Origin of the sequence: Streptomyces sp. NBC_00572, from assembly GCF_026341815.1 — a bacterium.
GTDB lineage: Bacteria > Actinomycetota > Actinomycetes > Streptomycetales > Streptomycetaceae > Streptomyces.
Genome location: NZ_JAPENX010000001.1, coordinates 6,605,303 through 6,662,973 on the forward strand (window position 1 = coordinate 6,605,303; position 57,671 = coordinate 6,662,973).

Below are 57,671 nucleotides of genomic sequence, written 5' to 3' on the forward strand. Positions count from 1 at the left end.
TGATCGCCCCGATGGTGCCGGGCGCGTAGATGAACCGGTAGGTGTAGTACGGCGTCCCCTGCGCCAGCGCCCTGGCCAGGAACGTCGCCACCGCGATGCCCGCCAGGTTGTCGTTGGCCAGGGACGGGTGGCAGACGTGACAGGAGACGATCACCTCGTCGGGGACCTGCCCGGGGACCACGTGCTCGGCGTAGGTGAGGTGCCCGTCCGCGAGCGTGGAGTCGATGCGCACCTCGTACTCGCCGTCCGGCAGCGCGTCCAAGGTCTCCTGCGCCAGACAGAACCCCCATTCCGGCGTGTAGTAACTGGTGCGGTACGGAACCCAGCTCGGGTGGTCCGGCAGGGTGTGCAGATGTTCGCGCAGTTCGGCAAGTGGCATCGTCCGCGACACCGGCACGCTGTAGCCGAGGACGTGCAGGCTGGACGCGGCGAAGTCGACCACCCGGTTGCCGGCGGTGTCGGCGACGTACGCGTCCCGGATGTTCCACTCCTGCGGGATCGTCCAGTCGAGCACCTGCGTCCCGGTCGGCACCTCGTGCACCTGCAGCGGAACGTACTCGCCGATGATCTCCAGGGTGGCGCGCACACCGTCGCCCGTGATGCTCCGGCAGAGCGGGTACAACCGCTCCACCAGCGCGTGCATCTCCTCGCCGGTCGAGGTCATCGGCGCCACCGCAGGGTGCCGTCGACGGTGCCGGCCTCGGACGCCGCGCGCAGCACGGCAAGGCGGGTGAAGCGCCGGGTGAAGTCCTCCTGGGTCAGACCGAACGTCCGGTACGCGTCGGCGAGTTCGAGCGCCCCCTGCTTCACCGTCCACTCGCAGTCGAAGCCGGGGATCGCGGCGCGGAACCGGGCGAAGTCCACCCGGTACGACCGCGGATCGGCACCGGTCTCCCCGGTGATCACCACCTTCGAGCCCGACACCGCCTCGGCGACCTGCTCGGCGATCTCGGCGACCGTGACGTTGTTGGTCTCGCTGCCGATGTTGAACGCCCGGTCGTGCACCGCTTCGCGCGGCGCGGTCAGCGCGGCCGTGAAGGCCCGTGCGATGTCGACGGCGTGCACCAGCGGGCGCCAGGGGGTGCCGTCGGACATCACAAGGACTTCGCCGGACAGGAGCGCGTGGCCCACCAGGTTGTTCAGCACGATGTCGGCGCGCAGCCGGGGCGAGAAGCCGAAGGCGGTGGCGTTGCGCATGTACACCGGGCTGAAGTCGCCGTCGGCGAGCGCGTGCAGGTCGTCCTCCACCCGCACCTTGGACTCCGCGTACGGCGTCACCGGGCGCAGCGGCGCGTCCTCGGCCACCAGGTCGTCACCGCCCGAGGCGCCGTAGACCGAGCAGGTGGACGCGTACAGGAAGCGCCGCACTCCGGCGTCGCGGGCCAGCTCGGCGAGCCGTACGGACGCGTGGTGGTTGATGTCGTAGGTGAGGTCCGGCGCCAGCGATCCCAGCGGGTCGTTGGAGAGCGCGGCCAGATGGATCACGGCGTCCACCCCGGCCAGGTGCTCGGCCGTGACGTCGCGCAGGTCCACCCGGTGCCCGGACGGGTCCGCGGGCGGCGGGCCGAGGACGCAGTCCGCGAACAGGCCCGAGTCGAGACCGACGACCTCGTGCCCGGCGGCCGCGAGGACGGGAGCCATCACGGTGCCCAGGTAGCCCTGGTGTCCGGTCAGCAGTACGCGCAAGGTTCATTCCCCCAGGTCGAGAGTGAGTTTGGTGACGGCGAACGCCTCGGCGTAGCGCGCGTGGCATTCGATTCCGCGGATTCGTGCGAGGCCGAGGAAGGCCTCCCGGTCGTACCAGGGCCGGTGGCGTTGCGAGGGGTAGTGCTCCTGCAACAGCCGCACCTTCTCTTCGGCGATCTCCGGCGACAGCGGCTGGTACGCCGAAGGACGGCCGAGATCGCCGTCCCACTTGACGATCTCGTAGCCGAGCACCAGGTGGTCGCGGAACGCGGTGGGCATCAGCCGCGCCAGGCCGCGGTGGTCCTGGTGCGCGTCATCGGTGCGGGGCGCGAGGACCAGATCCGGATCGGTCCGCCCGCGCAGCTCCTCGACCGCGGCCTTGGCCTCCTCCCAGTGGGTGGGCATCCGGCCGTCCGGCAGCTTGAGCACGGTCAGCCGCAGGTCGGCGCCCGGACAGAAGGCGGCGAGCGCGGCCCGCTCCTCCTCCTCGCGCTCGCTGCCCCCACCGGAGAGCACCAGCGCGTCGACCCGGACACCCGGCCGGGCGAGGCACAGCGTCAGCAGCGTGCCGCCGGCGCCGATGGCGATGTCGTCGCAGTGCGCCCCGACCGCGACGATCCGCTCCAGGCGCCCGGCGCCGAGCCGGATCACGCGGTCCTCACCGAGGCGCTCGCGCTCGCTCCGTCCCGCTCCCACACCGCCCACGGGCGGTCGCCCCGGGCATAGCCGGCGTCGAGCGCGGCCCGTTCCTTCACGGTGTCGGTCGGCTTCCAGAAGCCGCGGTGCTGATAGGCCACCAGCCGTCCGCGCTTGGCCAGTTGGGCACAACCGTCGGCGACCAGGTCCCCGTTCTCCGGTATGTGGTCGAAGACCTCCTGGCGGAGCACGAAGTAGCCGCCGTTCTCCCACAGCGGCATGTCGCTCACCGCGGTGATGCCCCCCACCAGGCCGTCCTCGCCCAGGTCCACGCAGTGGAACGACGACTGCGGCGGTACCACCATCATCGACGCACCGGCGTCGCGCCGGGCGAACCGGTCGATCATCTCCGGCAGCGGGGCGTCGGTGAGCACGTCGGCGTAGTTGGCGAGGAACATCTCGTCGCCGTCCAGGTGGTGCCGCACCCGGCGCAGCCGCTCCCCGATCGGCGACTCGATGCCCGTCTGCGCGAACGTGATCGTCCAGTCGGCTATGTCGGTGGAGAGCAGCTCGGTCCGCCCGCCCCGCAGCACGAAGTCGTTGGACGTCGTCTCCTCGTAGTTGAGGAAGAAGTCCTTGATGTGGTGGGCCCCGTACCCGAGGCACAGGATGAACTCCGTGTGCCCGAAGGACGCGTAGTACCGCATGACGTGCCAGATCAGCGGCCGAGGGCCGACCATCGCCATCGGCTTGGGGATGTCGTCGGAGGCTCCGCTGCGCATGCGCAGCCCGTACCCGCCGCAGAACAGTACGACCTTCATGCCTTGACCTCGACAATGCTCAGTTCCGGGATGGGAAAGACCAGCCGGCCGCCCCAGGCGTGCACGAAGGACAGCTGCTCGACCAGCTCGTCCCGCAGGTTCCACGGGAGAACGAGGACGTAGTCGGGCCTGTCGGCGGCGATCCGCTCGGGCGGCAGGATCGGGATGCGGGTGCCCGGCGTGAACCTGCCGTGCTTGTAGGGGTTGCGGTCGACCGTGTACGGGAGCAGGTCGGGCCGGATGCCGCAGTGGTTGAGCAGGGTGTTGCCCTTGCCCGGGGCGCCGTAGCCGACGACCGTCTCGCCGCGCTCGGCCGCCTCGATGAGGAACCGCAGGAGGTCCCGGCGCACCTTGGCCACCCGGGCGGAGAACTCGGTGTAACCGGACAGCTCCTGCAGCCCGGCGGCCTTCTCCCGGGCCAGCACGTCGGCCACCCTCGTGGTCGGCTCACCGGCCACCTCGGCCGGCCGGGCCCACAGCCGGATGGAGCCGCCGTGCGTGGGCAGCAACTCGACGTCCACGAGCGCGAGTCCGCCGCTCGCGAGCGCCCGGATCGCGGACGCGACCGTGTAGTACTGGAAGTGCTCGTGGTAGATCGTGTCGTACTGGTTCTCCTCGATCAGGGTCAGCAGGTGCTGCACCTCGATGGAGACCCAGCCGTCGTCGGCGACCAGGGCGCGCAGCCCCTGGGTGAACCCGACGACGTCGGGGATGTGCGCGTACACGTTGTTGGCCACGACCAGGTCCGCCGGACCGTGCTCGGCGCGGACGGCCGAACCGGTGTCCGGGGACAGGAACTCCGTCAGCGTGGGCACCCCCGCGTCGCGCGCCGCGGCGCCGACGTTCACCGACGGCTCGATGCCGAGGCAGCGGATCCCACGGTCCACCACGTGCCGCAGCAGATAGCCGTCATTGCTCGCGACCTCGACCACGAAGGCCTCGGGGCCGAGCCCCGCCCGCTGCACGGCCTCGGTGACGAACACGCGCGCGTGCTCCACCCAGGAGGTCGAGTACGAGGAGAAGTACGCGTACTGCGTGAACGTCTCCTCCGGCGTGATCAGCGGAGGTATCTGCGCGAGCCAGCAGTCGGTGCAGACCCGCAGGTGCAGCGGGTACGCCGGTTCCGGCTGGTCCAGTTGGTCCGCGGCGAGAAAGCTCTCGCACGGCGGGGTCGCCCCCAGATCGACGACGCCGGCCAGCGCCGCCGAACCGCAGAGTCGGCAACCAGTCATCTACTGCCCCCATCCCTGCTCGCGCGGGTGCCCCGCCGCGAGCCAGTGTCTTCGTTCCCTACCGGCGGCGCGCCGCGCCCGCCGCCGGACCGCCCCGCGATCGCGGTGCGGTACTCCTCCACCAGGCGCTCAAGCCCGACGGCCGGGCTGAACCCCTGCTCGTACCGGCGCCTGGCCGCCTCGCCCATCTCCCGGTTGAGACCCGGCTCGGTCGCGACCCGGCGCATCCGGGACGCGAGCGAGGCAGGGTCGCCCGGCTGGTGCAGCAGCCCGGTCACCCCTTCGTCGACGAGTTCGACGAAGGCGCCGTGGGCGGCGGCGACGGCCGGGACCCCCGCCGCCATCGCCTCCGCGACCACCAGACCGAACGTCTCCAGGGCCATCGAGGGAGCCACCACGGCGACCGACCGCGCGACGCCCTGCCGGCACTCCGCCGGGTCCCAGAGCCCGGCGTACCGCACGTCGTCCCGGCCCGCCGCCCAGGCGGTCACCTCTCGCTCCAGCGGCCCCGCGCCGGCGATCACGAGCGGCACGCCCACCCCGCCGTCCGCGGCGATCTCGTCCCACGCGGCCATGAGCAGCCGCACACCCTTGGCCTCCGCGAGCCGGCCGAGGAAGAGCAGGTGCTCGCCGACGCCGTCGCGGCGGGTGCCCGGGTCGGGCACGAAGTTGTGCTTGACCACCAGCCGCTCGGGTGGCATGCCGGACCGCACCAGGACGTCACGCTGTGCCGCCGAGATGCAGAAGAACCGCTCCACCCCGGACCACCACCGCCGCCGGTTGACCGACAGGCTGACCGCCAGCGGAACCGTCGCCAGCCGGGAGTTCCGGTAGCAGCCGTGCCGGACGGCGGGCAGCGACGCCTTCGATCCGACGCACTCGGTGCACTGCCGGCCGTCCCGGTGCAGCGTGCCGGGCGGGCAGACCTGGGTGTAGTTGTGCAGCGTCGCGACGACGGGCACGCCGGCGTCGGCGCAGGCGGCGAGGACCGCGGGGGACAGCAGCGGGAAGACGTTGTGGACGTGCACCACGTCAGGCCGGTCGGCGCGCAGCCGGGCGGCGAGCTCCGTGCGGACCCCCGGGTTCCACGGCACAAGAAGCGGCACCGCGGCCTTCCCGAGCAGGGACCGGGCGGCGATGTCGTCGCTGCGCCGCTCGAAGACGTCGACCCGGTGGCCGGCCGCGCGCAGCAGCCCCACCTCTTCGTCGACGACCCTGTTCTCCCCGCTCGGCTGCGCCGACGAGTATCGGTTGTGCACCACAAGGACATGCATGCTCAGGTCACCTCCTGGCCCATCGAGGGATACGTCGTCGGGGGATTTCGGCCGTAGGGAGCGGCGTCGCCGCGGCCGGTGCCACGAGGAGCGAGGCGGCCAGGGCCAGATGGAGCAGATACGCCGAGGCGTCGCCGAGCCCGACCTCGGTGTACGACGAGATCGCGCAGTAGCCGATCAGGAAGATCGCGCAGGCCCTCGGCAGCGACGGTGGCCGCAGCAACGCGACCCCGCCCAGCACGGCGATGACGGCCGCCACGATGGTGACGCCGATCAGACCCTGCTCGTCGTAGACGGCCAGCCAGCTGTTGTCGATCGGCAGCCCGTCGAAGGACTTGTCGCCCAGGCCGGTGCCGAACACCTTCTCCCCGGTCGACCGGGGCTCCGCGAGGAGGGCGTCCCAGACCTTGGCCCGACCGGTGAGGTTGGCGAAGTTCTGCTGGCTCTGTCCGCGCAGGAACCACGCCCGCAGCGCGGAGCTGAACACCACGGCGGCCACCGTGGCGCACAGCACCGCCCAGGCGAAGAACCGGCGGGCGGCGGCGCTGGTCAGGATGAGCGAACCGATGGCCAGGACCAACCCGATGAGCAGCCCCAGCGTGGCCGTCCGGGTATGGGTGAACGCGAGCAGGACGAGCGACGGCACGATGACCACCACCGCGCTGGTCCTGTCGGCCCGGCGCCCCAGCACGAGCAGCACGGTGAGCCCGATGGCCACCGCCGCGTACTGCCCGATCTGCGGCGGGGTGAGCGGCCACAACGCGCCGACGAGGCGCCCGCCGTAGTACTCGGGCAGGGCCGTGCCCGGTGCGACGACCAGGCCGACGGCCACCAGCACGAGCACCGCGAAGTACATCCGGATGTGGTAGCGGACGAACGTCAGGCTGCCGTCCCACCAGCGGCTGAGCAGCCACAGAGTGCCCACGAAGAGAGCCAGCCGGGCGCAGCGGAACAGTGCGCCGAAACCGACGTCCACCTGCACGCTGGCGATCACGCTCGGCACCAGCAGCAGGGTGAGCAGGAACAGGAAGGCGCTGGCCCGGATGCGCAGCCGGGGATTGAGCGCGAGCGCCAGCGCGAAAGCGGCGACCAGCGCACCCATGGTGGCCATCTGGATGAGGGAGCGGGGCAGAGCGACGACGGTCTTCGCCCCCGCGGAGCCGAGCGTGTTGAGGCCCAGCAAGGCCCAGACGATGCCGACGGCCTTCGGGGTGCCGACGGGGCGTGGCTCGGCGGCGGACGGTGTGCCCCCCGTGTCCGGTCCGCCCGGCGGCCCGCCGTGCCTCAGGTCTCCGCCCATCTCAACCACCGGCCCGTGGGACGAAGGTGCTGCCCGCGTCCTGGCGGTACGGCGTGCCCTGCCACTGCCCGGAGGAGAGGGTCCGGCTCCGGTCGCCGGCGACGAAGCTCCACGGTCCGCGGTAGACGTTGTCGTGCCAGCGGTTCTGCTGCTGATGGGTGAGGGCGTCGGCCACCCGCCTGCCCTTGTACGGCGACCAGTCCGGCGAGGTGCCGTCGTTCGCGAAGACCGCCATGCGGCCGCACTCCGCCGTGCACCCGACGACGGACGGGTCGAGGACGAAGCGGTTGCCGTGGATGTCCACCCGCTGGGTCTTCCACCGGCAGTCGGCGTAGAGCGGCGCGGTCGCGATCGCCGGTTGTGCGCAGCGGGCGGTGTCCTTCACCAGCAACGTGCAGTATCCGGTCGACGTGTTGGCCGGGCTGTTGCAGAACCGGTCGGCGTTCTCCCACAGGGTGATCCCGTTCCAGTTGTTCTCCAGCACGTTCCCGTAGATCTCGATCCGGTCCGTGCGTGCGGGGATCCGTGGCTCGCCGCCGGCCTCGGAGACGTAGACCGTCGCGTACGGGAAGTCGTCGCCGTCCTTGGCGTACGCGCGGCCCTCGACCCAGTTGTTCCGCCGGATCGTGTTGTTTCGGATGACCGCGTTGTAGCTGGTCTCGTACATGAGCGCGGCACCGTCGTTGGCCTCCAGCAGGTTGTCCTCGATGCGGAAGTCGTTGTTGTTGTTGTCGGCCCACAGCCCGGCCCCGCGGTTGTCGTGCACCCAGTTGCCGCGCACGTCGGCGCCGTCGACGGCCCAGAACTTGATGCCCCCGGTGCAGCCGCAGCCCGGCTGCCGCCGCTCCCAGTCGTCGGTGTTGTTGCCCACGATCTCGTTGCCCTCGACCACCAGGCCACGGATGGAGTCACCGGTCTTGTACGCGTTCATCCCGTACTGTCCGTTGCCGCGCAGGCAACTGGCGCGGACCTGCTGGCGAGCACCGGCCATCAGCCCGGCACCGGAGTTGTACTGGATCGTCGCGTGCTCGATCACCCACGCGTCGGCCATGTCGTGATTGACGACCCCCTCGTCGTGCGGCGCGACGAAACGCTCCACGGTCAGGTAGCGGATGGAGACGTCGCGGGCGGTCCCGCTGAACGCGTACTGGTTGACCTTCCGGCCGTCCAGCACGGCGCCCGGCGCGCCGAGGTAGCGGTTCCCCTCCTTGGCCATGACCTGGGCATAGGGGTCCGCCTCCAGCCGGTGCGTGCCCGGCCGAAGCCAGAACGTGGTGTACGGGGGGCTGCTCTCGGTCTTCGCGGCCAGGTCGCCGACCACCGCGGGGTCGACCGTCACCGCGCCCGGCGGTGCCTTAGTGGGCCCGACGGCGGGCTTGGAGCACACGCGGGCCAGGGACGTGGCGGGCGCCCCGGACGCATCGGGCGTGGCGTGCCCGTGCCCGCCGGAGGCGTGGGAGGTGGCGGGTGCCCCGGACGGCTTCTCCGGGGCATCCGGCGTGCTCGTGCAACCGGTCGCCACCAGCAGCGCGAACGCCAACGCCCACCCCCGCCCCTTGATCCCCACCCCGCCCCCTAGCCGCGGAACCCGAGCACGGTGGTGAACCCCTGCACACCGTCGGCGAAGCCCGTGCCGACCAGCGTGGTGGTGGGTTCCTTGCGCCCGAAACCGGCGGAGTACCAGCCCAGCGGCGGAGCGGTCTCGCCGCGGTGCGCCCGCCAGGACAGCTGCCCGGGCAGGTCGAGCACAGCGGAGCGCTCCTCGCCGTCCCGGGTCCAGGTGAGCACCGCCCGGTTCCCCACCAGGTCCGCGGCGATCGCCGGGCCGAGGTGGAACGCCAGGCGCACGGGCCCGCGCTCGCCGTGCACCTCGTCGACCACGCGCAGCTCCTGGCTCGCGGCGGTCAGCTCCACCCGGCGGCGGTGCACGGCACGCTGGTAACCGTCGTGCTCGGCGCACCAGCGGACGGTCCCCCCGTCGGAGGCGCCGGACGTGTCCGCGACCAGGACGCGCGTGCGGGCGTGCCGGGTCCACAGGAACGGGCCACCGGAGACGGACTGGTCACCGCCGTCCCATTGCAGGGTGTTGTGGCCGAGGGTCGACCGGAAGTACTGCCGCCACTCCGGCTGCCCGTGGTAGCAGTACGTCCCCGGGTCGGCGAGCACGTCGACACCGTCGTGCCGGACCTCCACGGACAGCGCGTCCGCGTGGGCATGCGCGGCGATGGACAGGAAGCCGTGCGGACCACCGTCGCAGCGGCACCAGATCTCTCCCGGACCGCGCAGGATCGTCATGCCCGCGTCGGCGAAATGTGCCGGCCGGCTCGCCGGGCGGGTCACGGCCGGTGCGGTCGTGATCTTCGAGTACGGCCGGATGAGCGCGGCGAGCAGCGGGGAGCGCACGTCGGTGCCGGTCACCGTCGGCCACCAGTCGAGCCGGCCGAACACGGCGTCGCCGGTGGCGAGGAGCGAGGCCCAGCGGTCGGTGCCCGTGCCGTCCACGACGAGTCCGTGCCCGTCGTCCGCGTCGCCCTGGCGCGGCGGCCGTAACCGGCTGTCCACGACGGCCGCGAGCGCGTCGGTCATCCGCAGCAGCACCAGTCGGAGCGACGCGGGGACCGGCACGGCGGCGGCATCCGCCTCGGCCACCGCGGCCAGGCCGAGTTCGAGGACGAGTCCGTGATATTCGGTGGCCAGCTCGCGGTTGAGGCCGGAGCGGAAGGTGTTGTCGCGCAGATGCCGCTCAAGGGACCGCAGCGCGCCGAATCGCCAACGCGCCGAGGAGGGGAACCAGGCGAACGCGCAGGCCGCGGCGAACTGCCCGGCGGCCTCGGCGATGATGTGGTTGTTGGCCGACGAACCCCGGCTGGGGAAGGCGGCCAGCCAGCGCTGGTGGTGCCACACCTGGTTCACCGCCACCGGGTTGTTCTCGAACAGGCCGGCCGCGCCCGGCCAGCCGTCGAGCAGCCGGCGGATCCACACCCAGGACAGCAGCCGGATGCCCAGCTCGATGCCGCTGATCCAGTGCACGCCGCGCAGCGGCGGGTTGGCCGCCCACCACGACCGCAGGTGCTCGGCCACGCGCTCGGCGTACCGCTCGTCCCCGGTGATCGCGTAGGCGGCGGCGAGCACGGTGAGGTACTGGTGCCGGGACAGCTCCCAGATCTGCTTGACGTCCCCCGCCGCGTCCTCGTTCCGGTACGGCACGTCGAAGGCGTATCCCGACGGAGCCCGGCGCCCGGTCTTCGGGTCGTACCACCAGTCCGGGTCGGCCAGGTCGTCGCGGACCACCCCGAAGTACTCGGCGTGCCCGGCCATCAGCCGGTCCGCCTCGGCGACGAGCCGTTTCGCGGCGTCCGGAGGTATCGCGGCGATCGTCCCGGCGGGCAGTGCCGCCGTGAACCGGGCGCCGGTCACCCTCGGGCAGTCCGGCGGCCCCGACCGCCACCGGCGCCTGCGCACCGTGTCGCCCACCCGGCCGCCGACCTCCCGCGGTCCCATCCGGGACAACCGCCGCAGGTACCAGCCCGCGCTCATGGTCATCGAGCCCCCGCCAGCGTCACCGGCACGCCGCCGACCAGGGAGGCCTGTACGGCGAGGGTGGCCGCCGTCGTGGCGACGAGCGACTCCAGCGGGACCGGCATCGGACCGCCGGTCCGCACGGCCTTGACGAACGCGGCCAGTTCGGCGTTCTGTCCCTTGTCGCGGGCCTGGGGCAGGCGCGAGCTGACCCAGCGCTTGCTCCCGTAGACCGAGGCGCGGACGAAGTCGTCGAGCCGCAGCACCTTGCCGTCCGCGACGAGGTCCAGCGTCTCCTTGGGGAAGCTCGACGAGCCGGTGGTGACGTAGCTGATGGTGGCGGTGGACCCGTCCGGGTAGCGCAGCACGACCTGCAGGTCGTCGTTGCCGGACGTGGCGACCGCGTACACCGACACCGGGTCGGCCCCGAGCAGCCAGCTCGCCGTGTCGATGAAGTGTCCGCCCTCGCCGGCGAACCGCGAGCCCTCGGTGCCCTGCTGGAGGTACCAGCTGCCGTGCTGCAGCCGGCCCGCGTTGACCAGATAGCGGAGGTTCGCCGGGCCGGTCCGGACGCCGAACTGCCCCCTGGCCTGCTGCAGCAGCGGCGCGAACCGGCGGTTGAAGCCGACCTGGAGCCGGTCGTTGCCGGACTCCTCCACCGCCGCGAGGACCCCGGCCAGCTCGTCCTCGGAGAGGGCGAGGGGCTTCTCCACGAACACCGTCTTGCCGGCGAGGAGCGCCTTGCGGGTCAGTTCGGCGTGCGAGCTGTGCCGGGTGACGACGAACACCGCGTCGACGGACTTGTCGCCGAGCACGGCGTCGAGATCGGTGGTCGCCTCGGCGAAGCCGAACTTCCGCTGCGCGTTGGCCGCGGACAGCGCCGTCGTGGTGACGACGGTCGACAGCTCGACGCCCTCGCGCTTGGCCAGGTGCGGCAGCAGCATCGACGTCGCGTAATTCCCCGCGCCGACGAACGCGAGACGCACCGGCGTCCTCGCCGGGCGGGCCTGGGCGGGAAGTCCGCCGCCGCGTCGCACGGCAGGCACGGCCACCGCCGGGGCCGGTGCCTCCCCCTTCTGCTCGGGGTACCGGAACAGCACGGCCACGGCCTTCAGGTCGCCGTCCTTCAGTCGCCGGTACGTGTCGACGGCGTCGTCGAAGTCGGCGACGTGGGACACCAGGGGCTCCACGTCGACGCTGCCTCGGGCCACGAGATCGAGGAAGCACGCCAGGTTGCGGCGCTCGGTCCACCGGACATAGCCGATCGGGTAGTCCCGCCCCTCCAGCTCGTACTCCGGGTCGTAGCGCCCGGGGCCGTACGAGCGGGAGAACCGGACGTCCAGCTCCTTCTCGTAGTACGCGTTCCACGGCAGGTCCAGGCGGCACTTGCCGATGTCGACGACCCGGCCGCGGTCCCGGCACAACCGGGCGGCCAGCTCGACGGGCTGGTTGCTGCCGCCGCCGGCGGCCAGGTACACCTGGTCCACGCCGTGACCTTCGGTGAGTTCCGCGACGGCGGCCTCCACGGCCGTGGACCCGGGATCGCCGCAGGCCGCGGCGCCCAGGCGCTCGGCCAGCTCGCAGCGAGCCGGGTCGGGGTCGGCCCCGACGACGCGTACTCCCGCGGCGACGAGGAGCTGCACCACCAGCTGTCCGATCAGCCCGAGACCGATGACCAGGGCCACCTCGCCGAGCTGCGGCTCGCCGCGGCGGACGCCCTGCATCGCGATCGAACCGACGGTGCCGAAGGCCGCGTACCGCGGCGCGAGACCGTCCGGGACCTTGGCGTAGAGGTTCTTCGGCACCCAGTTCAGCTCGGCGTGCAGGGCGTGCTCGTTGCCCGCGCAGGCCACGACGTCGCCGACCTTCACGTCGTCGATGCCGGGTCCGACCTGCTCGACCACCCCGCACAGCGAATAGCCCAGCGGGGTGTAGGAGTCCAGCTTGCCCATCACCTTCTGGTAGGTGGCGGGAATCCCGTTGGTGGCCACGCTCTGCATGACCTTGGCCACCTGGTCCGGCCGGGAGCGGGCCTTGCCCAGCATCGACATGCCGGCCTCGGAGACCTTCATGAGCTCGGTCCCGGTCGATATCAGAGAGTAGGAGGTGCGGACGAGCACACCGCCCGGCTTGCACCCCGGTACCGGCACGTCGAGCACCGCGAGTTCGCCGGTCTTGTAGTTCTGTACAACCTGTTTCACCGAAGTCCCCTTGTTTCTAAGCCTTCTCGTGCGTATCCCGGCCGGACCCGGAGGTCGCGCCGCGATACCAGTACTCGAGGGTCAGCACATGCCAGAGATGCTTGGAGAAGTCCCGCTGCCCCGCGGCGTCCTCGGCGACCATGCGCGCCAGCGCGTCGCGGCGCAGGAAGCCGTTCCGGACGAGCACGCCGTCGTTCACCACCTCGCGCACCAGCGGTGCCAGATCCCGGCTCATCCAGGCCCGCAGCGGGGCGCTGAACAGGCCCTTGGGCCGGTACACGATCTCCCGGGGCAGGATCGAGGTGGCCGCCTCCTTGAGGACGGCCTTGCCCTGCCGCCCCACGATCTTGCGGTCGCCGGGCACCGCGAACGCCGCCTTGACCACCTCGACGTCCACGTACGGCACCCGCACCTCGGTCGACGCGGCCATGCTCGACCGGTCCGTGTAGGCGAGGTTCAGACCCGGCAGGAACATCCGGGCGTCGCCCAGGCACATGCGGTTGACGAAGTCGTCGAGGTCGTTGTCCTGGTAGACGTCCGTGTGCTCGGTCAGTACGTCATCGACCGTCCCGGCCAGGTCCGGATCGACCAGGGCGAGCAGTTCGTCCTGGTCGTACATGGTGTAGCTGCGTCGGAAGGCGGTCTCCTCCGGCAGGTCGGCGAAGGAGAGGAACCGCTTCGCGAAGCGCACCGAACGGTACCCCCGGCGGGCCGAGGCGACCGGCAGCCGGTCCACGGCCGTGGACAGACCGCGCCGCAGGGGCCGCGGGACCCGCTGGTAGCGCAGCGCGATCAGGTTGGCCAGGTGCTTGCGGTAGCCGGCGAACAGCTCGTCGGCACCCATCCCCGAGAGCATCACCTTGACCCCGGCCTCCCGGGCGGCCGAGCAGATGAGGAACGTGTTGATCGCGGCGGGGTCGCCGATCGGCTCGTCCAGGTGGTACGTCATCTGCGGCAGCAGGTCGAGCACGTTCGGGGCGATCTCGATCTCGTGCAGGTCGACGCCGAACCGCTCGGCCACCTGCCGGGCATAGCGCAGGTCGTCCGGCATCGCCTCGAACTTGGCGTCCTCGGCGCGGAACCCGATCGTGTAGGCGGAGATCCCGGGCAGGTCGCGGGCGGCCAGCGCGGTCAGGTAGCTGGAGTCCAGACCGCCGGAGAGGAAGGTCGCCACCGGTACGTCGGAGAGCAGGTGGCGACGGGTCGACTCCTCGACGATGGCGGCCACGTCCGGCAGCTCGCCGCTCCTGGCCCGCTCCCGGCCCTCGGCGGCGACGTCCCGGAGGTTCCAGTACCGGCCGCGCTCCGTCCGGCCGTCGGGCCGGAGCCGGAGCCAGCTTCCCGGCGGCAGCTTCTCCGCCTCGCGGTACGCGCACCGCGAGTCCGGCACCCAGTAATAGAGGAGCGAGGCCACCAGTGCCGCCTGGTCCACCTCCAGCGAACCGCCGGTCGCGGCGGCGAGCGCCTTGAGCTCGGAGGCGAACACCAGGCCCGCACCGCGCCGGAGCAGGAACAGCGGCTTGATGCCGAGCTGGTCGCGGGCGAGCACCAGCTCACCGGTGCGCTCGTCGAAGATCCCGAACGCGAACATGCCGCGCAGCCGGGGCAGGCAGTCCGTGCCCCAGCGCCGCCAGGCTTCGAGCAGCACCTCGGTGTCGGAGGTACCGCGGAAGCGCACCCCGGCGGCCGTCAACTCGGCACGCAGCTCAGGGGCGTTGTACAGCTCGCCGTTGTACGTCAGGACGAGGCCGCCCGAGACCATCGGCTGGGCGCCGGTCTCGGACAGGTCGACGATGGCCAGCCGACGGTGCCCGAGGTGCACCTCGCCGTCACCGACGGGATGGCTGTACCGGCCCGCCCCGTCCGGCCCGCGGTGGGCGAGGGTGTCGGTGAGCCGGTCGGTCACGACCTTCCCGTCCGGCCATCGGTACGTGCCTGCGATGCCACACATGTCCTACCGCCCGTCCTGGTCGCTGTCCGGGACCTGTGACGCCCACATCGGCACCCGCTCCGTTCCCCGCCGTCCCGTCCCGTTCCGCCGGGCCGGCCCCTCGCTGCGGCCGCGCGGCGAGGCGGGCGCCCCGGTCCACAGCGTGCCGTCGGTCCGGTCACGCGGATCGGGGTCGATCAGCACCACACCGATCACCGCGATGCGCTGGTCCGCGAGTTGCCGCGCCACGGTGTGCAGCCACGCGGTGCTGCCGTGCCCGGCCTGTACGACGAGCACCGTCCGGGTGCCGAGGTGGTGCAGGTCGGTCCACGCCGCGCCGGGCGCCACCGAGCCGACGCCGATCCGGCGCTCCTGATACGGGACGGCCGCGGCGGCGTCTCCGCTGATCACGGTCGGATCGCCCGGCTTCGGGCGGCGGTCGGCGAGCCGCAGTCCGGGGAGACCGTCGACGATCACCACGGGCCCCTCCTCCGCCAGCGCTCCGGCGAGGTCCAGGGCGATCATGCTCGTGCTGTGCTCACTGCCCAGTTCCAGCAGCGACATCGGTTCCGCGGAGCCGCGCACGGTGCGGGCCAGGGACGAGGCGAGCCTCGCCCGTGCCGCCCGGGTCCGTCGGCGCCGCCACCACCCGCCCGTCCCGCGCGGCAGCTCGGCGATGACCGAGGCGCCGAGGTTCGCCGCGATGTCCCGGCGCAGCACCGGGCGGTCCGCCACTACCGCGCCGACCGCGGCCACCGCGAGTCCGAGGGCAAGGCCGAGGGCGATCCCGATCCCGCCGTTGATGGCCGCGGCCTTGGGCAGGGAGTGCCGCACCGTGCGCGGGGCGTCCACGATCTGGGTGCGGGCGACGAGGTGAGGCGTGCCGATGCGCGCCTCGGCGGCGCGCTGGCCGAAGTCGGATATCTGCGAGGTGAGTTCGGCGCGGCGGGCGAAGAGCGATTCCATGTTCGCCGATGCCTTCGGACCGTTCTCGGACGGCCCTTCCCCGATCGCCCTGTTGACCTCGGCGAGGTCGTCCCGCAGCCGGTCACGCTGGTCGAGCAGGGCCTTGGCCTCGGCGTCCGCCGCTTCCCGTATCCGCCTGACGTGGTCTGCGACGAACGCGTCGGCCAGCGCCTTGGCGCGGGCCACCGCCTCCGCGTCGCTGTCACCTGTCACATCGATCTGCAGCAGGTTGTTGGTCAAGCCGACACCTTCGTACTCCTTCATGAAGTCCTCCGGCTTCTCCGGGGACTTGAGGGACCGCAGGGCGCTGCCGGCGATCCGGGTGGTGTGCAGCAGCGCGGCGTCGGTGCGGATCAGCGTTCCGGGATCGTTCGGCTGGTCCTCCTGATGCGCGACCAGCACCTTGGTCACCGCGGTCGGCGGCGGGGGCAGCAGGACCGCCATCGCCGTGCCGCCGACCAGGCCGAGCACTGCCATCGCGGACCAGAGGCGGCGCCGTCTCCGTACCGCCACCACCAGCGACTGCAGGTCGAGCAGCGGAGCGGTGGCCGACGGCTCCGACGTCGTACGCGTCGTCACCCTTTACCTCCTGGCGCGTCGTCGCCCCTTGCGAGCGCCGGTGTGGTGTCGTCCGCCACGAGCGTCGGCGAAGGGTCGTCCGCCACGAGCGTCGGAGTGGTGTCGTCCGGCGTGCGGTTCGCTGTGGCGGCTTGCCGAGCATGCGCGGCCGGGCGTGTCGGACGGGCCCAGACCGTGCCGGCCAGGACGATGCCGACGACCTCGTGCCGGGCGTCGGTACACGCCTCGGCGATGCCGGCGAGCTCCCCGGCGGTCCAGCTGCCCGCGCTGAGCACGACCACGGCACCGGACTCGTCGTCGGGGTCCGGCACCATCGGCCGGGACACCGATACCTCCACCACCCGCAGCAGCGGGTGAACCCCGCTCGAAGAGTTCGGGGAAGGAGCGCTCCCGGCCTCGGTGACGAGCTGATCGGCGGCCCGGCGGGCGACCTCGTCGCCGTCCGGAACCACGACCAACAGCTCTCGGGAGGAGGGCAGTCGGTCCCGGAGTCGGGCGTACACCCGCCGGTAGCGGATCTGCCTGCTGGCCTCGTCACCGGAGCGCTGCGGGGTCGGTATGTCCCACCGGACGTCGACGCCGAGCAGCCGGCGGATCCGGGCCCGCGGGCCACGCCCCCCGGGCCGGTGCTCAGGCCGCTGCGCGGGAACGTCGACGGTGCCGAGCAGCGTGGAGCCCAGCGCCGCGGTGATCTCCGGCTCGGTGCGCAGCCGGCGGCTCACTCGCGCGGCCGCGAGATGACCGAGGACCGCGAGCAGGAAGGACAGCAGCGCTCCGGCGACGACGAGCTGCGTCCTCGTCGGCGGCGCCTCACCGGTCGGCCGGGCCGCCGGCCCCAGCACGACCATGCTCGCCCTTCCGTCGGCCGGCTCGGCCTTGTCCAGCTTGTCCACGGCCTCCTGCAGCGCGGTCCGCAGCTTCGCGAGCTCGGTGCGGGTCTGCACGCTCTCGACGCTCTTCCCCGACCCGGCCTCGTCGGCCAGCTCGGTGATGCGGCGGCTGGTCCGCTCCACCAGCTGCCGCAGCGCCTCGGGCTGCCCGGCCGCTTCGGGGTCGGTGCTGTCGCCCGAGATCTGCGCGGCGAAGGCGACGAACTCCTCGGCCACCTGGTCGGCGAGGCGCTGGGCGCGCGCCGGGGTGTCCGCCGTGCCCGAGATCTTGATGATGTTCCCGTCCGCGGCCTTGGCACTCAGCTGCTCCCGCAGCTCGTTGCCACTGACCCCGGGCCAGCCCAGAGCGGCGGCCGCGCGGTCCACCACCACCGACGTGGTCGCGATCTCCGCCTGGGTCAGCAGCTCGCGCTCCTCCCACGCCCCCGGCAGCAGTACCGACGCCGACGTCGTGTACCGCGGTGGAAGCAGCAGCGAGGTGCCGTAGCCGACGAGCGCACCCACCACCACGAGGATGACGAGAAGCCGTCGGCGCCGACGGATGATCCGCCCGATCGTGACCAGACGTATGGTGTCGTCGCTCAACGGCGCGGCCTTCTCCCTGCCCGGCCCTGGCCGGCCGACGACACGGGAGTGCGGTCACGGCAGGCGGCGGCGTAGGCGGCGAGCAGTGATTGCTGCGAGTGCCGCCAGGAGAGCTGTCCGCTGATGCGCTCCTGGCCGGTCTTGCCCATCCGGGCCCGCTCCTCCGGATCGTCGAGGAGCAGCGCGATGAGCCGGGCGAACTCGGCCTCGTCGTTGGCGGGCGCGTAGACGGCGGCTTCACCGGCGGAGACGCGCGCCTCCCGGAGGTCGAACGAGACGATCGGCCGGCCCATCACCATGTATTCCAGGACCTTGTTCATCGTCGACACGTCGTTGAGCGGATTGCGCGGGTCGGGGGAGAGGCACACGTCCGCGGTGGACAGGTAGCGCACCAGGTCCGCATCGGGAATGCGTCCGGTGAACTGCACCTGCTCCGAGAGCCCGAGCTGTCGGGACAGCTCGACCATCGCGTCGAAGGCGTCGCCGGCGCCGACGAACACCGCGTGCCAGTCGGTCCGCCCGAGCTCGTCGCGCAGCTTCGCGAGGGCCCGCAGGGCGTAGTCGACGCCGTCCTGCGGCCCCATGACACCGAGGTAGCACAGCAGATGAGGCTTGCCGCGCTTCAGCTCCGGCTCCGGCGGCACCGGGTGGAACCGCTCGATGTCGGGGGCGCTGCGCACCACGAAGACGTCCTCCGGCCGCCGCCCGCCGCGGCGCAGCGCGACGTCCCGGTAGCTCTCGTTCGTGGCGAGCACGACGTCCGCGGCCCGGTAGGTCATCCGTTCCAGCGCGCACACGGCGCGGTAGAGCAGGTCCTCGCCGCGGTCGAACCGCGAGAGGTACAGCTCGGGCACCAGGTCGTGCTGGTCGAAGACGAACCGCGCCCCGCGCCGCTTCAGCCACCGGGCCGGCAGGAACAGCAGGTCCGGCGGATTGCAGGCGTGGACCACGTCGACCGGGCCGACCTCGCGGGCCAGCCGGATCGTGTGCCACAACGCCGATCCGTACTCCCGCAGGTAGCCGGCCGGCCCTCCGGTGGCCGCGCGCAACGGGTAGCGGTGGATCCGCACCCCGTCGATCACCGCCTCCGGTTCCGTGTCCCGCTTCTCCCCCCGGGGACAGATGACGTGCACCTCCCAGCCCGCGTCGCGCAGCGTCGTGCACTCCTGCCACACCCGCCGGTCGAACGGCACCGACAGGTTCTCCACCAGGATCAGCGCGCGCCGGGCCGGCCCGTCGCCACTGGTCGCATCACCAAGCAAGGCCCACGTACCCCGGTTCGGCCCGGCGCGCGTCGGCGTCGGGAAGGTGGATGAGGTCGACGATCACCGGGCCGTCGCCATGGGGCAGCGCCGAGAGCACGGCCGGATCCCTGGTCCCGACCAGGCACACCTCGGCATGGTCGAGCACCTCCGCGACAGAGTCCGAGAGCAGCTGCGCGAGGTGCGGCAGCCGGGTCTCGATGTACTCGCGGTTCGCGCCGAGCAGCCGGGAGAGGTTCACGTTGGGGTCGTAGATCCGCAGGTCGTACCCCTTGCCGAAGAGCCTCTCCGCCAGCTCGACGAGCGGGCTCTCGCGAAGGTCGTCGGTGCCGGGCTTGAACGACAGACCGAAGAGGCCCACCCGGCGCTTGCCGGTGCGCTCGACCAGCTCCACCGCGCGCTGCAGATGATCGGAGTTGGAGGGGAGCACATGGGCGAGGATGGGCACCGAGACGTCGGCCCGCTGCGCCGCGTGGACCAGGCTGCGCAGGTCCTTGGGCAGGCAGGAGCCACCGAAGGCGAAGCCGGGCCGCAGGTAGGCGGGACTGATGTTCAGCTTGCGGTCGGCCAGGAACACGTCGATCACCTGGTGCGAGTCCACCCCGAGCGCCCGGCACACCGCGCCCAGCTCGTTCGCGAAGCCGATCTTGAGGCCGTGGAAGGCGTTGTCCGCGTACTTGATCGCCTCGGCCGTCGGGACCGGCACCCGGAACACCTCGCCGGGCAATCCGTCGTACAGCGCCGCCACCACGTCGCCGCTTGCCGGGTCGAGCTCGCCGATGACGGTCTTGGGCGGGTCGAAGAAGTCCAGCACGCTGGTGCCCTCGCGCAGGAACTCCGGGTTGACCGCGACCCCGAAGTCCACCCCGGCCGTGCCTCCGACGTACTTCTCCAGGATCGGTACCAGCAGGTTCAGGCAGGTGCCCGGGAGCATGGTGCTGCGGAACACGATGGTCTGCCGCCCGCCCCGCTCGGCCACCGCGGCACCGATCTCCTCGGTGACCCGCTCCAAGTACGTGGTGCACAGGCTGCCGTTGGGCTCCGACGGTGTGCCCACGCAGATGAGCGACACCTCGCTGTCCGTGATCGCCTCGTGGACGTCGGTGGTGGCGCGTAACGCTCCGGTCCGCACGACCTCGGCGATGAGCTCGCCGATCCGCTCCTCGACCACCGGCGCCTTGCCGTCGTTGACCAGGTCGACCTTCACCTGGTTCACGTCCACCCCGATGACCTCGTGACCGAGGCTGGCCAGGCACGCGGCCGACACGCAGCCCACGTAGCCGAGCCCGAAGACGCTGACTCTCATGACCCGTTCCTCCCCCAGGGCAGGCCCTTGTGGCCTGCCGTTCCTGAGCCGACCTGACGACGCCCCCCGCGCATCAGTAGGCCCCCTGCCCGTAGAACACCGCACGCAGCGTCTTCCAAAGGATCACCGCGTCCAGCGCGAGCGACCAGTCCTCCACGTACCGCAGGTCCAGCCGCACCGCCTCGTCCCACGGCAGGTCGCTGCGTCCGCTGATCTGCCACAGGCCGGTGAGACCGGGCTTGACGAGCAGCCGCCGTCGGATGTCCGGGCCGTACGCGGCGGACTCCTCCGGCAACGGAGGCCGCGGACCGACCAGCGACATCGAGCCGGTGAGTACGTTGAACAGCTGCGGGAGCTCGTCGAGCGAGTACCGGCGCAGCACCGCTCCGACCCGGGTCACCCGTGGATCCCGGCGGAGCTTGAACAGCAGGCCGGCGCCCTCGTTGCGGTGGGCCAGCTCGGCCCGTGCCGCGTCGGCCCCGACGACCATGGTGCGGAACTTGAGAATGGTGAACTCGCGGCCGTCCTTGCCGACCCTGCGCTGGCGGTAGACCGCCCCGCCCCGGCTGTCCACCAGCACGAGCAGCCCGACGAGGAGCATCAGCGGCGCGAGCAGCATCAACAGGACCGCCGCGCCCATCCGGTCGACGACCTCTTTGACCGCCCGGCGGCCCCCGGTGAAGGTCGGCATGCTGACCCGCAGCAGGGGGATCCCGAGCACCGCGTCGACGTGCAGTCGCGGGCCGGCCACCTCCATCAGCACGGGGGCCACGACCATCTCGGCGTCGCTGCCTTCGAGGTTCCAGGCCAGCCGCTGCAGCCGGTCCGGTGACCAGTGCGGGTCCGGTGTGACCGCGACGACACGGTAGCCGTTGTGGCGGACGTGGCCCGCGACGTCGGCCAGTCGGCCGACGACCGGCACCCCGTCCACCTGGTCGCCGTCGGGCCCGGGACTGTCCGCCGTGCACACCGCCTCCACCCGCCAGCCGAGGTGCGGGAACTTGCGGGTGCGGGTGATCAGGTCGCGCACGGTGGCCGGGCTGCCGGCGGCGAGTACCGGGCGCAGGCACCGTCCTTCCTTCCGCTGCTTGTGCAGCCAGAGGCGCAGCAGATATCGCTCGGTCATGGTGACGAGGGCGATCACCGGGATCGCGACGAAGATCCAGAGTTTGATGTTGCGCGAGGTGAGGGCGATCCCGAGGAGCGCCAGTACGACGGCTGCCGTACAGAGTGAGCGTCCGAGCCGGCGGAACTCCTCGGCGCCCTGGCCGAGTACGGCCGGAGCCCACGACCGGCTCACCGCAAGCGCTCCCAGCACCAGAAGTTCGGTGCCGAAGGCGAGAATCCTCCACTTCTCATGCCAGTTGGCCGCGTCCCGGACCCCGAAGAAGCTGCCGATGGCCGCCACGACGACGGCGGTGACCACGATGTCGCTGGTGATCACGGCCCGGCGGTACCGCTGCTCCCAGTCGATGGTGGCCCGGCTGAACGGCCCGTTCTCCAGACGCCCGCGCGTCGATGGAAACGGGCTGACTAATTCCCCCTGCTGCACGGACCCCCCCAGGGCGCCAGTGGTCTCGACGTGTTGGCTCCACACGGTTCCTCCCCCCGGGAGGCCCCCGCCCCCCGCGCTGTTCCTCCCCTCAGGGGCCCCCGCCCCTGCGTGCCGCGCTGTTCCTGTCTCCGGGAGGCACACGCCCACCCGTGCATGACTTATCGGCCGTTACAGCGCTACATGAACACCCTCACTCAGGCGACGGCGGACTCGTGAGTCCTGCCAGAGTTACGAGGTGTGCCGGAACCCGTCGGAATCTCGGGTGCTCCCCGCACCCAAGGTCCCTTGTCGGGCTCCAAGAATCGATCACCCCCACGTCTGGCGCCGGGGACGTTACTGCTGGCCGTCCACAGCACTGGATCGAAAGATCATCATTTGTCGCCTGGTGTCCGAGCTTGTGAAGCACGGTCAATCTAGAGCATCGGAGACCCTCTGAAGAGGGATGTGCACAATTTGTGCTGAACCTTTGAAGGTTGATCCACCGAAGGGTGACCGCCCGGTGGAGCCCTTACAGCGGAGACATGCGTCGTGACCTGTGGTGACGGCAGTTCGCGGGGCTGCCGGAATCGCTGACTCCGGCTCATCCCAACGCTGTTGGCCTGGCTGAGCTTGGCTTGTTCTTTAACCTGCCGGGCTGGAGCCGGTGCGTCGATTGCGGGACTTCGGCGCACGATGCGCCCATCCCCGGCTGCTCCAGGGCGTGTCCGTCACCGCGCGGGGCGGTCTCCGGAGGTTGACCGGTCGTCCCCGCGCAGTCGGTGTCCCACGGTCTCCAGGGCGTCGGCGAGCAGGGCGATCTGCTCGGGGTCGAGGGCGTCGACGAACAGCTCGCGGACGAGGGCGACGTGCCCGGGGGCGGCGTGGTGGAGGGCCTGGCGCCCCTCCTCCGTCAGTACGGCGAAAGTGCCACGGACGTCCGTGGGGCAGGTGCGGCGGCGCACCAGGCCGGCCTTCTCCAGCTGGGTGATCTGGTAGGTGAGGCCGCTCTTGGAGGTGAGCACGGCATCGGCGAGCTCCGTCATGCGCAGCTCGCCGTCGGGTGTCGCCGCCAGCCGTACGAGCACCTCGTACTGGGGGTGGGAGAGGCCCTCGTCGCTCTTGAGCTGCTGCTCGACGCGGCGCGACATCAGGCTGCTCGCCACGAGGAAGCCCTGCCAGGCGCGCATCTCGGCCTGGTTCAGCCAGCGCGGTTCGTCCATGGGGCCACTCTACCTCGGTTGTTCAAATTCGAATCACTGTGTACAGTCGGTGGCCGGTTCAAATTTGAACTACCTGTCTTTCCGTGTGGTCGTAGCGAACCGGGGCGGACCCCATGACGCACACCACCCGCCTCTCGACACGAAGGAACCACCCCGTGACTTCCCCCGCGATCGACCGCACCCCCACTGCCGCAGTGCCGTCCCCGCACGCGTACGACATCGGACTCCTGGTCCTGCGCGTGGCCCTCGGCCTCACCATGGCCGTCCACGGCAGCCAGAAGCTGTTCGGGTGGTTCGGTGGCGGCGGCGTCGAGGGCACCGCGCAGTTCTTCACCTCGGTCGGCTACCCCGCGGGGAAGGCGATGGCCGTCGTGGCCGGACTCACCGAGACCCTGGGCGGACTCGGTCTCGCCCTGGGTCTGCTCACCCCGCTGGTGGCCGCCGGCCTCGTCGGCACCCTGGTCAACGCCCTGGCGGTCAAGACGGACGCGGGCTTCTCCTTCTTCGCCCCTCAGGGAGTGGAGTACGAGCTGCTCCTGGCCGTGGCCGCCGCCGTGCTCGCCCTGACCGGGCCCGGCCGCTACGCCGTCGACCGCTTCCTGCCCGTGCTCCGCTCGCACCGCCTCGCCCACGGCGTGCTCGCCGTGGTGCTCGGGGCGGTCGTGGCCGGCGTCGTCCTGCTGGTGCGCGGCTGACGACCGCCTCCGGGTCGCCGGCGATCCGCACCGAGCCCCCGCCCCGCAGAGCAGAAAGGAACCGAGCATGCCCAACCAGCCTGTCCCTGTCATTCGTTGGTCGGCCGACGAGGGGGAGCGCACCGGCACTCCGCTGGTCGTCGCCCTGCACGGCCGGGGCGCCGACGAACGGTCCTTCACCGGCCTTGCCCCGCACCTCCCGTCCGGGACGACCGTCGCCTCCGTCAGGGCGCCCATCCCGGAGGGCGGCGGCTACGCCTGGTTCGCCAACCGCGGTATCGGACGCCCGCTGCCGGACTCCCTCGCCGAGACGTCCGACTGGCTCTTCGGCTGGCTGGACACGGTGGAGGCGCGGCACTCCTCCGTGGCCGTGTTCGGCTTCTCTGGTGGAATGGCCATGGCGGGCGGCCTCGTCCTGGCCGAACCCCGACGCTTCTCCGCCGCGGTGCTGCTGTCCGGCACCCTGCCCTGGGACGCCGGTCTGTCCGAGGAGGCCGGCCGGCTCGCCGGACTCCCGCTCTTCTGGGGGCGCGACACCGCGGACGCGGTGATCCCCGCCGATCTGGTCGCACGTACCGGTACGTGGCTGCGGGAGCGGTCCGGAGCCGAGCTGCGCGAGCGGATCTATCCGGGCATGGGGCACGGCGCCTCCGTCCAGGAGCTCCGGGACATCCACGACTTCCTGGCGGCCGTGCCCCCGCGCGCCCCGGGTGGCGCTGCCGCGTCCTGAACGGTGTCGGTCCTCAGGGGTGGGTCGCGGCGATTTAGTTCGCTCATGTGTTCGGTTATTGGTTACGCTGGACCCATGAGCGCAGCGCGACCCGCCCTGCCCGGACTCCAGGGCTCCCTCTTCGACCAGGGCGACGACATCCGGTTCGCCCCATTGGACGGCCTCAGGCGGACGGTGCTGGACGGCGGTGCCTGGGTCGACCACCTCTCCGGCTGGCTGCACGGCTCCGACGCACTGTTCGAGGAGCTGGTCGACGGGGTGCCCTGGCGGGCCGAGGAGCGGTCGATGTACGACACCGTGGTCGCCGTGCCCCGGCTCCTGGCCCACTACGGCGAGGGCGTCCCCCTCCCGCACCCCGCCCTCACCGAGGCGAGGCGGACCCTCGGCTCCCACTACCGCCCCGAACTCGGCGAACCCTTCGTCTCCGCCGGCCTCTGTCTCTACCGTGACGGCCGGGACAGCGTGGCCTGGCACGGCGACCGCACCGGCCGCTCCGCCGCCCACGACACGATGGTCGCGATCGTCTCCCTCGGCGACCCCCGCGACCTCGCCTTCCGCCCGCGCTCCGGCGGCCCCACGGCTCTGCGCCTCCCGCTCGGCCACGGCGACCTCGTGGTGATGGGTGGATCCTGCCAGCGCACCTGGGACCATGCCGTCCCCAAGACGAGCCGCGCGGTCGGGCCCCGCATCAGCGTCCAGTTCCGCCCGCGCGGAGTCCGCTGACCCTTGGCGCGTGCGTGGAGCCCGCCGAGCCCGGCTCGTGTGCGGATTCCGCTGACCCCGGCGTGTGTGCGGAGTCCGTCGAGCCCGGCGCACGGGCCGATCAGAGGCTCCCGATCGGCCCGTCCTCCTACGCGGTGGTGTCGGCCGGATTCTCGTCGGAGGCGACGATCGACACCTCCAGCTTGCGCAGCAGTCGGGCGAGCTGGCGGCGTTCGGAGGGCGAGATCCCGCCGAGCATCCGCCGCTCGTTGTCGAGGTGCTCGGCGAACACCACGTCCACCGTCGCGAGGCCCTTGTCGGTGAGGCGGGAGTAGACGACCCGGCGGTCGTCGTCGTCCCGTTCCCGGACGATGAGGCCGTCCTTCTCCAGGCGGTCGATCCGCAGCGTCACCCCCGCCGACGACACCAGGCCCGAGTCGGCGAGCTGCCCGGCGGTGAGCCGGTGGGGGTGTCCCGCCCGCCGCAGCGCCGTGAGGACGTCGAAGCCGGCCACGGACAGGCCGTGGCGTTCGATCGAAGCGGTGAGCCGGGTGTTGTAGCGCAGGTAGGAGCGGTGGAGGCGGGCGAGGACCTCCAGCGGGCTGGTGTCCAGCTCGGGCCTCTCCCGCGCCCAGTCCTCGATCACGCGCGCGACGGCGTCATGGTCCGACGGCCTCGATCCAGCCATGCTCTTCCCCTCGTCCTGCCTCGTCCCCCGACTTCTCACAGCACTGAGAATCTTAGTCCTGAGGTGAAAACGTGCGGGCGCCCGCTGTGTGCCGGGCGCCCGCTTCCTACGGGGCGCCCGCTCCGCGCAGGCGCTCCGCTCTCCGTTCCGGGCGACCGTGCCGTCTCCGGCCCCCGCGCCGTGCCGACCGGCTCAGGCGTTGAGCTCCTCCAGCGTCCTGCCCTTGGTCTCGACGGCGAAGCAGGCGATCGCCGCACCCACGGCCGCCACGACCGCGAGCTGCGCGAAGACCAGGGACAGGCTGCCGCCCGCGCCGATGATCGCGCCGACGGTCACGGGGCCGAGGATGACACCCAGCCGGTTCCACACACCGCCGAACGCCGCGCCCCGCGCCCGGTTGGACGTGGGGTAGAGCTCGGGGGAGTACAGGTAGAGCCCCGCGTTGATCGCGTAGAGGAAGAAGGTCGTACAGGAGGCGAAGAGCGCCACCTGGCCGCCCGAAGTCGCGCCCGCCAGGGCGAGCACCCCGAGCGAGAGCACGGTGCCGACGAGCGCGCCCACCAGGGCGGGCCTGCGGCCGATGCGGTCGATCAGGAGGGCGACGACGAGCGTGCCGAGCAGACCGGTCACGTTGCTGAGCAGGCTGTAGAAGAGAGCGGTGGTCAGATCCAGGCCGAAGGTCTTCGTGTAGAGCGAGGGCAGCCAGGTGGAGATGCCGTGGTTGACGTAGTAGGCGACGAACCACAGACCCGACACGACCGCGGTCCGCCGGAGGTAGCGTCCCCGGAACAGGTCGCTCAGGCGGCCCCCGGTCGGCTCGTCGGCGAGGTCCGCGGCGGGGGCGGGCAGCGCCTCGGAGGTGGAGCGGGCGACCTCCGCCTCGATCCGCGCGATGACCTCCTCCGCCTCCCGGACGCGTCCGCGGGACAGCAGCCAGCGCGGGGACTCGGCGACCTGGCGGGGAAGTGCGGCGGCGAGCAGCACCGGGACCGTGCCGATGACGAACATCGCGCGCCAGCCGAAGTGGGGGACCACCCACACGGCCACCAGCGTGGCCGCCGCGAGGCCGGCCGGGAAGATCATCTCGTAGAGCAGGACGAACCGGCCGCGCTTGTCGGAGCGGGCGATCTCGTTGATGTACGTGGCGGCGACGGGTACGACGCCGCCGATGCCGAGGCCCTGGACGAACCGGAAGAGCGAGAAGGTCTCGATGCTGCCGGAGAAGGCGACGGCGAGGCTGGCGAGGCCGGTGATGCCGACGCCCAGGGCGACGGTGCGGACGCGCCCGATCCGGTCGCCGAGCCAGCCGGCCGCCAGGGCGCCGAGCAGCATCCCGATGGAGGCGGCGGTCACGGCGAGGGTGGCCTGGCCGGTGGTGAGGTGCCACTCCTTCATCAGGACGGGCAGCGCGGACGCGGCAAGGAGCTGGTCGAACGCCTCGAAGAAGGTGACGGCGCCGATCAGGAACCGGACTTTGACGTGCCACCGGGAGTGCGGAAGCCGTTCAAGTCGCGCGGCTACGGAGCCGAGGGCTTGCTTTCCGGCCACAGTCGTCATGGAGGGGGTCCTTCCGCGGGCAGGGGAGTTGCCGAGACAGTAGGGGTCCTTATCTAAGCGGTCAATGGTTAAGCGCCTAGAGATCTCCGTCTCGCGGGCCCGGTAGCCATCATCGGCTTCGCGAAGGGCGTGCTCAAGGCCGATTCGGCAACGATCTCGACTCGGGGGCTTGTCGAGAAATAGTTAAGCGCTTAGATTTCTAGTGCTTCGACGATTCCGGTCTCGGGATCGCGCCGGACTCCGTCCGTGTCCGGAGCCAACTCCCCTTCCGCCCCCGCCCGGAGGTCCACCCGTGCCGCTCCTTCCGACCGACATCCTGATCGCGGGCCAGTGGCGACGCGGTGCGGGCGAGCCCGTCGACACCGTCGATCCGGCGACCGGACGCGTCCTGGCCACCGTCCACTCCGCCTCCGTCGCCGAGGTCGCCGAAGCGGCCGAGGCCGCGGCGAAGGCGGTCGCGGACCCCGCCTGGCGGGACCTGCTCGCCCACGAGCGCGCCCGCCTCCTGCACCGGATCGCCGAGCTCACCGAAGAGGCCGCCCCCGAGCTCGCCGCGACACAGACCGCCGACACCGGCAAGACCCTCACCGAGACCAGGGCCCTCGCACTCAGCGCGGCGGGCACCTTCCGGTACATGGCCGCCTCCCTGGAGACGGCCGAGGACACGCTCACGCCGTCCCGCGGCCCGTACGTGACCATGAGCGTCCACGAACCGATCGGCGTGGTCGGCGCGATCAACCCCTGGAACTCCCCGGTCGCCAGCGACGCGCAGAAGATCGCCCCCGCACTCGCCGCGGGCAACGCCGTCCTCCTCAAGCCCGCCGCCTGGACCCCCCTGGTCTCCCTCGCCCTCGGGCGGCTGATCACCCGGGCACTCGACGAGTTCGGCCTGCCGACCGCCCTCCTCTCGGTACTGCCCGGCAGCGGGAGGACCGTCGGCGACGCCCTCGTACGCCACCCCCTCGTCACCCGGATCGGATTCACCGGGGGCACCGAGACGGGCAGGTCCATCGCCGCGATCGCCGGCGAGAAGCTCGTCCCCGCCTCGCTGGAGCTCGGCGGCAAGTCGCCGACCATCGTGCGCGCCGACGCCGACATCGAGCAGGCGCTGGCCGGAGTGCTGTTCGGGATCTTCTCGTCCAGCGGCCAGTCCTGCATCGCCGGCTCGCGGCTCTTCGTGGCACGCGAGATCTACGACACCTTCGTCGGCGAGCTCGTCGAGCGGGTCCGCAAGCTGCGCGTCGGCCCCGGCACCGACCCCTACACCCAGGTCGGCCCGCTGGTGCACCACCGCCACCGCGACTCCGTCGCCGCCTACGTCGACCTCGCCCGCTCCGAAGGCGCGCGCGTCCTGTGCGGCGGGTCGGCGCCCGCGGGGGAGCGGTACCAGGACGGCGCCTACTACCTCCCGACCGTCCTCGACGGCCTCGCCAACACCTCCCGCACCTGCCGGGAGGAGATCTTCGGCCCGGTCCTCGTCGTCCTGCCCTACGACGACGAGGACGACCTCGTCCGCCAGGCCAACGACTCCGTCTACGGCCTCGCCTGCGGCATCTGGACCCGTGACCTGCGCGCCGCCTGGCGGATCGCCCGCCGGATCGAGGCGGGCACCGTCTGGATCAACACGTACAAGCAGTTCAGCGCCGCCACCCCGTTCAGCGGATGGAAGGACAGCGGCCTCGGCACGGAGAAGGGCCGGGACGCGATCCGCGCCTACCAGCGACAGAAGTCCCTGTACTGGGGCACCTCCGACGCACCCCTGCCCTGGGCCGGCTGACCCGGCACGCCCCGAGCCAACCGTCCGGACACGCCCCCCGAGCCAACTGTCCGGGCCCGACCGCCCGTCTGGAGAGACTCATGCAACCGTCACCGCCCGGCCCCATCGCCCGGCTCCGCTCCCTGCGGTACGTCGAGCTGCACACGCCCGCCTTCACCGAGGCCGCCGACTTCTACGAGGAGGTCTGGGGGCTGGAGACCGTCGAGTCCGACAACGGCGCGCGGTGGCTGCGCGGCACCGGCGACGAGCACCACGTCCTGCACCTGACCGAACGCGAGCGCGTGGGCCTCGGCCGGCTCGCCTTCGCCGTCGCCACCCCCGCCGAGGTCGACGAGGCCGCCCGGCGCCTCGAAGCACGCGGCATCGTCCCCGTCTTCGGCCCCGGCCCGCTCGACCAGGCCGGCGGCGGATACGGGCTGCGGTTCACCGACCCCGAAGGGCGCCTCGTCGAGATCAGCGCCCACGTCGAGGCGGTCGTCCCGCGCGGACGGGACGGCGCCGTGCCCGTCGGCGTCACCCACGCCGTGCTCAACACCGTCGACATCGACGCCGCCGTCGCCTTCTACCGGGAGGTGCTCGGACTGCGCGTCTCCGACTGGTCCGAGCACCAGATGGCCTTCCTGCGCTGCAACGCCGACCACCACTGCATCGCCTTCAACCAGGCGGAGTGGACCTCCCTCAACCACGTGGCGTACGAGATGAGCTCGGTCGACCACTTCATGCGCGGCCTCGGCCGGCTCCGCCACCACGGCATCACCCCCCAGTGGGGACCCGGCCGCCACGGCCCCGGGAACAACACCTTCTCCTACTTCACCGACCCGTCCGGGCTCGTCTGCGAGTACACCTCCGAGGTCGCCCAGATCGTCAAGGACACCTGGATCGCCCGCGTGTGGCGACGGGTCCCGGAGCTCTCCGACCTGTGGGGCACGGCGGGTCCGCCGTCGAAGGAGATCCGCTGCCACATGGCGGGCGCGCCGGACCCCGGCCCGCTCGCACCCGTCGACGCCAGGAAGGACAACGCATGAGCACCGCACGCAAGGTCGGAGTCGTCGGCTGGGGCGCGATCGGTCGGATCGTCGGCACCGCCCTCGCCGACGGGCAGGTGGACGGCGCCGAGCTGGTGTGCGTCGTCGACAACCGTCCGCTCGGCGACGCGGCGCCGGCCCCCCAGGTCCCCTTCGAGGAGGCGCTGGAACTCTGCGACCTGATCGTGGAGGCCGCCGGCCAGGGAGTCGTACGGGAGTGGGGCGAGCGGGTGCTCGCCTCCGGCACCGACCTGCTCATCGCCTCCAGCGGTGCGATGACCGACGAGGAGCTCGCGAAGCGGCTGCTCGCGGCGGGACCGGGCCGGGTGTACTTCACCGGCGGCGCCGTCGGCGGACTCGACCTGCTCCAGGCGGCCCGCTCGCTCGGCCCCCTGGACGACGTCCGGCTCACCACCACCAAGCTGCCCTCGACCCTCGAACAGCCGTGGATGGACGAGGAGTTGCTGACTCGGATGCGGACGGCGACCGGCCCGGTCGAGGTCATGACCGGCACCGCCCGCGAGGTGCCGGCGAAGTTCCCCAAGTCGACGAACGTGGCCGCCTCGGTCGCGCTGGCCGTCGGCGACCTGGACGCTGTGCGGGTCCGGGTCGTCGCCGACCCCGCGGCACATCACACGCGCCATGTGATCGAGGCGTCCGGCGCGCACGGGGCGTACCGCTTCGAGGTCGCGCACCTGCCCGACCCGGGCAACCCGGCGACCAGCCAGGTGGTGCCGTACGCGGTGCTGCGCGGTCTTGCCGCGCTGGCCGGCCGGACGGGGCAGATCCTGTGAACACCGACCTCCTCGCCCCGGCGTCCATGGACGTCCACGTCGAGGAAGCCGGCGAGCACGGCCCGCTGCTCCTCTGCCTCCACGGCATCGGCTCCTCTTCGGCCGCCTTCGCCCCGCAGCTCGCCGAACTCTCCGCGTACGCCCGGGTCGTCGCCTGGGACGCCCCCGGCTACGCCCGGTCGCCCGACCCCGAAGTCCCCCTCACCCTCGACGACTTCGCGGACACGGCGGCCCGATTGATCCGGGAGCGCGGCGGCAGCGCCCATGTGCTCGGCGTCTCCTGGGGCGGCGTGATCGCCCTGCGGCTCGCCTCCCGCCACCCGGACCTCGTCGCCTCGGTGATCGTCGCCGACTCCAGCCCCGGCTCGGGCACGGACGAGACGAAGGCGGCGGGCATGCGGGCCCGCGCCACCGAGCTCGCCGAACTCGGCCCGCGCGCCTTCGCCGAGGCACGCGGACCACGCCTGGTGTCACCCGGCGCCCCGGCCGGACTGGTCCGGCGGATCGTCGACACCATGGCCGCCTCGGTACGGCTCCCCGGCTACGGGTACGCCGCCGAGTCCATGGCCTCGGCCGACCTTCGCGCCGAACTGCCCACGGTCACCGCCCCCTCGCTCGTCCTCTGCGGCGACCAGGACGAGGTCACCGGCATCGAGGCGAGTCAGGCCATCGCCGGGGCCCTCCACAAGACCGCCTTCGTGATCGTCAAGGACGCCGGTCACCTGGCCAACCAGGAGCAGCCCGGACGCTTCGACGCCTGGGTCCTCTCCCACCTGCGCATCACCGCACGCATCCCCGAATAGGAGCTGTCTCCCATGCCTCTGACCACCACCGCGTACGACAACGGTGACGACCTCGCCGCGTACACCGACTCCCTCATCGCCAGCAAGGTCTCCCGGGTCGCCGACTTCGACACCCTCTCCTTCCAGGAGAAGGCCGGACCGCAGTACCGCCGCGGACAGATCCGCTACGTCGGCTCCGGCGCCACCGGCAACCACGAGGGCGACAGCCGCATCATCCCGTCCGGCGGCTTCACCTTCTCCAACATGCTGCTTCCGCCCGGCGCCGAGGGCCCGGCCCACACCCACCACGACGTCGAAGAGGCCTTCTTCGTCCTGGAGGGCGAGGTCAAGGTCGGCATCCACCGAGGCCCCGACGAGGTCGAGTACCGGACCCTCGGCTACCGCGACATGATCGTCGTCCCGGCCGGCGTGACCCGCTCCCTGAAGAACGAGGGAGACACCGACGCCCTCTTCTGCGTCGTCATCGGCACGCAGAAGCCGCAGGTCCCGACCTACCCCGAGTACTCGCCGATGCACGGCGTCACCCGTGGCTGACCTGCCCCCGGCCGGCGCACGCACCGTCGTCGTCACCGGAGCGGGCCGTGGCCTGGGACTGGCCATGGCCCGCCGGGCGGGCGAGGACGGCTTCCGCGTCGTCCTCGCCGAACTGGAGCGGGAGCGGGGCGAACACGCGGCGGCCGAACTGCGCGCGGAGGGCATCGACGCCCGCTTCGTACGCTGCGACGTCGCCGACCCGGACTCGGTGGCCGCCCTCGCGGCCGCCGTGCGGGAGCTCGGCCCGCTGTACGGCCTGGTGAACAACGCGGCGCTCGCCAACGGCGTGGGCGGCAAGGAATTCCAGGACATCGACATCGAGGTGTGGGACCGGCTCATGACGGTCAACGCCCGCGGCCCCTGGCTGGTCTCCAAGGCCCTGTACCCGCTCCTCGCGGAGCCTGGCCGGATCGTCAACATCGCCTCGGACGCCGCCCTCTACGGCTCCCCGCGCCTCGCCCACTACATCGCCTCCAAGGGAGCGGTCATCGCGCTCACCCGGGCCATGGCCCGCGAACTCGGCGACAAGGGGATCACCGTCAACGCGGTCGCCCCCGGACTCACCGAAGGCGAGGCGACCGAGACCGTGCCCGCCGAGCGGCACGACCTCTACCGCCTGAACCGGGCCGTCTCCCGGCCGCAGCAGCCCGACGACCTCACCGGGATCGTCTCCTATCTGCTCGGCGAGGAGTCCCGCTATCTGACCGGACAGGTGATCGCCGTCAACGGCGGCTTCACCATGAACTGACACGCAGGAGAACCCCGTTATGGATCTGGGCCTCGCCGACCGCACCATCGTGGTCACCGGCGGCAGCTCGGGCGTCGGCCTGGCCACGGTCCGCGCCCTGCTCGACGAAGGCGCCCGTGTCGCCACCTGTGGCCGTGACGCCGACCGTCTCGCCAAGGCGGCCGCCCGGCTCGGCGCCGGACGCGACCGCCTGCTCACCGGCGTCTGCGACGTCCGGGACGCCGACGCCGTGGACCGCTTCGTACGCGGCGCCGCCGACACCTTCGGCGGCGTCGACGGACTCGTCAACAACGCCGGACAGTCCCGCATGAAGGGCCTCGACGACTCGACCGCCGAGGACTGGCGCGACGAACTGGAGCTCAAGTTCGCCGGCGTGCTGAACCCCCTGCGCGCCGCCCGCCCGTTCCTCGCCCGCTCCGGCGCGGCGAGCATCGTCAACATCAACGCGGTCCTCGCCAAGCAGCCCGAGCCCCGGCTCATCACCACCAGCGCCGCCCGCGCCGGCATCCTCAACCTCTCCAAGTCCCTGTCGACAGAACTCGCCCGCGACGGCATCCGGGTCAACTCCGTGTGCCTGGGCCTCATCGACACCGGCCAGTGGACCCGCCGCCACGCCGCGGCCGCCACCGGCACGAGCTACGAGGACTGGCAGGCGGAACTCGCCGCCGACCGGGGCGTCGCCCTCGGCCGGCTCGGCCGGGCCGACGAGGTCGCCTACGCGGTCGTCACCCTGCTCTCGCCCCGCGCCTCGTACATCACCGGCACCAGCATCGACGTCTGCGGCGGCGTCGGCCGCTCCATCCTCTGAGGAGACACCATGCGTTACGACAACGGAGGCGATCTCCTCGTCGCCGTCCTGCGCGAACTGGGCATCGACACCGTCTTCGGCATCGTCAGCGTGCACAACCTGCCGCTCGTCGAAGCCGTCGACCGCGAACTCCGCTTCGTCCCCGTACGCCACGAGGCATCGGCCGTGAACGCCGCCGACGCCTACGGACGGGCCCGCGGCTCCCTGGGCTGCGCCCTGACCTCCACCGGAACCGGCGCGGGCAACGCCGCCGGATCACTGATCGAGTCGCTGAGCGCCGGCAGCTCCGTCCTGCATGTCACCGGCCAGATCGAGAGCGAATTCCTCGGCAGCGGACGGGGGTTCATCCACGAGACCAAGGACCAGCTCGGCATGCTCACCGCCGTGTCGGCCCATGCCGCGACCGTGCCCGACACGGAGAGGGCGGGCCGCGTCCTCCGCGAGGCGGCGCGCGCGGCGCTCGGCGGGCCCGGCGGCACCGGCGGACCGGCGAGCGTGGAATGGCCCATCGACCTCCAGTACGCGTCCCAGACCGACGGCCCCGTCGTCCCCGAGTACCCCGCCGTGCCCGCCCCCACGGACGGTGAACTCGCCGCCGCCGGAGCCCTCCTGGCCTCCGCCCGCCGCCCGCTCGTCTGGGCCGGCGGCGGCGCGACCGGAGCCCGTGGCGAACTGGCGCGGCTCCTGGAGGCGACCGGAGCGGGACTGCTCACCTCCAACTCCGGGCGCGGCACGGTGCCCGAGGACCACGAGCAGGTCATCGGCAACTTCGCCACCACCCCGGCCGTCCGCGCCCTCCTTGCCGACGCGGACGTGCTCGTCACCATCGGCACCCACTTCCGCTCCAACGAGACCGCCGACTACACCCTCGAACTGCCCCCGGCGCATGTCCAGATCGACCTCGACGCGGCGGCGCTCGGGCGGGTCTACCCCGTCGCCCACCCGCTGCACGGCGACGCCGCACCCACCCTCACGGCCCTGACCCGCCACGCCACGCCCGCCGAGGACGGCTGGCGGGAACGCGTCCGAGCGGTCCGGGACGACGTACGGGCCACCCTGCACGACACCATCGGACCGCAGGCCGCGATCTGCGACGCGCTCCGCGCCGCCCTGCCGCGCGAGGCCGTCGTCGCCCGCGACGTCACCATCCCCTCCAGCAGCTGGGGCAACCGCCTCCTCGACATGTACGACCCGAGGGACAACGTCTTCCCGCGCGGCGGCGGCATCGGCCAAGGCCTCGGCATGGGGATCGGCGCGGCCCTCGGACGGCCCGACTCGCCCACCGTCGTCCTCGCCGGCGACGGCGGACTCGCCGTCCACCTCGGCGAACTGCTCACCCTCGCCCAGGAGCGGCCCCGGCTCACCCTGATCGTCTTCAACGACGGCGGATACGGCGTGCTGCGCAACATGCAGGACCGCCACAGCGAGCGCCGCTCCGGCGTCGACCTCGTCACTCCCGACTTCGAACTCCTCGCCCGCGCCTGCGGCCTGCCGTACCTCCGCATCGGCGCCGAGGAAGACGCGGCACCGGTCATCGGCGAGGCCGTCGCCTCGGACGGGCCGACGCTCGTCGAGGTCGACCTCGCGGCCCTGGGCCCGATGAAGAACCCGTTCACCCCACCCGTGCGGATCCCGGGCCGGTAACCCGGTCCCGTCCCGCACCCCGCACTGCCCGACCGCCGGTAAGGAGGCACCAGGCCATGAGCGAGAACCCGCTGCAGCTGATCGTCCACCGCATGACATGGGAGGCCGAGCGCGTACTGTCCGTCGAGCTCACCCACCCCGACGGCAAACCCCTGCCCGCCTGGACGCCGGGCGCCCACATCGACGTGCACGTCGACGGGCGGCTCCGCCAGTACAGCCTGTGCGGCGATCCGCACGACCAGGCCACGTACCGGATCGGCGTCCTCAACGAACCCTCCTCGCGCGGCGGTTCGCGCTACGTCCACACCCAGCTCCGCCCCGGCCAGTCGGTGACGGTCTCCGAACCGCGCAACCACTTCGCCCTGGAGGACGCCACCTCGTACGTCTTCGTCGCCGGCGGCATCGGCATCACCCCCCTGCTCGCGATGGCCCGCGAAGCCGCCCGCCGGGGCGCCGAGTGGCGCCTGGTCTACGGCGGCCGGAGCCGGGCCTCGATGGCCTTCACCACCGAACTCGCCCTGCTCGGCGGCGAGGTGACGCTCGTCCCGCAGGACGAGCAGGGTCACATCGACCTGGACGCGGAGCTGACCCGGCTGCCCGAGGACACCCTCGTGTACACGTGCGGCCCCGAACCCCTCCTCGCGGCCGTGCAGGCACGCTGCCCGGAGGGTCGACTGCGACTGGAGCGATTCGCCGCCCCCACCGTGGAACGCGCCGGAGACGACGAGGAGTTCGAGGTCGAGTGCCGCACCTCGGGCCTGACGCTCCGGGTCGACGCGAACACCTCGATCCTCGAAGCCGTCGAGAGCGCTGGGATCGGTGTCGAGAGCTCCTGCCGCGACGGCATCTGCGGGTCCTGCGAGACCAGAGTGCTCGACGGCGCGCCCGACCACCGCGACTTCCTGCTCAGCGATGCGGAGCGGACCGCCGGCGCCACGATGATGATCTGCGTCTCGCGGTGCGCCTCCGGCCGGCTCGTCCTCGATCTGTGACCCCTTCCCCCGCCTTCTCAGGAGACACCGTGACCGACACCTGGCCGTACCTGGACGTCCACCAGTCCCGTACGCACGAGCCCACTCCGTACGAGTACAAGCTCGCCGCCACCCTCGAAGAGGTCTTCACCCACGAGGGCCACGAACTGACCGACGTGGTGCGCGGACTCAACGCCCGCAAGGTGCACACCGCCGACGGCGCGCCCTGGACCGAGGAGTCCTTCCGCGCCGAGATGAACCGCCTGGGAGCCTGACATGACGCTGACGTCCCCCGCCACCGCGGACCACATCTACGCCACCGGTCTGCGCAACCAGTGGCACCCCGTCGTCCCCTCGCGCTTCGTCGCCCCCGGCGCCATGCGCAAGGTGACCGTGCTCGGCGAGCAGTGGCTGCTCTTCCGGCGATCCGACGGAGCCCTCTCCATGCTCGCCGACCGCTGCCCGCACCGCGGAGCGCCCCTGTCGCTGGGCAGGCACCTCGGCGATCGGGTCGCCTGCTGGTACCACGGCGTCGAGGTCGGCGCCGACGGCACGGTGACCTCGGTGCCGGGCCTGCCCGGCTGCAACCTGGAGGGCAAGAAGCTGGTCACCTCGCTGCCCGTACGCGAGGTCGGCGGCGCGATCCTCTCCTGGTTCGGCGACGAGGAACACCCCGAGCCGGCCGAACTGACGCTCCCCGACCCGCTGACGGACCCCGCCGTCGACGCGTTCCTCTGCTACGCCGAGTGGGACGTGCCCTGGCGGTACGCCGTGGAGAACCTGCTCGACCCCATGCACGGCGCCTTCCTCCACCATGAGTCGCACACCATGTTCGCCGGCGACACGACCGCCAAGTTCCGCATCCGGGAGACCGACCGTGGCTACTTCTTCGAGAAGACCGACCAGCGGGGCGTCAACTTCGACTGGGTCGAGCTGTGCCGCACCGGTGTCGACTGGGTCGACCTGTCCATCCCGTACCCGCCGTCCGCCGGCCCGGGCGGACCGTTCGGGATCGTGGGCATGGTCTGCCCCGTCGACGAGCAGCGCTCCGGAGTCTTCTTCTGGCGCTACCGCCGGGTCGCGGACTGGCAGCGCGACTCCTGGCGCTTCCTCTACAAGACGCTGATCGAGAAGCGTCACTGGGAGGTCCTGGAGCAGGACCGCGTGATGCTGGAGGCGATGCCCGCCGACGCCGACCAGCGGGAGAACCTGTACCAGCACGACCTGGGAGTGGTACGGCTCCGTCGGCTGTACCGCGCGGAGGCCGAGGCTCAGTCGTCGGCCTGACGTCACCGAGGCCGGACGGGAATACCGCGGGTCACGTTCTCCGCCTCGGGAACCATTCCTCGGGGCGCGCTCCTCCTGTGGTCGGAGGCGATCGCGACCGGCGGAGGGATTCGCACAACTGCACGCTGAGCAAGGGTGCATGAGACGGATCATCCGCCTCCCGCAAGGACCTGACTCACTGTGCGAAGCAGACGAATAGCACCCCTCGTGGCCATCAGCGCGGTCGCGACGCTCGTGCCCGCCCTCACGCCCGCTGTCGCATCCGCGGCCACCCCGGCACCCCGGCGGACGGTCTCCGCCGATCCCTTGAGGCTGTTCACCCAGCAGCCACCGCGCTGGAAGCGCTGCGCCGCCGAGACACCGGCGAACTACCAGTGCGCGACGCTCAAGGTGCCGCTCGACTACACCCGGCCGAGCGGCAGGACGCTCGACGTCGCCGTGTCCCGGATCAAGGCGACCAGCCCCCAGAAGCGGCGCGGAGTCCTGCTGCTCAACCCCGGCGGTCCCGGCGGCCCGGGACTCGACATGCCCCTGTACATGAGCTCGGAGCTGCCGACGGCGGTGAAGGAGCAGTACGACCTGATCGGCTTCGACCCCCGGGGCGTCGGCCAGAGCTCGCCCATGAGCTGCGGTCTGAACGACGACGAGCGGAACTGGCAGCGCCCGTACAAGGCCGCGACGTTCGACAAGGACGTCCGGTGGGCGCGGACCGTGGCCGACAAGTGCCGGGCGAAGGGCGGTGACGTCCTGCCCCACCTCACGACCCGCAACACCGCACGGGACATGGACGTCGTCCGCGCCGTGCTCGGCGAGAAGAAGATCTCGTACCTGGGGTACTCCTACGGAACGTACCTGGGCGCCGTCTACACGCAGATGTTCCCGAAGCGGTCCGACCGGTTCGTGCTGGACAGCGCGGTCGACCCGCAGCGGATCTGGCGCGGCATGATCCAGGTGTGGGCGGAGGGCGCGGAGCCGGCGTTCAAGCACTGGAGCGAGTGGACCGCCCAGCGGCACACGACGTACGGGCTCGGCGACACCCCGGCCAAGGTCGGGAAGACCTACTGGGACCTGGTCGTCCAGGCGGACCGCAAGCCGATCGACTTCCAGGGCACGCTCCTGACCGGCGACGACATCCGCGCCGGCCGGGCCATGTTCTTCGACGTGAAGGGCGCCGCCGAGGCGATCGCCGAGCTCAAGAAGGCCGCCGCGGGGACTCCGGACCCGGCGGCGTCGAAGCGGAGCGAGGCGCCCCGTCCCGTACCGCCGTCCTTCGCCCGCGCCGTCCCCTCGGACAACTTCGACGCGGCCTTCTGGGCCGTGGCGTGCGCCGACACCCGCTCGTGGCCGCGCGACCCGGAGCAGTACCGCCGCGACGCGATCCGCGACAAGGCCAGGTACCCGCTCTACGGCGACTTCGCGTCGAACATCATGCCGTGCGCGTTCTGGAAGAACGGGTCCGAGCCCGCCACCCAGGTGAACAACACCGTCGGAGCGCTCGTCCTCCAGAACGAGTGGGACTCCCAGACACCGCTGGTCAGCGGCCAGGGGCTGCGCCGGGCCATGAAGGGTTCCCGGATGGTCACCGTCCTCGGCGGCCAGGGCCACGGCATCTACGGCTCCAAGTCCTGCGCCGACAAGACCGCCACCGCCTATCTGACGACGGGCAGGCTGCCGGCCGCGGACGTGACCTGCCGGGCCACTCCGGCCCAGGCGCAGAACCGTCTGGACCTCCCGCTGCCGACATCTCCGGGTCTCCCGGTGCGGCAGGACCGCTCCTGACCGACACGGCCGGCCCTCCGTGAAGTGGGGCCCTCGATCCACGAGGGCCCCACTGCCGTACCCCTCAGTGCGCGTGGAGCGAACCCCAGTCGAAGTTCTGGCCGACGCCGGTCCCCGAACCGCCCGTGCAGACCTGGTCGGCGGCGTAGTACGTCGCCTTCACGTCGGCGTTGCTGTTGATGTCCGTCCTGGTCGTGCCGGACCCCCAGATGTTCCAGATCACCCACGGGCTGCGGGTCAGCGCGTTGCGGCCCGAGGCCGTGATCGGCATGTTGAAGGTCTCCGCGAGCATCCGCGGCTTCGCGTAGTCGACGAGCCCCGTGTAGTAGGTGTGCGTGAGGTCGGAAGCGGCGGAAGTGGGGTCGTAGTCGTCGACGCCGACGACGTCGACCACATCGGCCCCCGGGTAGTGGTTCCACGGCACGTCATCGCCCTGCGGGTGCCAGGCGTTCGGCGACCACACGAAGATCAGGTTGTGCAGGCCCTTCGTCTTCACGAGGTAGTCGTACGTGATCCGCCACAGCTTCTTGAAACTGGCCGGGGTCCTGCCTCCCCACCAGAACCAGCCGCCGTTCATCTCGTGGTACGGCCGCAGCAGGACGGGAATGTCGTACGCGGCGAAGTACGACAACGAGGCGGCGAGGAAGCCGAGGTCCGCCAGGAGGGCCCGGTACTCGGGGGTGTCCGACTCCCAGTCGACGACCCGGTCGAACCACGCCTGGTCGGTCGTGAGGGTCGCGACCGGATTGCCGGTGTCGCCGCCCGGGTGCTCACCCCGGACCTGTGTCAGCACCCGGCTCCAGTCCTTCAACGGCGAACCGGGGTAGGGCTGGTGGAAGCTCACCCCGACGATTCCCGCGGCCGCCCCGCCGTTCGCGAGCGTCGCGCTCCCGCCGTCGGAACGGACCATCACACCCGCCGGGTTGTACGTGCCGTCCGCCGCGCGCGGCAGCCCCTTCCACACACCCGTCGCGACGTCGACGACATCGTCCACGTACTGCCACTGCCGGCGGCCCGTCGGCAGCCCGAGCGGCCGGTTGTACGAGCGGTCCCCGTACGCACCCCAGCCGTCGGCCGCGCCGTACCCCGGCCCGAGGTCGATCTCCAGGAAGCCGGGGAGCTTGCCGGTGATGTCACGGGCCTTCTTGTAGTAGTAGCCGACGTGCGTGGTGCCGCCCGTGTCACCGTAGGAGGCGTTGTACAGCTCCTGCTGGCCCTCGATGTGCTGGCCGATCACCGTCATCGGGCGGTTCCCGGAGCGCGCGTTGTTCTCCAGCTTCACCAGATGCGCGTACACCGCACGGGCGTTGAGCGAGGCGGCCGGGTCCCGGCCCGTCAGCGTCGGCGTGATGAGCGGCGCGGCGGCCGCGCTCCCCGCGGTGACGACCGGCAGGCCGCCGGCCGCGACCGCGGCGCCGAGAGCGGTGACGAACGTACGCCTGCGCATGACCAGGTCCTCCAGGACAGAAGAAACGTCGAGTCAGTGATGCTATCCAGCGGCCCGCGCCGGAGGTGGGAGCGCCCGGAGCGGTCCGCCCCGCCGGACCGACACGAGGTCACGAGCCTTCCAAGTAGCCGGCGAGGGTGGTGCGACGCCGGTGGAGATCGTCGATACGGGCGTCGGTGGCCGCCAGTTCACGCCGCATCAGATCCCGGATGTCGGCGCACCAGTCGAATGCCGTCCCGTCCTCCCCGGTGCAGGGCAGGACGACCCGGATCACCTCGGTGGACAGTCCGCCGGCCAGCAGGGCCCGCACCTTGCGGACGGTTGCCACCGCCTCCTCGTCGTACGCGCGATAGCCGTTCGGGCCGCGCCGGGCCTCCAGCAGCCCCTGCGCCTCGTAGTAGCGCAGCAGCCGGGCGCTCACCCCGGTGCGCCGGGACAACTCCCCGATCAGCATGCGTGCCCCGCCTTCCGCCCCGTCCGGGATCGTTTGACCTTGACATCAGTGTCAACGGTTAGCGTCGAGCCATGACGAATCATTCCCCGCGTCCTGCGGACCGCTCCTTCCTGTTCGTGCTGGGCAGCTCACGCGCGGACGGCAACACCGAGATACTCGCCAGGGCCGCAGCCGAGGCGTTGCCCGCCGACATCCCGCAGCGATGGGTCGACCTGAACGGACTGGCGTTGCCGGACTTCCAGGACGGACGCCACGAGGACGGCGACTGGCCGGTCTCGGCGGCCGAGCGGACGCTGCGGGAGGCCACCGTGGAGGCCACCGACATCGTGATCGCCTCACCGCTGTACTGGTACACCCTCTCCGCCCACACCAAGCGCTACCTCGACTACTGGTCGGGCTGGCTCGGCGTTCCCGGCCTGGACTTCAAGAAGCGGATGGCGGGACGGACGCTGTGGGCGGTGACGGCCATGGCGGACGAGGACGAGGCAGTCGCCGACGGCATGGTCACCACCCTCAACAACACTGCGGCGTACCTGCGGATGCGCTTCGGCGGGGTCCTGCTCGGGAACGGTTCCCGGCCGGGTCAGGTACGCGGGGACGAGCGGGCGTTGGCCAGGGCGAGGACGTACTTCGAGGGAGAGACCCCGCTCGCGCTGTTCCCGCACGAGGAGCACGAGGAGCACGAGGAGTCGGCGAAGCCCAGGGATCCGGAGAAGCGCGAGAACCACGCGGAGCGATCGGTGGAGGCTGTCGGCTCGATGGTCTGAGCGCGCGGAGGCCGACACCCGCGCGTCGGTCGGGACCCGTCAGGGCTGAGGCGTCCCGCCTGCGCTGGCCAGCAGGGCGGGAAGGTCGGCGAAGGAGTCGATGACGTGGTCGGGCGTGCCGGAGGCGGCGCGGTGCGTCTCGGGGAGGTACTTGCCCGTCCTCACCAGTACGCCGGTGATGCCGGACCGTTGGGCGGCCAGCACGTCGGACTCGATGTCGTCGCCGATCATCAGCGCCTCCGACGCGTCGGCGCCGAGATGGGCGAGGGCGCTCGCGAAGAACGCGGGATCCGGCTTGCCCGTCACCTCCGCCCGGGTGCGGGCGGCCTTTTCGAGCCCTTCGAGGAACGCCCCGGTGTCCAGGTCGAGGCCGCCCTCGGTGCGCCAGTACAGATTGCGGTGCATCGACACCAGCCGTGCCCCGCGCTGCAGTTGCCGGAAGACTCCATTGAGGGCCGCGTAGCCGAACTCGGCCCCGGCGCCACCGAGCACGACGACATCGGCGTCCCCCTCCTCGACGAGCGTGACGCCCGTCAGGTCCTCCCGTACGTCACCGCTGTTGAGCAGCAGGCAGCGCGCGCCGGGAAAGTGCTCGCGCAGATACGCCGCCGTGGCCGCCGGGGCGGTCAGAACGTCGTCCGCGTCGACGGGGAAGCCGAGGTCGGCCAGGCGCGCGGCGATGGCGGCCCTGGTGCGGGATGTGTTGTTGGTGACCAGCGCGACGCGGAGTCCCGCGCCCCGCAGCTGCTCCATGGCCGAGACCGCTCCCGGCAGGGCCTTCCAGGAGACGGTGAGGACGCCGTCGATGTCGACCAGGGCCGCTCGGATTCGTTCCATGGAGCCGACGGTAGCCGTGGTGCCGGGACCCCGCGCCTCACCCACACGTCACCCGCACCTCACCTGTGCCGACGGCACCCCATGTCACCGCACCTGGGCGGTCCGGGCGAGGGCCTCCAGGGCCGCTTTCTCGGCTGAGGCGCGGTCCTCGGGGACCAGGCCGATGCGGGTGCGGCGGTCGAGGAGGTCGGAGGTGTCGAGGGCGCCTTCGTGGCGGACGGCCCACACCAGTTCGGCGCCCGTGACGGGGTGGCCGGGGACGACGGGCCGGGCGAGGGCCGGGTCTTCGACACCGAGCGCGTGCACGGCGGGCGCTTCGGTGCCGTAGCGGTACACGAGCCGGGCCGGGACGTCGAGCCCGGCGAGGACCTGAGGCCGGGCGGCGCCGACGAGGGGGAGGGAGGCGGTACGGCACGGGCCGGCGGTCAGACCGCCGGCGGTCACGACGGCGTCGACGGCGTCCTGGGCCATGCGGCGGTACGTGGTCAGCTTGCCGCCGACGACGGTGACGACGCCGGCAGGAGAGGTGAGCACGGCGTGCTTGCGTGAGATGTCGGCGGTGCGGCCCGCCGCGTCCCGGGTGTCGAGCAGGGGCCGCAGGCCCGCGAAGGCCCCGACCACGTCGGTGCGGTGGACGGTGACGTCGAGTGCGGAGCCGAGGACGTCGAGGAGGAAGCCGATGTCGGTCTCGGGGACCTCGGGCACGTCGGGGATGTCCCCGTCGACGGGTTCGTCGGTGAGGCCGACGTACACACGTCCGTCGCCCTGGGGCAGGACAAGGACGAAGCGGTTCGTCTCGCCGGGGATCGGGATGTGCAGGCCCGCCGAGAGCCGGCCGAGGTTCTCGGAGCGCAGGACCAGATGGGTGCCGCGCGAAGGCCGCAGCCGTACGTCGTCGACGAGGCCGCCCGCCCAGACGCCGGCCGCGTTGATGACCGTGCGCGCGCGGATCCGCAGCTCCTCGCCGGTGGTCTCGTCGCGGACCAGCGCACCGTCGCGGTGGAGTTCCAGGGCTCGGGTGCGGGTGAGGATGCTGGCGCCGTACGCGGCGGCGGTGCGGGCGATCGCGGTCACCAGGCGGGCGTCGTCGGAGAGCCGGCCGTCCCAGGAGAGCAGTCCGCCGCGCAGTCCGGTGGGTCGGAGGGCCGGGGCGAGATGGCGGGTCTCGACGGCGGACAGCGTGCGCGGCTGGGGCAGCGTGCTGCGCGAGGTGCGGGCGCCGACGCGCAGCAGGTCGCCCGCGAGGAATCCGGCACGGGCCAGGGCGGCCTGGCCGCGGCTGACGAGCGGGGTCAGGGGGAGGACGAAGGGCTGGGCGCGCACGAGGTGGGGAGCGGTGCGTTCCATGAGGATGCCGCGCTCGACCGCGCTCTCGTGGGCCACGTCGAGCTGTCCGGAGGCGAGGTAGCGCAGTCCGCCGTGGATCAGCTTGGAGCTCCAGCGGGACGTACCGAAGGCGAGGTCGTGGGCGTCGATCGCGGCGACGGTGAGCCCGCGGGTGGCCGCGTCGAGCGCGGCTCCGGCTCCGGTGGCACCGAGCCCGACGACCAGGACGTCGACCATGCTGTCGGCGTCACCGTCGGCGAGTCGGGCCAGTTCGCGCAGGCGCCGCCTGGCGTTGAGCGAGGAGCCGGGCAGGGCGGGGCTGCTCGTGGGGTTCATGGGGCGATGGTCCTCTCCAGCAGGATGCGCAGCTCGTCGAGGAAGGCGGCTTCGCTCAGTTCGGGATCGGTGTCGTCGGTCATGGTGCGCAGCGAGAGCGTGAAGGACTGGACGACGAGCAGCAGGGACCGGGCCTGCAGGTCCGCCCGGACACGGCGTACGGAGCCGTCCTCGTGGCCCTCCTCGAGTGCCGAGTGGAGGAGTCCCAGCAGGGCGTCCTGGCTGGCGCCCCGGCGGTCGAGGATGTACGGCAGCAGCAGCTCGGGGTCGACGTCGAGGATCTTGTGGAAGAGCGGGTGGGCCCGGAACGCCGCGGCTCCCGCGACGAGCCCCTCGACGATCCGCTCCCGCTCGGGCCGGTCGTCGTCGGACGGCGGCATGGCGCCGGCGGCGACCGCGATCCACTCACGGGTCATCAGGTCACCCACCAGGCTGCGGATGTCGGGCCAGCGCCGGTAGATCGTCATCCGGGACACGCCCGCGCGCCGGGCGATGTCGGTGAGGGTGGTTCGCCGTACGCCGACGGCGAGCACGCAGTCGCGTGCGGCGTCCAGCACGGGATCTGCGTCTTCATGGTTGTGACGAATGGGCGTCATCTGTCACAGTGTAATGCCAGCGTCGGCCCAGTGGCAGCGCCATCCGTGAAACAGACCGTTAGGAACCCTTTCGAAGTGGACATGTTGTGGAGCGGTTGGGGCGACCCGGCCAAGGCGGCACCCCTGCCCGACTCGGTCACCGGCCTGCTGCGTGACCTGCTCGGAGTCACCCCGCGTGAGAGCGGCCCGTCCGTCCTCACCGACATCGAAGCGCCCGCCCCGGCGCTGACCGACGAGGCCCGCACCGCGCTGCGCACCGCCGTCGGCGGGCCCGACGGCCTGCGGGAGGACGCCGAGAGCCGCATCCGGCACACCCGCGGAAAGTCGACCCCCGACCTGCTGCGCATCCGTGCCGGCGAGGTCGACGACATCCCCGCCGCGGTCGTGCTCCCGGGCACCCACGACGAGGTCCTCGCCGTGCTCCGCGCCTGCGCCGACCACGGTGTCGCCGCCGTGCCCTTCGGTGGCGGAACCTCCGTCGTCGGCGGCCTCGCGCCCACCACGAAGCGGCCCTTCGTCGCGCTCGACCTGCGGCGGCTCGACCAGCTGCTCACCGTCGACGAGGTGTCCCGCACCGCGACCCTGCAGCCCGGTCTGCGCGGCCCGCAGTGCGAGGCGCTGCTCAACGAGCGGGGCTGGACCCTCGGACACTTCCCGCAGTCCTTCGAATGGGCGACCGTCGGCGGCTTCGCCGCGGCCCGCTCCAGCGGCCAGGCATCGGCCGGGTACGGCCGCTTCGACGAGATGGTCCTCGGCCTGACGGTTGCCACCCCGGAAGGCACCCTGGAGACCGGCCGGGCCCCGCGCTCGGCGGCCGGCCCCGACCTGCGCCAGCTGATCCTCGGTTCCGAGGGCGCCCTCGGGGTGATCACGGCGGTGACCGTGCGCATCCGCCCGCTCCCCGCGACGCGGATCTACGAGGGCTGGCGCTTCGCCTCCTTCGAGGCCGGCACGGCGGCACTGCGCCGACTCGCTCAGGACGGCCCGCGGCCCACGGTGCTGCGACTGTCGGACGAGTCGGAGACCTTCATCGGTCTCGCGCAGCCGGACGCCATCGGCAGCGCCGAACTCCCGCAGAACCCGGGCTGCATGGCCATCGTCGGCTATGAGGGCACCGAGGAGGAGACGATGGCCCGCCGCGCCGTCGCCCGCGAGGTCCTGCTCGCCTGCGACGGCGAGTACATCGGTGAGGAGCCGGGCGACCGGTGGGAGCACGGCCGGTACAACGCGCCCTACCTGCGTGACGCGCTGCTCGACGCCGGCGCGTTCGCCGAGACGCTGGAGACGGCGGCCTTCTGGTCCGCGATCCCCGGCCTCTACACGGCGGTGCGGGACGCCCTGACGAGCACCCTCACCGAGTCCGGCACGCCGCCGCTCGTCATGTGCCACATCTCGCACACGTACGAGAACGGCGCCTCCCTGTACTTCACCGTCGTCTCCGCGCAGGGCGAGGACGCCGTGACGCACTGGGAACCGGTGAAGCGAGCGGCCAACGACGCGATCCTGGCCGCGGGCGGCACCATCAGCCACCACCACGGCGTCGGCACCGACCACCGTGACTGGTACGCCCGCGAGATCGGCCCCCTCGGCATCCGCATGCTGCAGGCCGTCAAGGCCGAGGTCGACCCCTCCGGTGTGCTCAGCCCCGGAGTCCTCATCCCCATCCGCTGAACCCGACTTCTGCCGGCCGGAGGCCAGATCCATGCGACAGTTCACCGCCGTCGTCAACCCCACCGCAGGGGGTTCCAGCGGCACGGCGGGCCTGCTCCCGCTGGCCCGTCTGCTGCGGGAGGCGGGTGCGCGGCTCGACACCGTCTACAGCCGCAGCCTGGAGCACGCACGAGAGCTCGCCCAGGAGGCCGGAGCGCAGGGGCACGTCGTGCTCGCCGTCGGCGGTGACGGGATGGCCGGCTGCGTCGGCGGTGCGCTCAGCGGTACGGACACGGTCTTCGGGCTGGTCCCGGCGGGCCGCGGCAACGACTTCGCCCGCGCCCTCGGCCTCCCCACCGAACCCGAACGGCTCGTCGAGATACTGCTCCACTGTGAGCCGCGGGCCGTCGACACGATCGAGGTGGAGTCCGCCGTGCATGCGCGGACCTGCGTCCTCGGAAGCGTGTACGCGGGCGTCGACGCGGTGGCCAACCGCCACGCCAACGCCTCCCGGGTGTTGCGCGGCGCGGCGTCGTACTACGCGGGCGGGCTGCGGGCGGTCCTCGCCTGGAAGCCCGCCGCGTACCGCGTCACGATCGACGGGGTGAGGCACGAGCGCACCGGCTACACCGTGGTCGTGGCGAACTCGGGCTTCTACGGCTTCGGGAGAAAGGTCGCACCGGGTGCGCGGATCGACGACGGGCTGCTCGACGTCGTGGTGATCAAGAAGGCACCGAAACACCTCTTCTTCGCCATGATGAACGAGCTGAAGACGGGCGTGCACGTGAATCGGCCCGAGGTCGAGATCCTGCGCGGCAAGGAGGTCCGCATCGAAGCGGACCGCCCCCTCCCGTACGGCGCGGACGGCGAGGTCGACGCGGTCCTGCCAGTGACCCTCAGGGTGCGGCCCGCCGCTCTGAACGTCCTGGCCTGACAGGACGTCCGCAGACCCCCCGGGCTCTGTGGACCGGGTGCCCGGAGGGAACCACGCCCCCTCCGGGCACCTGACCAGGAGATTGTGCACTTCCGTACGAATGTGATCGCTGATGCTGAACTCTTGCGCACAGCATGGTGAAATCGGACTGGTACCGACCGGTATCCGGACAGCGGATGCCTAGCCTCCACATTCATGAAACCCATACGCACGGCAGCCGGGCTCGCGCTCGTGCTGCTGTCCCTCGTGCTGGGCATCGGCGCCCAGCCCGCCTTCGCGCACGTCTCGCGCGAACACGCCGAACTCGTGGTCGCGACCCGGGACGACGTCACCAGCGGCCGCCTCATCGTGCACAACGGCGTGGTGCCGGTCGAGCGGGCCGGCGCCTGGGCGGCCGGACTGCTCGGGGCCGGCTGCCCCGCCACCGGCTCCGGCGTGGCGGGCGACAACGGCGGTGTGCCCGGCGGCATCGTCGTCGAGCTCGCGTGGAGCTGCCACGTCGACGCGCTCGACCTCACCCCGCTCATCGAGCGGGGCGGACTGACCCGGGTCGTCGTCGAGTTTGACGGCACGGCCGCCGACGCCACCGCGGACACCCCGCTCGTCGACGCACGCGGTGTCCACGCGCTGCCGTCGTTCCCGTGGACCACCGTGCTCACCGTCGCACTCGGTACGGCGGCAGGCGCCGCCCTGCTGATCGCGGCCCTCCGACTGCGCCGCACGACGCACCGCGTCAGGGTGGCGACCGCAGGCGCCCTCGCACTCTCCTTCCTCGCGCCCCAGGCAGCGTTCGCCGACGACGCCGCGGACCCCGCCGCGACCGTCACCGTCGAGGGCACCGTCTTCAAGGACACCGACGGTGACGGCAAGCGGGACAAGGGCGAGCGGCCCATGCCCGGCATCGACGTCACCGACGGCTCCGCATGGACCACGACCGGCGCCGACGGTGGGTACCGCCTCGAAGTCGACCCCGGGCGACGCGAGACCGACCTCGTCGGCATCGTCTCGCCGGACGGCTACACACCCGCCCTGCGCAAGGACTGGATCCCGCGGTTCTTCCACAGGATCCCCGAGACCGGCGGCACGGGCGTCGACTTCGCGCTCGTACCCGACCGGAACGCCTCGAACCCCACCGAGAAGTGGGTCATGAACTCCGACACGGAGGTCGGCAACCGCAACGACGACGAAGCCCGCCGTGCCCTGCCCCAGTGGACCGGCCAGGTGCGGGCGATGTCCGAGGTCGACGGCGCGACGATGCAGATCGCCACCGGAGACCTCACCGTCACCGACTACGCCGACGAGCCGCGCCGCCAGGGCGGTTACGACCTCTTCAGGAAGGGCCTGGAAGAGGGCCGGCTCGGCCACCCCTTCTACCCGGTGATGGGCAACCACGACTTCGGCGGCACGGCCACCTCCCAGGGCTACGCCGGCAGCCTGGAGTACTACCGCCGCAACCTCGCGCCCGAGTGGTACAGCTTCGACCGCAACGGCCGCCACATCGTCGTCCTGGAGGACAACTACGACGCCAGCGGGCTGAAGCCGCAACTGGAGTGGCTGCGCCGGGACCTCGCACGGCACGCCGTCGGCAAGCAGGTCTTCGTCTTCGCCCACCGCTCGCTCTTCACCCAGTGGGGCCCGGGCGCGGGCATGCAGCCGACGATCGACGAACTCGCCAAGTACGACGTACGGATGGTCGCCGCGGGCCACAACCAGCAGGCCGAGTTCCGGCGCGGCGCCTTCAAGCGCTCCGTCGAGATCAACAACCAGGGCACGTACGGTATCGACGGCGCCCGCCCCGACTACAAGGTCCTCGACTTCAGCGGCATCACGGACGACCCGCGCACCCACCGCAACGAGGACACCGGCCATGTGACCGGCATCCACCGCCAGTTCGACATCGACGACGACGCCGCCCTCGTCAGCCCCGCGGACGGCAGCGTCCACGGCGAACGGGCCGGAGTACCCGTCGAGGCGTACGCGGAGGACGACGGCCGCACCCCCGCCAAGGCGGTGCTGACCGTCCGCGACGGTCGTGGACGCACCGTCGAGCACGAAACCGTCCGCTTCGGCAAGGGCGCCTCCCGCCCCCGCATCGAGAACTGCTACACCGAGCCCGGCGGCGAGCCCGAGCCCTGCCCCGACGCGCGCGGCGCCTGGACCCGGGCGAGCGGCACACTGCGCGGGCTCCGCCCCGGCACTTACACCGCCGAGTCGGTCGCGTACGACACCCGGGGCGTGAAGTTCCCCGTCGTGACGAACACCTTCCAGGTCGTACGCGACACCGAACTCGGCAGGCCCCGGACCGGCCAGGACTGGCTGCGACAGGGCGGCGACGAGGCCGGGCGGTCCGCGAGCGGCGACGCGCCGGGCACGAAGCTCGACCTCAGGTGGGCCCGCCACACCGGCGAGCAGTTCAACCTCAACGGCTCGGTGATCGCGGACGGCAGACTCATCGTCTCCTCCCGCGCCTTCGACTCGCCGCACAGCATGATGCTCGCGTACGACATCGCCTCCGGGCGCGAACTCTGGCGTACGTACCTGGACGGCGACGCGGAGTCGGCGCCGACACTCCACGGCGGCAAGGTCTACCTGACCACCGGTGTCGGCCGGATCTACGCCCTCGACGCGGCGAGCGGCCGCATCGCCTGGCAGTCGATCGACCGCGAGGAGACCCACGGGGACACCGTGCGCCGCTACGGCCGCGCTGGCGGACCGGTCAGCGTCCTCACCCTCGCGGGCGCGGACTCCCGCTCCGTCGCCGTCTACCAGGACGCCTCCACGGTCCGCTGCCGCGACGCCGAGACCGGCGGCCTGCTGCCCGGCGGCTTCGGCGCCTCGTTCTCCTGGGGACAGGCCCACAGCACGGCGATCCGCGAGCCCGGCTCCAACACCGCCTACCTGCACTCCATGTCGAGCAACACCGTCATCGCCATGGACCTCGCGACCTGCACCCGGCTCTGGGTCAAGGACACCGCGGGCGACATCGACAGCCACTCCTCGCCCGTCCTGACCGACCCGGCCACGGGCACGCCGCAGCTGGTGACGTTCACGGCGTCCGGCACCCGCGGCCACGACCCGAAGACGGGAGCCGTGGCCTGGGAGTCCAAGCTCGGCGGCGGCAGCACCTGCGAGCCGGGGCGCGCCCCGCTCACCAGCCCCGCGGCATGGGGCAGCACCGCCTACGTCGCGGGCAGGGACGGTGTCGTACGCGCCTACGACACCAGCTCCGCCGACCCGTCGAAGCCGGTCTGGGAGACCAAGGCCGGCTACCTGGCGGGGGAGAGCCCGCTGGACGACACATGGCGCGTCGCCATGGGCTGTTCGGTGGGCGACGGCTCGCCGACGACGCATCCGCTGGTGACGAGGGACCACGTGTACCTGGGGACGTGGGACGGGCGACTGCTCGTCCTCGACCGGGCCACCGGCCGCCTGACCGCCTCGTACGACCTCGGCGCCGGAGTGGCCTCGGCCCTCTCCATCAGCGGTGACTGGCTCTTCGCCCTCACGGACGACGGCACGGTCCACGCGCTCGCCGCACGCCGAAAGTAGAGGGGAAGCACCACCGTGCGATCACTGCGCACCGGGGTGCCGCTCCTGCTCACCGCCGTCCTCGCGCTGCTCTACGGCAGCGCGGGGACGGCGCAGGCGCACCCCTTCGGAACCCCACCCGTCGTGAAGGTCGAGGCGGCCGACACCGCGGTCGACGTGACCTGGTCCGCCGAGCGGGACGACGTCGCCGTCCTGGAGAAGCGGTCCGACGGTGACACGGCCGGCTACCTGCGCACGCACATCGCCGTGCGCCAGGACGGCCGTGCCTGCCGGGTCGACCGCGCGACCGGACTGACGGTCCGTCTCGTCTGCCCACGGCCGGTGGACCGGATCGACCTGACCGTCACGGCCCTGACGGACGTCAACCCGGCGTACCGGACCCTGTCGGTGACGGACACGGGCTCCGGCGGACTGCACACCGCGAAGGAGCCGACGCGCACGCTGACGCTCACGGCAGGGGCGGCCGCGTCCGGAGCCGGAGCCGGGACGTCGGCGTCGTCGTGGTGGTCGTGGACCACCGACCTGCCGTCCCTGCTGGACCACGGGGCGGCCGTGCCGATGGCGCTCCTCGTGGCCGCGGCCGTGGGTGTGCTGCACGCCTGCGCCCCGGGGCACGGGAAGTCACTGGCCGCCGGGTACCTGGTGGCCGGCCGGGGCAGGCCGCGCGACGCGGTGTGGCTCGGCGGAATCGTCGCCGTGATGCACACCTTCTCGGTGACGGTTCTCGCGGTCGGCTGGTGGCTGACAGCGAACAGCACGCCGGACATCGCGGCCTTGACGGGCTGGTTGCAACTGATCGCCGCGCTGGTGGTGGCAGGGGTGGGGGTGGCCCTGCTGCGGCGGCATCTACGCCACGGAAAGCACGACCACCATCACCACCACCACGATCACGATCACGGGGAGGCCGGCGAGCACGGGGAGGGGGCCGGGGACGGCCACAGCCACCACATCCCGGACGCGCCGTCGCTGCTCACCTGGCGCGGGCTCCTGCTCCTCGGCACGTCGGGCGGGCTGCTGCCCTCGCCGTCCGCGTTCCTCGTCCTGCTCACCGGTCTGCTGACCGGGAAGGTCGCCCTTGCCCTCGCGATGGTGGCCGCCTTCGGCCTCGGCATGGCGCTGACGCTGACAGGCGTCGGCCTGGTCGTGCTCCGTGGCCGGGACGCACTCCTGGACCGGGTGTCCCAGTCCCCGGCGCTGCGGGCCTGGACCCTGAGGGTCCCGCTGTTCGCTGCCTCGGCGGTGGTGGCCGGGGGGACGGCGGCCTCTGCCGTCGCGGCGAGCCGGCTCCTCGCGCCGTAGGGGCGCACGACAGAAATGAGGCCCGCAGCTACCGACGCGGGCAAGGTGCCGGCCGAGACACATCTCGGCTCGGGGGGCCTTCAGAATGCGCCCGGCGGGGATCGTCGTCGAGCCGACCGATCGCCGCTGGGACGCTCCCGATTCGGGGTTCCTGTCGTACCGGAGGAAGGCGACTACCTGCTCGGCCGGGAGTACGTGCCCGAGGTGGAGGAGAGTCCACAGGTGCGGCTCCAGCGCCACCCACGCAGCATGCGTGGGAACACCCTGCCCCCCGCCGACCTCAGGTCGGCTTGCGCCACACGGAGATGTGCTTCGCGGAGTCCTGGGCGAACGGAGTCCCGTCCCAGTCCGCGACGCGTCGTTCCAGTTCGAGCCCAGCGATCCGTGCCATCAGGTCGAGCTCTGCCGGCCACGCGTACCGGTGCCGGGAGTTGTCGCGGCGGTAGCCGCCGTCGTCGCCGTCGCGGGTGAAGTGGTGCGAGACGAGAATCTGCTCGACCAGGTCGAAGGTGTCGAAGCCGAGATGCTGCTCGGATACGTCGAACGGCACCGCGACCTGGCCGGGCGGCAGGAACCGCAGCGGCGGCACACCCAATTCGATGACGAATCGGCCGCCGGGCTCCAGATGACGCGCGGCGTTGCGGAAGCACTCGACCTGCTCGTCCTGCGTGAGCAGGTTCGTGATGGTGTTGTAGACGAGATAGACCAGGGTGAACTCGCCGGGGACGACGATGGTGGCCATGTCCCCGATGGTTACCGGGAGCGTGTTCTCGTCGACCTTGTGCCGCAGCACGGCCGCCATGTGTTCGGACAGCTCGATGCCCACCACCTGCACGCCGCGTTCCCGGAGCGGGACACCCACTCGTCCGGTTCCGATGGCGAACTCCAGCGCCCGGCCGTCTCCGGCGAGCTCGGCGAGGAAAGCCAAAGTCGGCCCGAGAAAGGCAGCCGAGGACGCTTCGGCCTCCTCGGCGTCGTAGCGGTCGGCGTTCGCACGGGTCCACAGTTCACTGCTCGTCACGGACGGCCACTTTGCCGCGTGCCGAGGGGCGCTGTCGACGTCTTTACGTTCGCGTCGGCGGAGGCGATCGCGGACGGTGAGCCGGGGCAGTGCGGAGAGACGGCAGGGGTGGGGTCACGGCCTGATCGCTGTCGTCGCGCCGGGGTCGTGGCCGGCTGCCTGGTCGCGAGCTTCTTGTAGCAGGTCAGAGTGGTGGCCATGGCAAGCCCTGGGCTACGCCACCAGTCGTCGCGGACCAGGTACGGGATCTTGAGACCACGAGCAGCCCATGGCAGGCTCAGGCCGCATGATCGATGAATTCGCGAAGGACAATCTGCACGGGAGACTGAGGCGGGACCGCGAGGCGCTGCTCTGGAAACTCGACGGCTTGTCCGAATACGACGCCCGCCGACCTTTGACAGCGACCGGGACCAACCTCCTCGGCCTCGTCAAACACGTGGCCACCGTCGAGGCCAGGTACTTCGGCGAGGTCTTCGACCGCCCTACCCCGGAACCGCTGCCCCGGTGGCAGGACTACGACGGCAGCGATCTCTGGGCGGCCGAGGACGAGACCCGCGAGCAGATCATTGGCTTCTACCGGCGTACGTGGGAACACTCGGACGCGACGATCAACGAGCTTCCCCTCGACGCCCCCGGCCACGTGCCGTGGTGGCCGGAGCCTCATGCCCACACGAACCTGTTCGCCATCGTGGTCCATGTCCTCGGCGAGTCCATCCGGCATAGCGGGCACGCCGACATCCTGCGCGAGGGCCTCGACGGCCGGACCGGGCTGCGCGCCGAACACGAGAAGCAGATCGACGAGGAAGCCCGTGCGGCCTACTGCGCGAAGATCGAACAGGCCGCCAGGTCGGCCGCACCAATGAAGGCTTAGAGGTTGCTTCACGTGACGTGACGTGACGTGACGTTCGTGCGGCACGATGCCGTCGTGGGGGCTGATCCATCGAAGCGTCTGCTTCCTGATGAACTCTGGGAGTCGGCCGCCCCGTTGCCGCCGACGTCCGGCACGTCGCCCGCAACCGCGCATCGCCGCTTCACGGTATGACCGAGGCCGGCCTGTGGCGTCGGCTGCACCGGGCGGTGCTGGACGAACGAACTCGGGGCCAGGGGGCGAGGTGGACTGGACCTCGGCGATCGTCGCGTTCGTCACCCTCGGCTGCGCCGTCAGCTGCTGGCGACGACTGCGCACCACACTTTGTTGAGAGTGGGGACGGGCGATCGCCGAGGGGGCGGCCTGCTCGATGCGTCAGAACGCATTCGTAGCAGTCGTACCCGCGCAGCCTCACATCCGGGACCTCAGCACGTCGACCTCACAACCCGATGCAAACGGGTCGAAGCCGTGCTCGATCAGCCAGCAGGCTTCGCAACGACCACCAAGCGCGGATCACGTCGAGGTCGATGTCGGTGCCGTAGCCGGCGAGGACGTCGTCGAGGTGCTCCTCGTGTCCGAGCGTGAAGGTGGCGAGGTCGTAGAGAGCATCGCCCTGGCCCGCCTCGGACCAGTCGATGATGCCGGTGACCTCGTCGCCGTCGACGAAGACGTGCGCGATCTGCAGGTCGCCGTGCGTGAACGCAGGAGTCCACGGTCGGAGCGCGGCCTCGGCGACCTGGCGGTTACGGGTGACCAGGTCGGCGGGCAGGATGCCGTTGGTCACGAGCAACGCGCACTCGTCGGCGAGTTCCGCCGCCAGCGCGACGCTGCTCCGGCCGGCCCGGCCGGGCCGGGGTGGCAGCGGCGCGTCGTGCAGCTTCCGGAAGGCGGCGCCCGCCGCGGCCCACGCGGCCGACGACCCGGTCGACGGCCCGCCGAGGCGCCCAAGCGTCGTCCCTGGGAGTGCGGCGATCGCGAGCACGGACGGCTTGCGCCACAGGACCTTCGGGGTCGGGACCGGCGCGCGGGACATCGCCTCGACCTCGCCGTCGATACGCGCCTGATCGGCGTCCACTTTCAGGAACACGTCGCCGACGCGCAGGGTCGCGCGCTCGGAATGGGCAACGACGACCTTGACCTCATTCACGGGTGACGAGTATCCCGGAGGCGATCGCCGATGTCGCCGGACTTCTCGCATGCGATGACGCAGCCGGCCGCGCCCCGCTACCCGACAGCCTCGTGCGCGACACGTCAATCGGTGCTCACCATGTCGCGCGGCGAGAAGAGCGGGGTCGTAGAAAGGCGTGTTCCAGGCGAACGTCGTCAGTCGGATCTGCTCGGTCGCTTCGAGTGTGAGAACCATGGCTGGAAAGGGTGCGGGGACTCCCAGATGGTCGGCCACTCCGACTGCGTCGACACCGAGTTCCTCCGCTCTGCGGCACCTCGCGCGCCATTCGCTTGGCGAACCGGTGGTGAACATATTGACGCTGAAACGTAAGGGGAGTGGGGAGGACATGACGCTGACGTCTGTGCACCACGCGTCGATTCCTCCGTCATCCCGCCGAGTGGGGCAGCGCGATCCCGATCAATTGTCCATCAAGGTCTTTCGGCCACGCCAAGGGTGTGGTGCCGGACCGTGTGCGGGCAGTCGAGACACCCGCTAGGGGGCCTCGTCCTGGGGCCTCAAGTGCAGCGTGCTGGTGCTGTGTTGGTTCGTCGACGGCACCCGGCTCGTCCAACTCGCCGTGGGCGACACCTTCGTGGTGAGTGGAAGGTCCGCGCCACTGGGCGGTACGCGTCAGGGAGGCGAGGTCTCGTTCTAGACTCGGGTCAGGATTTGGTAAAGCCAGGTACGGCGCGGGGGAGTCCCGCACAAAACGATGGGGTATCCAGTGGTTCTGAAGACGTTCGGCTGGTCGTTCGCGGTGACCGCGCTCGGCCTCGTCGCGGCGGTGATATACGGGGGATGGGCGGCCTTCGGGATCGTCGCGATCCTGTCCATCCTCGAGATCTCGGTGTCCTTCGACAACGCTGTGGTCAACGCCGGGATCCTGAAGAAGATGAATGCCTTCTGGCAGAAGATCTTCCTCACCGTCGGTGTGCTCATCGCCGTCTTCGGCATGCGTCTGGTCTTCCCCGTCGTGATCGTGGCGATCAGTGCCAAGATCGGCCCGATCGAGGCCGTCGATCTCGCCGTCAACGACGCCGAGCGCTACGAGCAGCTCGTGACCGACGCCCACCCGTCGATCGCGGCCTTCGGTGGCATGTTCCTTCTGATGATCTTCCTTGAATTCATCTTCGAGGACCGTGACATCAAGTGGCTCGGTTGGCTGGAGCGCCCGCTGGCCAAGCTCGGCAAGGTCGACATGCTGTCGGTCTGCATCGCTCTGGTCGTCCTGGCGATCAGTGCCATGACCTTCGCGACCCAGGCCCACCAGCACGGCGGTCTGCACGTCGACAAGGCGGCGACCGTCCTGCTCTCGGGCGTCTTCGGCCTCATCACGTACCTCATCGTCGGCGGCCTCTCCGGCTACTTCGAGAACAAGCTCGAAGAGGAGGAGGAGCGAGAGCACGAGGCCGAGGAAGAGGCTCGGAGGAGCGGCAAGAAGGTCCCGGCGGTCGTGATGGCCGGCAAGGCCGCGTTCTTCATGTTCCTCTACCTGGAGGTCCTGGACGCGTCGTTCTCCTTCGACGGTGTCATCGCCGCCTTCGCGATCACCAACGACATCGTCCTGATGTCACTCGGTCTCGGTATCGGCGCGATGTACGTCCGTTCGCTCACGGTCTACCTGGTCCGTCAGGGCACCCTCGACGACTACGTCTACCTGGAGCACGGCGCGCACTACGCGATCGGTGCGCTGGCCGTGATCCTCATGATCAGCATCCGGTACCAGATCCCCGAGGTGGTCACCGGTCTCATCGGTGTCGTCCTGATCGCCTGGTCCTTCTTCTCCTCGGTCCGGCGCAACCGCAGGCTGGCGGCGGCCGAGGGAAAGGACACGGGGTCCCAGGAAAGGGCTGAGGTCTCCTCCGGCGTCTGAGCCGGCCGCCGTCGCGGGCCGCATCGCGGCGGGGGCGTCGTCTCCGTCATCCGCCGTTCTGCT

At 71.5% G+C, this 57,671-nt stretch carries 48 protein-coding genes and 2 pseudogenes (2 of these 50 running past the window's edge); 22 read left to right on the forward strand and 28 right to left on the reverse strand.

Annotated features, from left to right (window positions below; translation table 11 throughout):
* The 17 genes from OG514_RS29900 to OG514_RS29980 all read right to left on the reverse strand — a co-directional run.
* Positions 1-673: the 5' portion of a DUF4910 domain-containing protein gene (locus OG514_RS29900; protein ID WP_266900087.1), read on the reverse strand. Its footprint begins 611 nt before the window's first position; 673 of the gene's 1,284 nt are visible here — the first part of the coding sequence; the start codon lies at positions 671-673; its stop codon lies beyond the left edge, outside the window.
* Entirely contained in the window at positions 661-1,686 is a 1,026-nt protein-coding gene (locus tag OG514_RS29905) for an NAD(P)-dependent oxidoreductase (protein ID WP_266900088.1), read from the reverse strand. Before OG514_RS29905 ends, OG514_RS29900 begins: the two co-directional genes overlap by 13 nt.
* Before the next feature lie 3 nt (positions 1,687-1,689).
* On the reverse strand, positions 1,690-2,337 hold the full coding sequence (locus OG514_RS29910; protein WP_266900089.1) for a PIG-L deacetylase family protein: 648 nt from the start codon (positions 2,335-2,337) through the stop codon (positions 1,690-1,692).
* On the reverse strand, positions 2,334-3,143 hold the full coding sequence (locus OG514_RS29915; protein WP_266900090.1) for a glucose-1-phosphate cytidylyltransferase: 810 nt from the start codon (positions 3,141-3,143) through the stop codon (positions 2,334-2,336). Before OG514_RS29915 ends, OG514_RS29910 begins: the two co-directional genes overlap by 4 nt.
* Positions 3,140-4,375, reverse strand: a complete 1,236-nt coding sequence (locus tag OG514_RS29920) for a class I SAM-dependent methyltransferase (protein ID WP_266900091.1) — start codon at positions 4,373-4,375, stop codon at positions 3,140-3,142. The genes OG514_RS29915 and OG514_RS29920 overlap by 4 nt, the downstream gene beginning before the upstream one ends.
* Positions 4,372-5,649: a glycosyltransferase gene (locus tag OG514_RS29925; protein WP_266900092.1), complete on the reverse strand. Its 1,278-nt coding sequence runs from the start codon at positions 5,647-5,649 to the stop codon at positions 4,372-4,374. Before OG514_RS29925 ends, OG514_RS29920 begins: the two co-directional genes overlap by 4 nt.
* A 7-nt stretch (positions 5,650-5,656) precedes the next feature.
* Positions 5,657-6,949, reverse strand: a complete 1,293-nt coding sequence (locus OG514_RS29930; protein WP_266900093.1) for an O-antigen ligase domain-containing protein — start codon at positions 6,947-6,949, stop codon at positions 5,657-5,659.
* Between the two features lies 1 nt (position 6,950).
* Positions 6,951-8,516 carry a right-handed parallel beta-helix repeat-containing protein gene (locus OG514_RS29935; RefSeq protein WP_266900094.1) on the reverse strand — a complete coding sequence of 522 codons (1,566 nt, stop codon included), beginning with the start codon at positions 8,514-8,516 and terminating at the stop codon, positions 6,951-6,953.
* A gap of 8 nt (positions 8,517-8,524) precedes the next feature.
* Positions 8,525-10,492: an alginate lyase family protein gene (locus tag OG514_RS29940; RefSeq protein WP_266900095.1), complete on the reverse strand. Its 1,968-nt coding sequence runs from the start codon at positions 10,490-10,492 to the stop codon at positions 8,525-8,527.
* On the reverse strand, positions 10,489-12,669 hold the full coding sequence (locus OG514_RS29945) for a bi-domain-containing oxidoreductase (protein WP_266900096.1): 2,181 nt from the start codon (positions 12,667-12,669) through the stop codon (positions 10,489-10,491). Before OG514_RS29945 ends, OG514_RS29940 begins: the two co-directional genes overlap by 4 nt.
* A gap of 16 nt (positions 12,670-12,685) precedes the next feature.
* Positions 12,686-14,620, reverse strand: a complete 1,935-nt coding sequence (asnB, locus tag OG514_RS29950) for an asparagine synthase (glutamine-hydrolyzing) (protein WP_266900097.1) — start codon at positions 14,618-14,620, stop codon at positions 12,686-12,688.
* Between the two features lie 3 nt (positions 14,621-14,623).
* A complete protein-coding gene (locus OG514_RS29955) occupies positions 14,624-16,144 on the reverse strand; it encodes a Wzz/FepE/Etk N-terminal domain-containing protein (RefSeq protein ID WP_266900098.1) in 1,521 nt (506 codons plus the stop codon).
* Positions 16,141-17,619 carry a Wzz/FepE/Etk N-terminal domain-containing protein gene (locus OG514_RS29960; RefSeq protein ID WP_266900099.1) on the reverse strand — a complete coding sequence of 493 codons (1,479 nt, stop codon included), beginning with the start codon at positions 17,617-17,619 and terminating at the stop codon, positions 16,141-16,143. Before OG514_RS29960 ends, OG514_RS29955 begins: the two co-directional genes overlap by 4 nt.
* Positions 17,616-18,881 (reverse strand): glycosyltransferase family 4 protein, encoded by a 1,266-nt coding sequence (locus OG514_RS29965; RefSeq protein ID WP_266900100.1) that lies wholly within the window; start codon positions 18,879-18,881, stop codon positions 17,616-17,618. Before OG514_RS29965 ends, OG514_RS29960 begins: the two co-directional genes overlap by 4 nt.
* Entirely contained in the window at positions 18,871-20,187 is a 1,317-nt protein-coding gene (locus OG514_RS29970; protein WP_266900101.1) for a nucleotide sugar dehydrogenase, read from the reverse strand. Before OG514_RS29970 ends, OG514_RS29965 begins: the two co-directional genes overlap by 11 nt.
* Before the next feature lie 73 nt (positions 20,188-20,260).
* Positions 20,261-21,739, reverse strand: coding sequence for a sugar transferase (locus tag OG514_RS29975; RefSeq protein WP_266900102.1), 1,479 nt, complete (start codon positions 21,737-21,739; stop codon positions 20,261-20,263).
* 710 nt (positions 21,740-22,449) lie between these two features.
* Positions 22,450-22,941 (reverse strand): MarR family winged helix-turn-helix transcriptional regulator, encoded by a 492-nt coding sequence (locus tag OG514_RS29980; RefSeq protein WP_266900103.1) that lies wholly within the window; start codon positions 22,939-22,941, stop codon positions 22,450-22,452.
* A gap of 170 nt (positions 22,942-23,111) precedes the next feature.
* On the opposite strand from OG514_RS29980, the gene OG514_RS29985 reads away from it, so the two are divergent.
* The 3 genes from OG514_RS29985 to OG514_RS29995 all read left to right on the forward strand — a co-directional run bounded on the left by OG514_RS29985 (position 23,112) and on the right by OG514_RS29995 (position 25,089).
* On the forward strand, positions 23,112-23,636 hold the full coding sequence (locus OG514_RS29985) for a DoxX family protein (RefSeq protein ID WP_266901012.1): 525 nt from the start codon (positions 23,112-23,114) through the stop codon (positions 23,634-23,636).
* 67 nt (positions 23,637-23,703) lie between these two features.
* Positions 23,704-24,366, forward strand: coding sequence for an alpha/beta hydrolase (locus tag OG514_RS29990; RefSeq protein ID WP_266900104.1), 663 nt, complete (start codon positions 23,704-23,706; stop codon positions 24,364-24,366).
* 75 nt (positions 24,367-24,441) lie between these two features.
* Complete coding sequence (locus tag OG514_RS29995) at positions 24,442-25,089, forward strand: alpha-ketoglutarate-dependent dioxygenase AlkB (RefSeq protein ID WP_266900105.1); 648 nt, start codon at positions 24,442-24,444, stop codon at positions 25,087-25,089.
* 127 nt (positions 25,090-25,216) lie between these two features.
* Here the strand turns inward: OG514_RS29995 and OG514_RS30000 are convergent, their stop codons facing one another.
* Together OG514_RS30000 and OG514_RS30005 are read right to left on the reverse strand one after the other, a co-directional pair.
* Positions 25,217-25,756, reverse strand: a complete 540-nt coding sequence (locus tag OG514_RS30000) for a MarR family winged helix-turn-helix transcriptional regulator (RefSeq protein WP_266900106.1) — start codon at positions 25,754-25,756, stop codon at positions 25,217-25,219.
* Positions 25,757-25,948: 192 nt separating this feature from the next.
* Positions 25,949-27,313: an MFS transporter gene (locus tag OG514_RS30005; protein ID WP_266900107.1), complete on the reverse strand. Its 1,365-nt coding sequence runs from the start codon at positions 27,311-27,313 to the stop codon at positions 25,949-25,951.
* A gap of 292 nt (positions 27,314-27,605) precedes the next feature.
* Between OG514_RS30005 and OG514_RS30010 the strand changes: the two genes are divergently transcribed.
* The 12 genes from OG514_RS30010 to OG514_RS30065 all read left to right on the forward strand — a co-directional run bounded on the left by OG514_RS30010 (position 27,606) and on the right by OG514_RS30065 (position 39,483).
* Positions 27,606-29,090 (forward strand): aldehyde dehydrogenase, encoded by a 1,485-nt coding sequence (locus tag OG514_RS30010; protein WP_266900108.1) that lies wholly within the window; start codon positions 27,606-27,608, stop codon positions 29,088-29,090.
* Positions 29,091-29,170: 80 nt separating this feature from the next.
* Positions 29,171-30,115: a VOC family protein gene (locus tag OG514_RS30015; protein ID WP_266900109.1), complete on the forward strand. Its 945-nt coding sequence runs from the start codon at positions 29,171-29,173 to the stop codon at positions 30,113-30,115.
* On the forward strand, positions 30,112-30,909 hold the full coding sequence (locus OG514_RS30020; protein ID WP_266900110.1) for an aspartate dehydrogenase domain-containing protein: 798 nt from the start codon (positions 30,112-30,114) through the stop codon (positions 30,907-30,909). The genes OG514_RS30015 and OG514_RS30020 overlap by 4 nt, the downstream gene beginning before the upstream one ends.
* Before the next feature lie 26 nt (positions 30,910-30,935).
* Positions 30,936-31,712: an alpha/beta fold hydrolase gene (locus OG514_RS30025; protein ID WP_266901013.1), complete on the forward strand. Its 777-nt coding sequence runs from the start codon at positions 30,936-30,938 to the stop codon at positions 31,710-31,712.
* A gap of 12 nt (positions 31,713-31,724) precedes the next feature.
* Positions 31,725-32,246 carry a cupin domain-containing protein gene (locus OG514_RS30030; RefSeq protein ID WP_266900111.1) on the forward strand — a complete coding sequence of 174 codons (522 nt, stop codon included), beginning with the start codon at positions 31,725-31,727 and terminating at the stop codon, positions 32,244-32,246.
* A complete protein-coding gene (locus OG514_RS30035; RefSeq protein WP_266900112.1) occupies positions 32,239-32,994 on the forward strand; it encodes an SDR family oxidoreductase in 756 nt (251 codons plus the stop codon). Before OG514_RS30030 ends, OG514_RS30035 begins: the two co-directional genes overlap by 8 nt.
* 19 nt (positions 32,995-33,013) lie before the next feature.
* Positions 33,014-33,802 carry an SDR family oxidoreductase gene (locus tag OG514_RS30040; protein ID WP_266900113.1) on the forward strand — a complete coding sequence of 263 codons (789 nt, stop codon included), beginning with the start codon at positions 33,014-33,016 and terminating at the stop codon, positions 33,800-33,802.
* A gap of 9 nt (positions 33,803-33,811) precedes the next feature.
* A complete protein-coding gene (locus OG514_RS30045; protein WP_266900114.1) occupies positions 33,812-35,446 on the forward strand; it encodes a thiamine pyrophosphate-binding protein in 1,635 nt (544 codons plus the stop codon).
* A gap of 56 nt (positions 35,447-35,502) precedes the next feature.
* Positions 35,503-36,438, forward strand: a complete 936-nt coding sequence (locus OG514_RS30050) for a PDR/VanB family oxidoreductase (RefSeq protein WP_266900115.1) — start codon at positions 35,503-35,505, stop codon at positions 36,436-36,438.
* Positions 36,439-36,467: 29 nt separating this feature from the next.
* Positions 36,468-36,692 carry a recombinase-like helix-turn-helix domain-containing protein gene (locus tag OG514_RS30055; RefSeq protein WP_189831080.1) on the forward strand — a complete coding sequence of 75 codons (225 nt, stop codon included), beginning with the start codon at positions 36,468-36,470 and terminating at the stop codon, positions 36,690-36,692.
* 1 nt (position 36,693) lies between these two features.
* Complete coding sequence (locus OG514_RS30060) at positions 36,694-37,704, forward strand: aromatic ring-hydroxylating dioxygenase subunit alpha (protein WP_266900116.1); 1,011 nt, start codon at positions 36,694-36,696, stop codon at positions 37,702-37,704.
* 180 nt (positions 37,705-37,884) lie between these two features.
* Entirely contained in the window at positions 37,885-39,483 is a 1,599-nt protein-coding gene (locus tag OG514_RS30065) for an alpha/beta hydrolase (protein ID WP_266900117.1), read from the forward strand.
* Between the two features lie 64 nt (positions 39,484-39,547).
* Here the strand turns inward: OG514_RS30065 and OG514_RS30070 are convergent, their stop codons facing one another.
* Positions 39,548-40,930 carry a glycoside hydrolase family 26 protein gene (locus tag OG514_RS30070; RefSeq protein ID WP_266900118.1) on the reverse strand — a complete coding sequence of 461 codons (1,383 nt, stop codon included), beginning with the start codon at positions 40,928-40,930 and terminating at the stop codon, positions 39,548-39,550.
* A 109-nt stretch (positions 40,931-41,039) separates the two neighbouring features.
* Complete coding sequence (locus tag OG514_RS30075; protein ID WP_266900119.1) at positions 41,040-41,384, reverse strand: MerR family transcriptional regulator; 345 nt, start codon at positions 41,382-41,384, stop codon at positions 41,040-41,042.
* 71 nt (positions 41,385-41,455) lie between these two features.
* On the opposite strand from OG514_RS30075, the gene OG514_RS30080 reads away from it, so the two are divergent.
* Positions 41,456-42,151 carry a flavodoxin family protein gene (locus OG514_RS30080; RefSeq protein WP_266900120.1) on the forward strand — a complete coding sequence of 232 codons (696 nt, stop codon included), beginning with the start codon at positions 41,456-41,458 and terminating at the stop codon, positions 42,149-42,151.
* Positions 42,152-42,190: 39 nt separating this feature from the next.
* Here OG514_RS30080 and OG514_RS30085 read toward each other — a convergent pair whose 3' ends face one another.
* The 3 genes from OG514_RS30085 to OG514_RS30095 all read right to left on the reverse strand — a co-directional run bounded on the left by OG514_RS30085 (position 42,191) and on the right by OG514_RS30095 (position 45,246).
* Positions 42,191-42,988, reverse strand: coding sequence for a TIGR01458 family HAD-type hydrolase (locus tag OG514_RS30085; protein WP_266900121.1), 798 nt, complete (start codon positions 42,986-42,988; stop codon positions 42,191-42,193).
* Between the two features lie 84 nt (positions 42,989-43,072).
* A complete protein-coding gene (locus OG514_RS30090) occupies positions 43,073-44,650 on the reverse strand; it encodes a glycerol-3-phosphate dehydrogenase/oxidase (protein WP_266900122.1) in 1,578 nt (525 codons plus the stop codon).
* Positions 44,647-45,246 (reverse strand): TetR/AcrR family transcriptional regulator, encoded by a 600-nt coding sequence (locus OG514_RS30095; RefSeq protein WP_266900123.1) that lies wholly within the window; start codon positions 45,244-45,246, stop codon positions 44,647-44,649. Before OG514_RS30095 ends, OG514_RS30090 begins: the two co-directional genes overlap by 4 nt.
* A 75-nt stretch (positions 45,247-45,321) precedes the next feature.
* On the opposite strand from OG514_RS30095, the gene OG514_RS30100 reads away from it, so the two are divergent.
* The 4 genes from OG514_RS30100 to OG514_RS30115 all read left to right on the forward strand — a co-directional run bounded on the left by OG514_RS30100 (position 45,322) and on the right by OG514_RS30115 (position 52,678).
* Positions 45,322-46,917, forward strand: a complete 1,596-nt coding sequence (locus OG514_RS30100) for an FAD-binding oxidoreductase (RefSeq protein WP_266900124.1) — start codon at positions 45,322-45,324, stop codon at positions 46,915-46,917.
* A gap of 31 nt (positions 46,918-46,948) precedes the next feature.
* Entirely contained in the window at positions 46,949-47,830 is an 882-nt protein-coding gene (locus OG514_RS30105; protein ID WP_266900125.1) for a diacylglycerol kinase family protein, read from the forward strand.
* 195 nt (positions 47,831-48,025) lie between these two features.
* Complete coding sequence (locus OG514_RS30110; protein ID WP_266900126.1) at positions 48,026-51,379, forward strand: PQQ-binding-like beta-propeller repeat protein; 3,354 nt, start codon at positions 48,026-48,028, stop codon at positions 51,377-51,379.
* A 15-nt stretch (positions 51,380-51,394) separates the two neighbouring features.
* Positions 51,395-52,678 (forward strand): hypothetical protein, encoded by a 1,284-nt coding sequence (locus tag OG514_RS30115; protein WP_266900127.1) that lies wholly within the window; start codon positions 51,395-51,397, stop codon positions 52,676-52,678.
* A gap of 280 nt (positions 52,679-52,958) precedes the next feature.
* Here the strand turns inward: OG514_RS30115 and OG514_RS30120 are convergent, their stop codons facing one another.
* A complete protein-coding gene (locus OG514_RS30120) occupies positions 52,959-53,699 on the reverse strand; it encodes a bifunctional 2-polyprenyl-6-hydroxyphenol methylase/3-demethylubiquinol 3-O-methyltransferase UbiG (protein WP_266900128.1) in 741 nt (246 codons plus the stop codon).
* Between the two features lie 286 nt (positions 53,700-53,985).
* Here OG514_RS30120 and OG514_RS30125 point away from each other — a divergent pair, with 286 nt between their 5' ends.
* A complete protein-coding gene (locus OG514_RS30125) occupies positions 53,986-54,570 on the forward strand; it encodes a DinB family protein (RefSeq protein ID WP_266900129.1) in 585 nt (194 codons plus the stop codon).
* Positions 54,571-54,978: 408 nt separating this feature from the next.
* On the opposite strand, the pseudogene OG514_RS30130 reads toward OG514_RS30125, so the two are convergent.
* Together OG514_RS30130 and OG514_RS30135 are read right to left on the reverse strand one after the other, a co-directional pair.
* Positions 54,979-55,714, reverse strand: a pseudogene (locus OG514_RS30130) (phosphotransferase family protein).
* Between the two features lie 129 nt (positions 55,715-55,843).
* Positions 55,844-56,083: pseudogene (locus tag OG514_RS30135) on the reverse strand (LLM class flavin-dependent oxidoreductase); the annotation flags it as partial.
* 376 nt (positions 56,084-56,459) lie between these two features.
* Here OG514_RS30135 and OG514_RS30140 point away from each other — a divergent pair.
* Complete coding sequence (locus tag OG514_RS30140; RefSeq protein ID WP_266900130.1) at positions 56,460-57,608, forward strand: DUF475 domain-containing protein; 1,149 nt, start codon at positions 56,460-56,462, stop codon at positions 57,606-57,608.
* 46 nt (positions 57,609-57,654) lie between these two features.
* On the opposite strand, the gene OG514_RS30145 is transcribed toward OG514_RS30140, so the two are convergent.
* Positions 57,655-57,671, reverse strand: partial view of a hypothetical protein gene (locus OG514_RS30145; protein WP_323181635.1) — the 3' portion only. The gene runs 271 nt beyond the window's last position; 17 of the gene's 288 nt are visible here — the last part of the coding sequence; the start codon falls outside the window, past its right edge; the stop codon is at positions 57,655-57,657.

Coding starts and splice junctions, on each gene's coding strand:
- OG514_RS29915 (WP_266900090.1), bottom strand. CDS start 3,143: ATGAAGGTCGTACTGTTCTGCGGCGGGTACGGGCTGCGCATGCGCAGC.
- OG514_RS29920 (WP_266900091.1), bottom strand. CDS start 4,375: ATGACTGGTTGCCGACTCTGCGGTTCGGCGGCGCTGGCCGGCGTCGTC.
- OG514_RS29925 (WP_266900092.1), bottom strand. CDS start 5,649: ATGCATGTCCTTGTGGTGCACAACCGATACTCGTCGGCGCAGCCGAGC.
- OG514_RS29930 (WP_266900093.1), bottom strand. CDS start 6,949: ATGGGCGGAGACCTGAGGCACGGCGGGCCGCCGGGCGGACCGGACACG.
- OG514_RS29940 (WP_266900095.1), bottom strand. CDS start 10,492: ATGACCATGAGCGCGGGCTGGTACCTGCGGCGGTTGTCCCGGATGGGA.
- asnB (WP_266900097.1), bottom strand. CDS start 14,620: ATGTGTGGCATCGCAGGCACGTACCGATGGCCGGACGGGAAGGTCGTG.
- OG514_RS29970 (WP_266900101.1), bottom strand. CDS start 20,187: ATGAGAGTCAGCGTCTTCGGGCTCGGCTACGTGGGCTGCGTGTCGGCC.
- OG514_RS29980 (WP_266900103.1), bottom strand. CDS start 22,941: ATGGACGAACCGCGCTGGCTGAACCAGGCCGAGATGCGCGCCTGGCAG.
- OG514_RS29990 (WP_266900104.1), top strand. CDS start 23,704: ATGCCCAACCAGCCTGTCCCTGTCATTCGTTGGTCGGCCGACGAGGGG.
- OG514_RS29995 (WP_266900105.1), top strand. CDS start 24,442: ATGAGCGCAGCGCGACCCGCCCTGCCCGGACTCCAGGGCTCCCTCTTC.
- OG514_RS30000 (WP_266900106.1), bottom strand. CDS start 25,756: ATGGCTGGATCGAGGCCGTCGGACCATGACGCCGTCGCGCGCGTGATC.
- OG514_RS30005 (WP_266900107.1), bottom strand. CDS start 27,313: ATGACGACTGTGGCCGGAAAGCAAGCCCTCGGCTCCGTAGCCGCGCGA.
- OG514_RS30015 (WP_266900109.1), top strand. CDS start 29,171: ATGCAACCGTCACCGCCCGGCCCCATCGCCCGGCTCCGCTCCCTGCGG.
- OG514_RS30020 (WP_266900110.1), top strand. CDS start 30,112: ATGAGCACCGCACGCAAGGTCGGAGTCGTCGGCTGGGGCGCGATCGGT.
- OG514_RS30025 (WP_266901013.1), top strand. CDS start 30,936: ATGGACGTCCACGTCGAGGAAGCCGGCGAGCACGGCCCGCTGCTCCTC.
- OG514_RS30030 (WP_266900111.1), top strand. CDS start 31,725: ATGCCTCTGACCACCACCGCGTACGACAACGGTGACGACCTCGCCGCG.
- OG514_RS30040 (WP_266900113.1), top strand. CDS start 33,014: ATGGATCTGGGCCTCGCCGACCGCACCATCGTGGTCACCGGCGGCAGC.
- OG514_RS30045 (WP_266900114.1), top strand. CDS start 33,812: ATGCGTTACGACAACGGAGGCGATCTCCTCGTCGCCGTCCTGCGCGAA.
- OG514_RS30050 (WP_266900115.1), top strand. CDS start 35,503: ATGAGCGAGAACCCGCTGCAGCTGATCGTCCACCGCATGACATGGGAG.
- OG514_RS30060 (WP_266900116.1), top strand. CDS start 36,694: ATGACGCTGACGTCCCCCGCCACCGCGGACCACATCTACGCCACCGGT.
- OG514_RS30070 (WP_266900118.1), bottom strand. CDS start 40,930: ATGCGCAGGCGTACGTTCGTCACCGCTCTCGGCGCCGCGGTCGCGGCC.
- OG514_RS30075 (WP_266900119.1), bottom strand. CDS start 41,384: ATGCTGATCGGGGAGTTGTCCCGGCGCACCGGGGTGAGCGCCCGGCTG.
- OG514_RS30080 (WP_266900120.1), top strand. CDS start 41,456: ATGACGAATCATTCCCCGCGTCCTGCGGACCGCTCCTTCCTGTTCGTG.
- OG514_RS30085 (WP_266900121.1), bottom strand. CDS start 42,988: ATGGAACGAATCCGAGCGGCCCTGGTCGACATCGACGGCGTCCTCACC.
- OG514_RS30090 (WP_266900122.1), bottom strand. CDS start 44,650: ATGAACCCCACGAGCAGCCCCGCCCTGCCCGGCTCCTCGCTCAACGCC.
- OG514_RS30095 (WP_266900123.1), bottom strand. CDS start 45,246: ATGACGCCCATTCGTCACAACCATGAAGACGCAGATCCCGTGCTGGAC.
- OG514_RS30105 (WP_266900125.1), top strand. CDS start 46,949: ATGCGACAGTTCACCGCCGTCGTCAACCCCACCGCAGGGGGTTCCAGC.
- OG514_RS30110 (WP_266900126.1), top strand. CDS start 48,026: ATGAAACCCATACGCACGGCAGCCGGGCTCGCGCTCGTGCTGCTGTCC.
- OG514_RS30125 (WP_266900129.1), top strand. CDS start 53,986: ATGATCGATGAATTCGCGAAGGACAATCTGCACGGGAGACTGAGGCGG.